46 protein-coding genes and 2 tRNA genes are annotated in these 57,321 nt (G+C 68.6%); 21 read left to right on the top strand and 27 right to left on the bottom strand.

The genetic code is table 11. From position 1 onward, the window contains the following. Positions 1-583: 583 nt before the first annotated feature. Positions 584-656, bottom strand: a tRNA-Ala gene (locus tag AC069T_RS11570). 182 nt (positions 657-838) lie between these two features. On the opposite strand from AC069T_RS11570, the gene AC069T_RS11565 reads away from it, so the two are divergent. After that, complete coding sequence (locus tag AC069T_RS11565; protein ID WP_478782537.1) at positions 839-1,387, top strand: helix-turn-helix domain-containing protein; 549 nt, start codon at positions 839-841, stop codon at positions 1,385-1,387. A gap of 270 nt (positions 1,388-1,657) precedes the next feature. Then, complete coding sequence (locus tag AC069T_RS11560; RefSeq protein WP_478782536.1) at positions 1,658-3,682, top strand: serine/threonine-protein kinase; 2,025 nt, start codon at positions 1,658-1,660, stop codon at positions 3,680-3,682. Between the two features lie 15 nt (positions 3,683-3,697). On the opposite strand, the gene AC069T_RS11555 is transcribed toward AC069T_RS11560, so the two are convergent. Beyond that, positions 3,698-5,230, bottom strand: coding sequence for a hypothetical protein (locus tag AC069T_RS11555; RefSeq protein WP_478782535.1), 1,533 nt, complete (start codon positions 5,228-5,230; stop codon positions 3,698-3,700). 161 nt (positions 5,231-5,391) lie between these two features. Beyond that, positions 5,392-5,520, bottom strand: coding sequence for a DLW-39 family protein (locus tag AC069T_RS11550; protein ID WP_003999697.1), 129 nt, complete (start codon positions 5,518-5,520; stop codon positions 5,392-5,394). Between the two features lie 327 nt (positions 5,521-5,847). Between AC069T_RS11550 and AC069T_RS11545 the strand changes: the two genes are divergently transcribed. Continuing rightward, positions 5,848-6,204, top strand: a complete 357-nt coding sequence (locus AC069T_RS11545; RefSeq protein WP_478782534.1) for a DUF6344 domain-containing protein — start codon at positions 5,848-5,850, stop codon at positions 6,202-6,204. Positions 6,205-6,649: 445 nt separating this feature from the next. Here AC069T_RS11545 and AC069T_RS11540 read toward each other — a convergent pair. The 9 genes from AC069T_RS11540 to dnaA form a co-directional block, all read right to left on the bottom strand. Then, positions 6,650-6,726, bottom strand: a tRNA-Ile gene (locus AC069T_RS11540). A 112-nt stretch (positions 6,727-6,838) separates the two neighbouring features. Continuing rightward, positions 6,839-7,558: a DUF3566 domain-containing protein gene (locus AC069T_RS11535; RefSeq protein ID WP_478782533.1), complete on the bottom strand. Its 720-nt coding sequence runs from the start codon at positions 7,556-7,558 to the stop codon at positions 6,839-6,841. Positions 7,559-7,576: 18 nt separating this feature from the next. After that, positions 7,577-10,171: a DNA gyrase subunit A gene (gene gyrA, locus AC069T_RS11530; RefSeq protein ID WP_478782532.1), complete on the bottom strand. Its 2,595-nt coding sequence runs from the start codon at positions 10,169-10,171 to the stop codon at positions 7,577-7,579. Positions 10,172-10,213: 42 nt separating this feature from the next. Beyond that, complete coding sequence (gene gyrB / locus AC069T_RS11525) at positions 10,214-12,316, bottom strand: DNA topoisomerase (ATP-hydrolyzing) subunit B (RefSeq protein WP_358855143.1); 2,103 nt, start codon at positions 12,314-12,316, stop codon at positions 10,214-10,216. Between the two features lie 276 nt (positions 12,317-12,592). Continuing rightward, entirely contained in the window at positions 12,593-13,168 is a 576-nt protein-coding gene (locus AC069T_RS11520; protein ID WP_478782531.1) for a DciA family protein, read from the bottom strand. Further along, positions 13,165-14,289: a DNA replication/repair protein RecF gene (gene recF, locus AC069T_RS11515; RefSeq protein WP_478782530.1), complete on the bottom strand. Its 1,125-nt coding sequence runs from the start codon at positions 14,287-14,289 to the stop codon at positions 13,165-13,167. The genes AC069T_RS11520 and recF overlap by 4 nt, the downstream gene beginning before the upstream one ends. A gap of 133 nt (positions 14,290-14,422) precedes the next feature. Further along, positions 14,423-15,301 (bottom strand): phosphogluconate dehydrogenase (NAD(+)-dependent, decarboxylating), encoded by an 879-nt coding sequence (gene gnd, locus AC069T_RS11510; RefSeq protein WP_358855146.1) that lies wholly within the window; start codon positions 15,299-15,301, stop codon positions 14,423-14,425. Between the two features lie 136 nt (positions 15,302-15,437). Then, positions 15,438-16,568, bottom strand: a complete 1,131-nt coding sequence (gene dnaN / locus AC069T_RS11505; protein WP_478782529.1) for a DNA polymerase III subunit beta — start codon at positions 16,566-16,568, stop codon at positions 15,438-15,440. A gap of 1,068 nt (positions 16,569-17,636) precedes the next feature. Then, positions 17,637-19,694, bottom strand: coding sequence for a chromosomal replication initiator protein DnaA (gene dnaA, locus AC069T_RS11500; protein WP_478782528.1), 2,058 nt, complete (start codon positions 19,692-19,694; stop codon positions 17,637-17,639). A 426-nt stretch (positions 19,695-20,120) separates the two neighbouring features. Between dnaA and rpmH the strand changes: the two genes are divergently transcribed. The 9 genes from rpmH (at position 20,121) to AC069T_RS11455 (ending at position 27,166) form a co-directional block, all read left to right on the top strand. Beyond that, on the top strand, positions 20,121-20,258 hold the full coding sequence (gene rpmH, locus AC069T_RS11495; protein WP_006381191.1) for a 50S ribosomal protein L34: 138 nt from the start codon (positions 20,121-20,123) through the stop codon (positions 20,256-20,258). Between the two features lie 20 nt (positions 20,259-20,278). Then, a complete protein-coding gene (gene rnpA / locus AC069T_RS11490) occupies positions 20,279-20,650 on the top strand; it encodes a ribonuclease P protein component (protein WP_478782527.1) in 372 nt (123 codons plus the stop codon). Continuing rightward, positions 20,647-21,012 carry a membrane protein insertion efficiency factor YidD gene (yidD, locus tag AC069T_RS11485; RefSeq protein ID WP_478782526.1) on the top strand — a complete coding sequence of 122 codons (366 nt, stop codon included), beginning with the start codon at positions 20,647-20,649 and terminating at the stop codon, positions 21,010-21,012. Before rnpA ends, yidD begins: the two co-directional genes overlap by 4 nt. Before the next feature lie 3 nt (positions 21,013-21,015). Beyond that, positions 21,016-22,296 (top strand): membrane protein insertase YidC, encoded by a 1,281-nt coding sequence (gene yidC, locus AC069T_RS11480; protein ID WP_478782525.1) that lies wholly within the window; start codon positions 21,016-21,018, stop codon positions 22,294-22,296. 15 nt (positions 22,297-22,311) lie between these two features. After that, positions 22,312-22,821, top strand: a complete 510-nt coding sequence (locus AC069T_RS11475; protein WP_358854534.1) for a Jag family protein — start codon at positions 22,312-22,314, stop codon at positions 22,819-22,821. Positions 22,822-22,976: 155 nt separating this feature from the next. Then, positions 22,977-23,693: a 16S rRNA (guanine(527)-N(7))-methyltransferase RsmG gene (gene rsmG / locus AC069T_RS11470; protein ID WP_478782524.1), complete on the top strand. Its 717-nt coding sequence runs from the start codon at positions 22,977-22,979 to the stop codon at positions 23,691-23,693. 352 nt (positions 23,694-24,045) lie between these two features. After that, on the top strand, positions 24,046-25,119 hold the full coding sequence (locus tag AC069T_RS11465; RefSeq protein ID WP_478782650.1) for a ParA family protein: 1,074 nt from the start codon (positions 24,046-24,048) through the stop codon (positions 25,117-25,119). Beyond that, on the top strand, positions 25,116-26,225 hold the full coding sequence (locus AC069T_RS11460; RefSeq protein WP_478782523.1) for a ParB/RepB/Spo0J family partition protein: 1,110 nt from the start codon (positions 25,116-25,118) through the stop codon (positions 26,223-26,225). Before AC069T_RS11465 ends, AC069T_RS11460 begins: the two co-directional genes overlap by 4 nt. 323 nt (positions 26,226-26,548) lie before the next feature. Continuing rightward, on the top strand, positions 26,549-27,166 hold the full coding sequence (locus AC069T_RS11455) for a GNAT family N-acetyltransferase (RefSeq protein ID WP_478782522.1): 618 nt from the start codon (positions 26,549-26,551) through the stop codon (positions 27,164-27,166). 106 nt (positions 27,167-27,272) lie between these two features. Here AC069T_RS11455 and trxA read toward each other — a convergent pair whose 3' ends face one another. The 7 genes from trxA to AC069T_RS11420 form a co-directional block, all read right to left on the bottom strand. Next, entirely contained in the window at positions 27,273-27,605 is a 333-nt protein-coding gene (gene trxA, locus AC069T_RS11450) for a thioredoxin (RefSeq protein ID WP_478782521.1), read from the bottom strand. A gap of 44 nt (positions 27,606-27,649) precedes the next feature. After that, complete coding sequence (gene trxB / locus AC069T_RS11445) at positions 27,650-28,621, bottom strand: thioredoxin-disulfide reductase (RefSeq protein WP_478782520.1); 972 nt, start codon at positions 28,619-28,621, stop codon at positions 27,650-27,652. Positions 28,622-28,866: 245 nt separating this feature from the next. Continuing rightward, the gene (locus AC069T_RS11440; RefSeq protein ID WP_478782519.1) at positions 28,867-29,808 is read right to left on the bottom strand and encodes an anti-sigma factor family protein; all 942 of its coding nucleotides are present in this window, start codon (positions 29,806-29,808) and stop codon (positions 28,867-28,869) included. Beyond that, positions 29,805-30,551: an RNA polymerase sigma factor SigM gene (gene sigM / locus AC069T_RS11435; RefSeq protein WP_478782518.1), complete on the bottom strand. Its 747-nt coding sequence runs from the start codon at positions 30,549-30,551 to the stop codon at positions 29,805-29,807. Before sigM ends, AC069T_RS11440 begins: the two co-directional genes overlap by 4 nt. A 28-nt stretch (positions 30,552-30,579) precedes the next feature. Further along, on the bottom strand, positions 30,580-32,298 hold the full coding sequence (locus AC069T_RS11430; RefSeq protein WP_478782517.1) for a protein kinase family protein: 1,719 nt from the start codon (positions 32,296-32,298) through the stop codon (positions 30,580-30,582). Positions 32,299-32,416: 118 nt separating this feature from the next. Then, positions 32,417-34,642 carry a murein biosynthesis integral membrane protein MurJ gene (gene murJ, locus AC069T_RS11425; RefSeq protein ID WP_478782516.1) on the bottom strand — a complete coding sequence of 742 codons (2,226 nt, stop codon included), beginning with the start codon at positions 34,640-34,642 and terminating at the stop codon, positions 32,417-32,419. A gap of 46 nt (positions 34,643-34,688) precedes the next feature. Beyond that, a complete protein-coding gene (locus AC069T_RS11420) occupies positions 34,689-37,109 on the bottom strand; it encodes a DUF6049 family protein (RefSeq protein ID WP_478782515.1) in 2,421 nt (806 codons plus the stop codon). 234 nt (positions 37,110-37,343) lie between these two features. Here AC069T_RS11420 and AC069T_RS11415 point away from each other — a divergent pair, with 234 nt between their 5' ends. After that, entirely contained in the window at positions 37,344-38,810 is a 1,467-nt protein-coding gene (locus tag AC069T_RS11415) for a CCA tRNA nucleotidyltransferase (RefSeq protein ID WP_478782514.1), read from the top strand. Between the two features lie 111 nt (positions 38,811-38,921). On the opposite strand, the gene AC069T_RS11410 is transcribed toward AC069T_RS11415, so the two are convergent. The 4 genes from AC069T_RS11410 to AC069T_RS11395 form a co-directional block, all read right to left on the bottom strand. Then, positions 38,922-39,392: an LppU/SCO3897 family protein gene (locus AC069T_RS11410; protein ID WP_478782513.1), complete on the bottom strand. Its 471-nt coding sequence runs from the start codon at positions 39,390-39,392 to the stop codon at positions 38,922-38,924. Positions 39,393-39,508: 116 nt separating this feature from the next. Then, on the bottom strand, positions 39,509-40,771 hold the full coding sequence (locus AC069T_RS11405) for an MFS transporter (protein WP_478782512.1): 1,263 nt from the start codon (positions 40,769-40,771) through the stop codon (positions 39,509-39,511). Between the two features lie 77 nt (positions 40,772-40,848). Then, a complete protein-coding gene (locus AC069T_RS11400) occupies positions 40,849-41,931 on the bottom strand; it encodes an inositol-3-phosphate synthase (protein ID WP_358854522.1) in 1,083 nt (360 codons plus the stop codon). A 44-nt stretch (positions 41,932-41,975) separates the two neighbouring features. Continuing rightward, on the bottom strand, positions 41,976-42,659 hold the full coding sequence (locus tag AC069T_RS11395) for a PadR family transcriptional regulator (protein WP_358854521.1): 684 nt from the start codon (positions 42,657-42,659) through the stop codon (positions 41,976-41,978). A 375-nt stretch (positions 42,660-43,034) separates the two neighbouring features. Here AC069T_RS11395 and AC069T_RS11390 point away from each other — a divergent pair, with 375 nt between their 5' ends. Next, positions 43,035-45,755, top strand: coding sequence for a transglycosylase domain-containing protein (locus AC069T_RS11390; RefSeq protein ID WP_478782511.1), 2,721 nt, complete (start codon positions 43,035-43,037; stop codon positions 45,753-45,755). Positions 45,756-45,863: 108 nt separating this feature from the next. Further along, the gene (locus tag AC069T_RS11385; RefSeq protein ID WP_478782510.1) at positions 45,864-47,372 is read left to right on the top strand and encodes a glycosyltransferase family 87 protein; all 1,509 of its coding nucleotides are present in this window, start codon (positions 45,864-45,866) and stop codon (positions 47,370-47,372) included. A 97-nt stretch (positions 47,373-47,469) separates the two neighbouring features. On the opposite strand, the gene AC069T_RS11380 is transcribed toward AC069T_RS11385, so the two are convergent. From AC069T_RS11380 to AC069T_RS11370, 3 genes are all read right to left on the bottom strand, one after another. Next, complete coding sequence (locus tag AC069T_RS11380) at positions 47,470-48,501, bottom strand: alanine racemase (RefSeq protein WP_478782509.1); 1,032 nt, start codon at positions 48,499-48,501, stop codon at positions 47,470-47,472. 128 nt (positions 48,502-48,629) lie between these two features. Further along, a complete protein-coding gene (gene femX / locus AC069T_RS11375; protein ID WP_358854517.1) occupies positions 48,630-49,751 on the bottom strand; it encodes a peptidoglycan bridge formation glycyltransferase FemX in 1,122 nt (373 codons plus the stop codon). A gap of 208 nt (positions 49,752-49,959) precedes the next feature. Then, positions 49,960-50,274 (bottom strand): hypothetical protein, encoded by a 315-nt coding sequence (locus tag AC069T_RS11370; RefSeq protein WP_478782508.1) that lies wholly within the window; start codon positions 50,272-50,274, stop codon positions 49,960-49,962. A 287-nt stretch (positions 50,275-50,561) separates the two neighbouring features. Here AC069T_RS11370 and rpsF point away from each other — a divergent pair, with 287 nt between their 5' ends. From rpsF to rplI, 4 genes are all read left to right on the top strand, one after another. Continuing rightward, positions 50,562-50,852, top strand: coding sequence for a 30S ribosomal protein S6 (rpsF, locus tag AC069T_RS11365; protein ID WP_004950685.1), 291 nt, complete (start codon positions 50,562-50,564; stop codon positions 50,850-50,852). Positions 50,853-50,930: 78 nt separating this feature from the next. Next, positions 50,931-51,530: a single-stranded DNA-binding protein gene (locus tag AC069T_RS11360; RefSeq protein ID WP_478782507.1), complete on the top strand. Its 600-nt coding sequence runs from the start codon at positions 50,931-50,933 to the stop codon at positions 51,528-51,530. 44 nt (positions 51,531-51,574) lie between these two features. Continuing rightward, complete coding sequence (gene rpsR / locus AC069T_RS11355) at positions 51,575-51,811, top strand: 30S ribosomal protein S18 (protein ID WP_003949403.1); 237 nt, start codon at positions 51,575-51,577, stop codon at positions 51,809-51,811. Positions 51,812-51,829: 18 nt separating this feature from the next. Continuing rightward, positions 51,830-52,276 carry a 50S ribosomal protein L9 gene (gene rplI, locus AC069T_RS11350; protein WP_121404978.1) on the top strand — a complete coding sequence of 149 codons (447 nt, stop codon included), beginning with the start codon at positions 51,830-51,832 and terminating at the stop codon, positions 52,274-52,276. A gap of 169 nt (positions 52,277-52,445) precedes the next feature. Here rplI and AC069T_RS11345 read toward each other — a convergent pair whose 3' ends face one another. Next, positions 52,446-53,783, bottom strand: a complete 1,338-nt coding sequence (locus AC069T_RS11345; protein WP_478782506.1) for an MATE family efflux transporter — start codon at positions 53,781-53,783, stop codon at positions 52,446-52,448. A gap of 459 nt (positions 53,784-54,242) precedes the next feature. Between AC069T_RS11345 and dnaB the strand changes: the two genes are divergently transcribed. Further along, positions 54,243-55,721 carry a replicative DNA helicase gene (gene dnaB, locus AC069T_RS11340; RefSeq protein ID WP_478782505.1) on the top strand — a complete coding sequence of 493 codons (1,479 nt, stop codon included), beginning with the start codon at positions 54,243-54,245 and terminating at the stop codon, positions 55,719-55,721. Positions 55,722-55,812: 91 nt separating this feature from the next. Continuing rightward, positions 55,813-57,198 carry a serine hydrolase domain-containing protein gene (locus AC069T_RS11335; RefSeq protein ID WP_478782504.1) on the top strand — a complete coding sequence of 462 codons (1,386 nt, stop codon included), beginning with the start codon at positions 55,813-55,815 and terminating at the stop codon, positions 57,196-57,198. Positions 57,199-57,321: the final 123 nt, after the last annotated feature.

Below are 57,321 nucleotides of genomic sequence, written 5' to 3'. Positions count from 1 at the left end.
TGGACGAACCAGAAAGCCCTCTTCGAACTCCGCCCACCGCACCGCCCCCACCCCCTCGGGGGAAAAAAAACCTCGAGCCTCCCCCCCCCCACGGCGTTGTTTCACGTGGAACATGACCCACGCGGGCCGGGGAACCGCCGTCGGAACACCGGGACGCACCCGCGATGTCCGTCGGCACACCGGCGCGCACCCGTACCGCCCCGAACACCGCCGTTCACGGCCCCGGTCGCGATGACGTTTGCAATGTCCCGCACACACGACGTCCACACAAACCTCTTAACGGAGTGCATCGCGCCGGTTACCGGGCCGGGCCCACCCCCACCCCCACATGGCTCCCTCTTCGGCCGCCGTCGCGCCCCCATCACCTCGCACACCGGCTCGACGGTCTCGCGGACCACGACTTTCCACCACTGTTTGCACAAATAAATGCAACGACAGCAAAGCGCGCATCTGTGACGCGCGTCACCGCAAACTGGGTCAACTGCTCCGGGCTCTTCGCCGCGTGCCGGTCGACGGACGGCGAACCAGGGCATACGAAAAGCCGGTCAGCCGCCCGAGAAGGGCGACTGACCGGTCCGAGATGTGGAGCCTAGGGGAGTCGAACCCCTGACATCTGCCATGCAAAGACAGCGCTCTACCAACTGAGCTAAGGCCCCGGAAGAGGAACGTCCGACCGGAGAAATCTCGCACCGGCGGGCGCCGCAGACCAGAGTACCGGTTCACCCCCGAGATCTCGCAAAAAGATTGGGGGTCCCCGTGCACGACCACTCTCCGTAAGATGCTCGGCGTGGTTCGCGGCAGCGAACCGCCGTACTTGGGGAAGCGATGGGGAGACGCAATGGACGCCGCACAGCAGGAAGCGACCGCAAGAGCCCGGGAGCTGCAGCGGAACTGGTACGGGGAGCCGCTGGGGGCGCTCTTCCGTAGGCTCATCGACGATCTGGGTCTCAACCAGGCGCGTCTCGCCGGGGTACTGGGGCTGTCCGCCCCCATGCTGTCGCAGCTGATGAGCGGCCAGCGGGCCAAGATCGGCAACCCCGCGGTGGTTCAGCGCGTGCAGTTGCTCCAGGATCTCGCCGGGCAGGTCGCGGACGGCAGTGTCAGCGCGGCCGAGGCGACCGACCGGATGGACGAGATCAAGAAGTCCCAGGGGGGCTCGGTGCTCAGCAACACCACGCAGACGACCAGCAGTTCGGGAGCCCCCACGGTCAAGCGGGTGGTGCGCGAGATCCAGTCGCTGCTGCGCTCGGTGGCGGCGGCCGGGGACATCATCGCAGCGGCGGACACCCTCGCCCCGACCCACCCGGAACTGGCAGAGTTCCTCCGGGTGTACGGCGCGGGCCGTACCTCGGACGCGGTGGCGCACTACCAGTCCCACCAGAACTGAGCCGGCCGCCGAACAAACCCGCGGCAGAAGGTCCGTCGGACTTTCTGCCACGGAGAGGCGGGCAGCCGGGCACCTCACGGGAACGCGCACCAAGGGCTCGCCAGACGGCCCGGGGACGGCACCGGGAACAGGGCCGCCGGCCGGCACGGACAGCGGAGGCAGGGCGCCCCGAAGTGCCCGGGGGCCCGGGCAATCCGACGAGCTCCAGCGAGCCGGGCACCTCGCACGAGGCCGCCCGACCGAACGCCGAAGGGGGAGCGAGGCACGACCATGGGTGAGGTCTTCGCCGGCCGGTACGAACTGGCCGACCCGATCGGGCGCGGGGGAGTCGGTGCCGTCTGGCGCGCCTGGGACCACCGGCGGCGCCGGTACGTGGCCGCCAAGGTCCTGCAGCAGAGCGACGCGCACTCGCTGCTGCGTTTCGTGCGTGAGCAGGCGCTGCGGATCGATCACCCCCATGTGCTCGCGCCGGCCAGCTGGGCCGCCGACGACGACAAGGTCCTGTTCACGATGGACCTGGTGGCCGGAGGTTCCCTGGTCCATCTCGTCGGCGACTACGGCCCGTTGCCGCCGCTCTTCGTCTGCACTCTGCTCGACCAGCTCCTCGCGGGGCTCGCCGCCGTGCACGCGGAAGGGGTGGTGCACCGTGACATCAAGCCCGCCAACGTGCTGCTGGAAGCCACCGGCACGGCCCGGCCGCGGCTGCGTCTCTCCGACTTCGGCATCGCCATGCGTCTCGGCGAGCCACGGCTGACCGAGACCAACTACGTGGTGGGGACGCCCGGTTACTTCGCGCCCGAACAGATGACGGGGGCCGATCCCGACTTCCCGGCCGATCTGTTCGCCGTGGGACTGGTCGCCCTCTATCTGCTGGAAGGTGCCAGGCCCGACGCCAAGGCGCTGATCGAGCACTTCGCGGCGCACGGCACACCCCGGGCGCCGCAGAGCATCCCCGAACCGCTGTGGCAGGTCGTGGCGACGCTGCTGCAACCCGATCCGGACGCGCGCTTCCGTACCGCGACGGGGGCACGCAAGGCCCTCGCCTCGGCCGTCGAGCTGCTGCCCGAACCCGGCCCCGACGACGAACTCGTCGAGGTCTTCGACCAGGTGGGGCCGCTGCCCACGGGATTCGGACCCGAGGGGCCCCTCCGGAGAGCGCCGGGGGTGACGGGCCTCGCCACCCACCCGGGTGCCGTGTCTCCCGACGCCACGGACACGACACCGCCACGGCCGGGCCACGGTGCGCATCCTTCGCCCCCTTCGCTCCCCGGCTCCGGCACCGCACCCCCGTACCCGGGCCCGGGCGCGACACCACACCCCACCGGCGGCACGCTCCCGCCGCACCCCGGCGGCGGAGCGACGCCCCCGCCGCCCGACAGCGGCACGTTCCCCCCGTATCCCGGCAGTGGCGCGACACCCCCGTACCCGGGCACCGGCGGCGCGCCTCACCATCCCGCCCCCGGCGCGGTGCCCCGCCTTCCCGCGACTGCCGCGCCTGCGCTCCCCGGCGCCGGGGACGTGCCTCCGCTGCCGGGTACGGGAAACGTTCCTCCGCTCCCGGGTGCGGGAAACGTTCCTCCGCTCCCAGGTGCGGGAAACGTTCCTCCGATCCCGGGTGCAGGGAACGCGCGTCCGCGGGCCGGCACGGGGGCGCCTGTTCCGCAGTCCGGCTCCCACGCCGGAACCCCGTCGTCCGGCGCCGGCTCGGCGCCGCCGGACGCAGGGACCGACACCGGGTACGCGCACTCCTACGAGGGCGCGATACCTCCCCGCCCGGCCACGGAGCCCGTACCCCCACAGCTGCCGCGCGCTCACCCGGACTCGACGCCGCACTCCGGCACCTGGCGGCCCTCGGACTGGACGCCGCCTCTCCCCCATGCCGACGCCACACCCCCGCAGCCGTCCACCATGTCGGACACCGGAAGTTTCCACCTGCCGCCGCCCATGGCGCAGGCGGCGGCCCCTCAGCCCCGGTCAGCCGCTCCCACGCCCCCGCGCACTCCGCCGGCACCGCTGGAGCTGCCGACGCCGGTCCCCGTCCACGCTCTCCCTTTCGCGCCCACGCACGTCGCCACCCGTCACCAGCCGACGGCGCCCATGACCGCGATGCCGCAGCACGCGTTCGCCTCGACCGGCGCGTCCACCGCCCGGCCACCGCAGCTCGCACGGCCGTCGCAGTCGGCCGCACGGCACCGCACCAGGCGTCCGGGACCGCCCGCGAAGGTGGCCGTCCCCATGCTGCTGCTCGCGCTCATCTGCTTCGCCGTGGGCTTCTGGGCACTGGCGCGGATCTGAGCGGACGGTCCCGGCTCAGCCTCCCGGCGTACGAGCGGTCCCCCCACGCGCCGCACTCCCGCGCCGTCGTGCCACCGCCGTCCACACGGCGAGCGCCAGTGTCAGCGCGCACCCGGAGCCGATCCCCGTCGCGGCGACCCACTTCATCACGGGGTCACCGCTGCCGGCACTCCCGCCGCCGCTGCCGTCGGCGCCACCGCCCGCCGAGCCGCCCGCCACGGCACCCGCCGCCTCCGCACGGTCCTCCGCCGTGACCTCGAAGGCGTCACGCGGCACCGCGGACCCCACGTAGGCCGGACCGTCCTGCGCCTCGCCGCTCACCCGCACGCGCAGCGTCAGGTCGAGCGGCGCGCCGCCGAACCTCTCGGCGACCCGCGCACCGAGATGCAGCACGAGGTAGTACGAACCGGCGAACCGCATCCCGCTCGTCCGGGCGTTGATCGCGTAGCGGTTCTCGTACGCCACCGGCGCCGGCGCCGGCAGGACGGCCTGACGCCGACTGCCTCCGTACCCGGTACCCACGTCCTCGACGAAGCCCCGCACGGGGTTGTACAGCGCCACGCTCAGCGCGGTGCCGACGTAGCGGCCGCCACTGTTCGTGCTGCCGAGCTCGGCGGTCGCGTACAGCTGTTGCCCCCAGTCGAGGGGCACCTTGTAGAAGAGCGTCCGCCCGGCTTCGAGGCCGGTCCGCCAGACGCCCTCTCCGAGCGGGACGGCCGTGCTGAAGCCCGTACCGCCCGGGCGGCGCCGGGGATCGCCCTGGAGGGCCTGTGGCGGTACGGAGTTCCAGGTGCGGGGAGCGTCCGTCGCACCGGCCTGTCGCAGCTTCGGCTCCGTCACATAGCCCAGCTCCAGGCCCCAGTCGTCCGAGGCGGAAACGGGCGGGCCGATGCGCTCGACGACCGCGTAGTACGTCCCCGCCTCCTGGCACACGTACTCGGTGCGGCCGATCTCGCGGAACGCCGAGGCGGCGACGGGGTGCGGGCTCTGCGTGGCGCCGACGTGGGCGGTCTTGGCGGAGCAGGTCGAGCCGTCGGCCTCCTGCACGGACACCTTGATGCCGTCGGCCGCGGAGACCTCGCTCCCCGGCGCGGGAACGGCCGTGGCGGAGATGTACGCGTTCGACACGGCGTCGAGTTCGAGGCGGTAGTAGAGCTTTCCGTCCTTGGCGATGGAACTCCGGTACGTCCCGCCGGGCTCCAGGCGGACAGCCCCGGTGGTGCCGTCGGCGCCCTCGACCGTCCTGGCGTCCTCGGCGAAGCCGTACGGATCCGGATCGCCGGCCGACGACAGCAGCGGGGCCGCCCGCGCGCGGGACCCGGACACGGCCCCCGTACGGGCACCCAGGCCGTGGTCCGCGCCGGCCGTGGACGGTGTCGCCGCCGCCTGCCCCGGCACCGCCGCCGTGACGCCCAACGCCCCGGTCGTGCACAGCACCGCCACCACCGCCACCGGTGTCCGGCCGCGCCGTGGCCCCGCGCGCCGCTCCGCCGTGCGCCGCCCCATCACGCGCCACCCCTCGTCGTAGCCCCCGACCGTGGCGCCCATCCTGCCCCGCGCACTGCCACGGCGCCTGCGCTCTGCGCAGGAGCGGCCGAAACGAAACTCCCCACGCCCCGCCACAGCCCCGGCCTCGGACCGGAGGACGTCGTGACAACACAAAACCCCGGCCGTGGGGACGGCCGGGGTCTGTCCGAGACTGGTACTCCTCAGGAACCCGTGGGCACGGAGTCAGTCGCCTCCGTCCACAGATCCTGCTCGGCGCGATCCGCCTGGATCTGGCGGTACACGAGGAGCCCGCCGATGGCGGCCAGTGCGACCAGGAGAAGCTTCTTCACCGCGCGACCTCGTCTTTCCTTGACGTAGGGGACCTCTGGCGCCCGACTATACACACCGGCCGATACCGATCGGTGACCTGCGTCGGCCCCCAACTCCCGCCCCGTACGCCCCAGTAGGACCACGGTGCGGCACCTCATTCACAGGGTGACAACTCATCACACACTGTGACTTTTCATTGCCCTTCCTGCGTTTCCGGGCTTCCTGCACCCATCCGGGTGGTGTTCATCTGAACATCGACGCGCCACGGGCGTCGGTCCACCACTTCGCGGCGCTCATACACATCATGAGGAAAGTACGCAAATCGCCCAACCCGAAAGTGAGGGGCCGTGGCCCAGAACAAGGTCATGAAGCTGTGGAACGTCATCGTCACCGCCTTCCTGGCGCTGTGCACGACACTCGGACTCATCACCACCGTCGCCGCCGCGGCGGTACCCCAGGCCGAGACGCCGCGCAACACAAGCGCCGACGTGAGCCTGCCGACGGCGTCCCCCTGGGCCTGGTCCTACAGCAGGTCACTGCCCCCCACCATGAAGCAGCGCATCCACGCCGAGGCCCACGGTTCCTCACCGAGCTGCCGCCACCGCGCGACCGACGACGATGCCGCGGCCGACACGGACGCCCTCTGCGCCACCGAGTCGTCCGCCGATGCCGATACGGAGCCCGTCACACCTCTTCAGCGCTGAGCACACGGCACCACCACCAGGCACGCCCCTGACGTAGCGGCGAACTTGCGTACAAAGCCACACAGGGCAAAGGGCCCGGCGACTCGGACGAGTCGCCGGGCCTTCGCCATGCCGACACAGCGACGGTCCGGACAGCAGCGGCCGGACGGACAGCAGCGCTTGGACGGCGACGGTCCGGACAGCAACGGTCCAGCCGGCAGGGCCGGACAGCAGCGGCCCGGCCGGGACACGATGGGCCGGGCGGTCGGCGCAGCACCGACAAGTCCCGACGGATGGTCCATCCCTCCGGACCCCGGCCCCGATCAGCGTCGTGGGACGGAGCCCTACCCCGACTACGAGCACGCTCTCTCGGCGGAGAGCCGTAAGTCACCGGCCTGTTCCATCCACCGACGCCACCCCGGACATGCCGAAGACCCTCAGGCGATTCACCTGAGGGCCTTCGTGCTGGTGGGGCTAACAGGATTTGAACCTGTGGCCTCATCCTTATCAGGGATGCGCTCTAACCAACTGAGCTATAGCCCCGCCGCGCTCTGCGGTGTATGTCCCGCGCGCTGACCTCTGAAGATTAGCGCACGACGCGGCCAGTCCCAAAATCGGTATCCCGGCCCCCGGGGACGGCCCCGAGGAGGTGCTGTTACTCGTCCTCGGCCAGGGTCAGCTCGATGCCTCCGACGAAGCCCGCGGAGAGGTTGTAGATGAACGCGCCGAGGGTCGCCAGCGCCGTGGCGAGGACGACGTCGATGACCGCGATGATCGTCGTGAACATCAGGACGTGCGGCAGCGAGAGGAACGACTGGAGGTCGAAGCCGTTGGACTCGTTCGAACCGGTGGCCTCGGAGATCGTGCCGCCGACGGTCGAGAAGACGCCCATCGCGTCCATGACCATCCACAGCACCGCGGCGGCGACGATCGTGCAGATGCCGAGCGCGATGGAGAGCAGGAAGCTGACCTTCATCACCGACCAGGGGTCGGCCTTGGCCACGCGAAGCCGCGCCTTACGGGTGCGCGGCGTCGTGCGCGCGCCGGTCCGCGGGCGGCGTACCGCGCCGGCCGGGGCAGGCTGGTAGGCCTGCGGCGGGTGGTAGGGCCCCGCCGCCTGCTGCGGCTGCCGTTCACCCGGCAGCGCGGAGCCCTGCGGGGTGGCAGCGGCTGGCGAGGGTGCCGCCGACGCCGGTGTGTCCGGAGCCGCCGGGCCCGCTCCGGCCGCGTACTGCTGAGCCTGCGGGCCTCGGGTGTCCGTCACAGTTCCCCCCTGGGATCCATGAGAGTCATGGGAGTCGGCGCCATCAGTGGCGGAGCCACGGCCGCCGTCCGTTTCCTTACCGGTCGTTCCGGCGCCGGTGGCTCCGCTCACGATGACTCACTCCTCGCGCTACTCGGCCGGGGACTGCTCGCCCTCGTCCGTTCCCGCGGCCGCTACGACCTCGGCGGACTCGTCGTCGGCGTCCACGCCGTCGACTTCCTCCGCCTCGCGACCGGCCTCGGCGTTCCGAGCGATACCGACCACGGCATCGCGCTTGCCCAGGTTGATCAGTTGGACGCCCATGGTGTCACGGCCCGTCTCCCTGACCTCGTTGACTCGCGTGCGAATCACACCGCCGGACAGAGTGATGGCGAGGATCTCGTCGGTTTCCTCGACCACCAGCGCGCCGACGAGGGAGCCGCGGTCCTCGACGATCTTGGCGGCCTTGATGCCCAGGCCGCCGCGACCCTGAACGCGGTACTCGTCGACAGCGGTCCGCTTCGCGTACCCGCCGTCCGTAGCAGTGAACACGAACGTACCGGGTCGAACAACATTCATCGAGAGCAGCTCGTCCCCCGCACGGAAACTCATGCCCTTGACACCCGAGGTGGCGCGGCCCATCGGGCGCAACGCGTCATCCGTGGCGGTGAACCGGATCGACTGCGCCTTCTTGCTGATCAGCAGCAGATCATCCTCGGCCGAGACCAGCTCCGCACCGATCAGTTCATCATCGGAACCGCTCTCCGTCTCGCGGAGATTGATCGCGATGACACCTCCCGAACGCGGCGAGTCGTAATCCTTCAGAGACGTCTTCTTGACCAGACCGCCCTTGGTCGCGAGGACCAGGTAGGGCGCCGCCTCGTAGTCGCGGATCGCCAGGATCTCGGCGATCGCCTCGTCCGGCTGGAAGGCCAGCAGGTTCGCGACGTGCTGGCCGCGTGCCTCACGGCCCGCGTCCGGCAGTTCGTAGGCCTTCGCGCGGTAGACACGGCCCTTGTTCGTGAAGAACAGCAGCCAGTGGTGCGTCGTCGACACGAAGAAGTGGTCGACGATGTCGTCCTGCTTCAGCTTCGTGCCGCGCACGCCCTTGCCGCCGCGCTTCTGCGAGCGGTAGTCCTCGGTCTTGGTCCGCTTGATGTAGCCACCGCGCGTGATGGTGACGACGATGTCCTCTTCGGCGATCAGGTCCTCCATGGACATGTCGCCGTCGAAGGGGACCAGCTTGGAGCGGCGGTCGTCACCGAACTTCTCGACGATCGCGTTGAGTTCCTCGCTGATGATGCCGCGCTGGCGCACCGGCGAGGCGAGGATCTCGTTGTACTCGCGGATCTTGGCCTGGAGCTCGTCGTGCTCCTGGATGATCTTCTGGCGCTCCAGGGCGGCCAGCCGGCGCAGCTGCATCTCGAGGATGGCGTTGGCCTGGATCTCGTCGATCTCCAGGAGCCCCATCAGGCCCTCGCGCGCGATGTCGACGGTGTCGCTGCGCCGGATCAGCGCGATGACCTCGTCGATGGCGTCCAGGGCCTTCAGGAGGCCGCGCAGGATGTGCGCGCGCTCCTCGGCCTTGCGCAGCCGGAACTTCGTACGGCGGACGATGACCTCGATCTGGTGCGCCACCCAGTGCCGGATGAACGCGTCCAGGGAGAGGGTGCGCGGCACGCCGTCGACGAGCGCCAGCATGTTGGCGCCGAAGTTCGTCTGCAGGTCGGTGTGCTTGTACAGGTTGTTCAGCACGACCTTGGCGACCGCGTCGCGCTTCAGGACGATGACGAGGCGCTGGCCCGTACGGGACGACGTCTCGTCGCGGACGTCCGCGATGCCGCCGACCTTGCCGTCCTTGACGAGGTCGGCGATCTTCTGCGCGAGGTTGTCGGGGTTCACCTGGTAGGGGAGTTCGGTGACCACCAGGCACTGGCGGTTCTGGATCTCCTCGACCTCGACGACCGCACGCATCGTGATGGAGCCGCGGCCGGTGCGGTAGGCCTCCTCGATGCCCTTGCGGCCCACCACGAGGGCGCCGCTCGGGAAGTCGGGGCCCTTGATGCGCTCGATCAGGGCGTCCAGGAGTTCCTCGTGGGAGGCCTCCGGGTTCTCCAGGTACCACTGGGCGCCGGCCGCGACCTCGCGCAGGTTGTGCGGCGGGATGTTGGTGGCCATGCCGACCGCGATACCGGCGGAGCCGTTGATCAGCAGGTTCGGGAAGCGGGCCGGCAGGACGGTCGGCTCCTGGGAGCGCCCGTCGTAGTTGTCCGTGAAGTCGACGGTGTCCTCGTCGATGTCGCGGACCATCTCCATGGACAGCGGCATCATCTTGCACTCGGTGTACCGCATGGCGGCCGCCGGGTCGTTGCCGGGAGATCCGAAGTTGCCGTTGGAGTCCACCAGCGGCATCCGCATCGACCACGGCTGCGCGAGGCGGACCAGCGCGTCGTAGATCGAGGAGTCGCCGTGCGGGTGGTAGTTGCCCATGACGTCGCCGACGACGCGGGCGCACTTGTAGAAGCCCTTCTCGGGGCGGTAGCCGCCGTCGTACATCGCGTACAGGACGCGGCGGTGGACGGGCTTGAGGCCGTCCCGTACGTCGGGCAGCGCACGCGACACGATGACGGACATCGCGTAGTCGAGGTAGGAGCGCTGCATCTCGGTCTCGAGCCCGACGGGCTCGACGCGCAGGGCGATCTCGCCCTCTTCGTCGGGGATGCTCGGAGTGTTGTCGTCGGCCATTGCTGGTGAAGATCCTTTCTGCGGCGGTCAGCTGAGACCGACTCAGATGTCGAGGAAGCGGACGTCCTTGGCGTTGCGCTGGATGAACGCGCGGCGTGCTTCGACGTCCTCGCCCATCAGGACCGAGAACAGGTCGTCGGCCTGGGCGGCGTCGTCCAGCGTGACCTGGCCGAGGACGCGGTGCTCCTGGTCCATCGTGGTGATGCGCAGTTCCTCGGCGTTCATCTCACCGAGACCCTTGAACCGCTGGACCGAGTCGTCACGGGTGCGCTTGCCGTTCTGGCGGCCCAGCTCGATCAGCGCGTCGCGCTCGCGGTCCGAGTAGGCGTACTCGAAGTCGTCGCGGCCCCACTTGATCTTGTACAGCGGCGGGCGGGACAGGAACACGTGCCCGGCCTCGACCAGCGGCCGCATGAAGCGGAACAGGAAGGTCAGCAGCAGGGTGTTGATGTGCTGGCCGTCGACGTCGGCGTCCGCCATCAGGATGATCTTGTGATAGCGGAGCTTCTCGATGTCGAAGTCCTCGTGGACCCCGGTGCCGAAGGCGGAGATCAGCGCCTGGATCTCCTGGTTCTGAAGGATCTTGTCGATCCGCGCCTTCTCGACGTTGAGGATCTTTCCGCGGATCGGGAGGATCGCCTGGTACTGCGGGTTGCGGCCGGACTTGGCCGAGCCGCCGGCGGAGTCACCCTCGACGATGAAGATCTCGCACTTGACGGGGTCGTTCGACTGGCAGTCGGAGAGCTTGCCCGGCAGGGACGCCGACTCCAGGAGACCCTTGCGGCGGGTGAGGTCACGCGCCTTGCGGGCCGCCACGCGCGCGGTGGCCGCCTGGATCGACTTGCGGATGATGTCCGCGGCCTCGTTGGGGTTGCGGTCCAGCCAGTCGCTGATGTGCTCGTGGACGACCTTCTGGACGAAGGTCTTCGCCTCGGTGTTGCCCAGCTTGGTCTTGGTCTGGCCCTCGAACTGGGGCTCGCCGAGCTTGATCGAGATGATCGCCGTCAGACCCTCGCGGATGTCGTCACCCGTGAGGTTGTCGTCCTTCTCGCGCAGCAGCTTCTTGTCGCGCGCGTACCGGTTGATCAGACCCGTCAGAGCGGCCCGGAAGCCCTCTTCGTGCGTACCGCCCTCGTGCGTGTGGATGGTGTTGGCGAAGGAGTACACGCCCTCGCTGTAACCGCTGTTCCACTGCATCGCGACCTCGAGGGAGAGCATGCGCTCCTTGTCCTCGGCCTCGATGTCGATCACGGTCGGGTGGATCACGTCGCCCTTGCGGGAGTTCAGGTACTTCACGAAGTCGACGATGCCGCCTTCGTAGTGGTACGTGACCGTCTTGACCTCGTCGTTCTCGTCCGCACCGGCCTCGTCCGCGCCCGTCACGGCCTTCGCGGAGTCGCGCTCGTCAGTGAGTTTGATGGTCAAACCCTTGTTGAGGAACGCCATCTCCTGGAAGCGCCGCGTCAGCGTCTCGAAGGAGTAGTCCGTGGTCTCGAAGATGTCGCCGTCGGCCCAGAAGGTGACCGACGTACCCGTCACGTCGGTGGCCTCGTGCTTGGCGAGCGGAGCCGTCGGGACACCCAGCTTGTACTCCTGCGTCCAGCGGTAACCGTCGGTCCTGACCTCGACGGCGACCCTCGTGGACAGCGCGTTCACGACGGAGACACCCACGCCGTGCAGACCACCGGAGACCGCGTAACCGCCGCCGCCGAACTTGCCGCCCGCGTGCAGGACCGTCAGCACGACCTCGACGGCCGGCTTGCCTTCGGACGGGACGATGCCCACCGGGATGCCGCGGCCGTTGTCGACGACGCGCACGCCGCCGTCGGCGAGGATCGTGACCTCGATGGTGTCCGCGTGGCCGGCGAGGGCCTCGTCGACGGAGTTGTCGACGACCTCGTACACGAGGTGGTGGAGGCCGCGCTCACCGGTCGAACCGATGTACATACCGGGCCGCTTGCGGACCGCGTCCAGACCTTCGAGGACGGTGATGGCGTTGGCGTCGTACGCCACGCCCGGGGCCTCAGCTGTGCCAGCGTGCGCTTCTACGCGGGGCGCCTTGCCCTCCTCATCCGTTTCAGTAGCGGCGATGTTCTCGTTGGGGTTGCCGGAATCGGCCACGAAGCGCCCTTTCTGGCACAGCACGAACCAGCTTCCGGCGGTGGCCGGAGCGGCTGCGGCGTGTTGCGTTGGTAAGCCTGCCTTGCACACCATTTCCCGACGGTCCCCGCAAGCGGGGCGGGATTCGCTTCCAGTCTACCGGTAGCGCCGACAGTGATGGGGGTTTGCCGGTACCTGAGTCCGCATGTGCCGCCCTCAACCGGTCTCTCGCGACTCCCCATATGCGGAGCGGGGCTCCAAGAGGCTCACGGAGGCACTCAGCGCTTCCGGGTGTCAACCCCTAGCTACTGCCGAGTCAGGTCACCCGTAGGTGTCACCGGGACCCGTGCTACCGGGGGCGCGCAAGGGGCCGTAACGACGGGCGGGGCCACCGGGGCCGAGCACCTTGATCACCCTGACCGCACCGTGCCCGAGGTCCTGGTTCAGCCGTGCCACCAGCTGCGGGGCGAGCAGCCGCAGCTGGGTCGCCCAGGCCGTGGAGTCGCACTGCACGGTCAGCTCGCGCTCGTCCTCGTCGTACTTCTGCGGCTCGCAGTGCTTGGCCAGGTCGTCGCCGACGATCTGCGGCCAGCGGCCCATGACCCCGCCCACCGCCGCCGGGGCCTCCCAGCCGCGCTCGGTGAGCAGCCGGTTGATGGCGGCGCCGAGCGCCATCGGATCGCGCCCGTCGGCGCGTGCGCCGGATCGCAGCCCGGCGCCGCGCCGCACCTGCCTCTTCTGCTGGGCCGCGTCCCCACGCGCGCGTGCCTGTTCCTTCGCGGCGCGCAGGGCCACGCGCGCGAGGTCGACGCCCGACGGTTCGGGGATCTTCCTGGCCGCGTCGCCGGATGCACCGGCGGGAACGCCGCCCGGCGTGGCCGGTGTGTTTTCCGTCATACGCGCTCCACCGTGCCCTCGGACACCGCGAACCGCGTCCCGGCGAGGACGCCCGGCACGTCGTCGTCCACCGCCGCCGTCACGAGCACCTGCTCGCCGGGCGCGACCAGCTCGGCGAGACGCTCGCGCCGCCGGGTGTCCAGCTCGGCGAACACGTCGTCCAGGACGAGTACCGGCTCGTTGCCCTCGGCCCTGAGGAGGTCGTACGAGGCAAGCCGCAGCGCCAGCGCGAACGACCAGGACTCCCCGTGGGAGGCGTATCCCTTGGCGGGCAGCTGCCCGAGCTTGAGCAGCAGCTCGTCCCGGTGGGGGCCCACCAGGGTCACACCCCGCTCGATCTCCTGCTTGCGGGCCTCGAGCAGGGCCGCCATCAGCTGCTCGTAGAGCTCCTCGCGCGCGTGGCCGGTGATCCCCGGGGAGGACGGCTTGTACTCCAGTACGACGGGGCCACCGCCCGGTGCCAGCTGCTCGTACGCCTTGTCGGCGAGGGGCTGCACCGCGGCGACCAGGTCGAGTCGCTGGGCGAGCAGCTCGGCACCCACGCGCGCGAGGTGCTGGTCCCAGACGTCGAGGGTGGAGAGGTCCATGGTGCGGCCGCCGTGGCGCCGGGCGAGCGCCGCCGACTTCAGGAGGGTGTTGCGCTGCCGCAGGACCCGGTCGTAGTCCGAGCGGACGCCCGCCATGCGCGGGGAGCGGGCGGTGATCATCTCGTCCAGGAAGCGCCGCCGCTCGCCGGGGTCGCCCTTGACCAGGGCGAGGTCCTCGGGCGCGAACAGCACCGTCCGGACGATCCCGAGCACGTCACGGGGCTTGACCTGCGAGGACCTGTTGATGCGGGCGCGGTTGGCCTTGCCGGGGTTCAGTTCGAGTTCGACGAGCTGCTGGCGGTCGCCCTGCCGCACGTTGGCCCGGACGATGGCACGGTCGGCGCCCATCCGCACCAGGGGCGCGTCCGAGGAGACGCGGTGGCTGCCGAGGGTGGCGAGGTAGCCGACCGCCTCGACGAGGTTCGTCTTGCCCTGGCCGTTGGGCCCGACGAAGGCGGTGACGCCCGGGTCGAGCGGGACCTCGACGTGGGCGTACGAGCGGAAGTCGGCCAGCGACAGATGCGTGACGTGCATGGTCGTTCGCCGACCTCCCCCAACGTGGTGCTTCGGGTGTTTCCCCGAGGGCCGGGTCCCCCCGGCCTTCGGTCGTCCCCGGCTGTGGACAGCCGGGCCGTTCCCCCGGGAGGCGGTGCCCCCAGGGTGTGGCTCAGTTCTTCTTCTCCACGGCGTGGCCGCCGAACTGGTTGCGCAGCGCCGCGATCATCTTCATCTGCGGGGAGTCGTCCTGCCGGGACGCGAAGCGGGCGAAGAGCGACGCGGTGATCGCCGGCAGCGGCACCGCGTTGTCGATGGCCGCCTCGACGGTCCAGCGGCCCTCGCCGGAGTCCTCCGCGTACCCCTTGAGCTTGTCCAGGTGCTCGTCGTCGTCCAGGGCGTTGACCGCGAGGTCGAGCAGCCAGGAACGGATGACCGTGCCCTCCTGCCAGGACCGGAAGACCTCGCGCACGTCGGTGACGGAGTCGACCTTCTCCAGCAGTTCCCAGCCCTCGGCGTAGGCCTGCATCATCGCGTACTCGATGCCGTTGTGGACCATCTTCGCGAAGTGGCCCGCGCCGACCTTGCCCGCGTGCACCGACCCGAAGTCGCCCTCGGGCTTGAGCGCGTCGAAGACCGGCTGCACCTTCGCGACGTTCTCCGCGGAGCCGCCGTACATCAGCGCGTAGCCGTTCTCCAGGCCCCACACACCGCCGGAGACTCCGCAGTCGACGAAGCCGATGCCCTTGATGCCCAGCTCGACGGCGTGCTTCTCGTCGTCGGTCCAGCGGGAGTTGCCGCCGTCCACGACGACGTCTCCCGGCTCCAGGAGGGCGGCCAGTTCGTCGATGGTGGACTGGGTCGCGGCACCGGCCGGGACCATCACCCACACCACGCGCGGGCCCTTGAGCCTGCCCACAAGCTCTTCCAGGCTGTGGACATCGGCGACGTCCGGGTTGCGGTCGTATCCGATGACGGTGTGGCCTGCGCGGCGAATCCGCTCGCGCATGTTGCCGCCCATCTTGCCGAGGCCGACGAGACCGAGCTCCATCAGTTGTTCCTTAGTTTGCGACGTGGCGTGAGGGCACTGCCGTGCCTCGTCCGAGCCTAAACCCGGACGCTCACGCACACCTGTGGGCATAGCCGCTCAGACGTACGCCCCCACCTGCGGTCTTCGTCGGGCCGCGTCAGCCGCTGAGGCGCACCGGCATGATCAGGTACTTGTAGGCCTCGTCCGCCTCGGCGTCGACGGCGGGCCTGCCGCTGAGGAGGGCGGGCTTGGTCGACGTCGTGAAGGAGAGCTGCGCGACGGGCGAGTCGATGGCGCTCAGTCCGTCGAGCAGGAACGTCGGGTTGAAGGCGATCGAGATGTCGTCGCCCTCCAGCTGGGCGTCGACCCTTTCCACAGCCTGTGCGTCGTCGCTGGAACCGGCCTCCAGAATGAGCACGCCCTGCTCGAAGCTGAGCCGCACCGGCGTGTTCCGCTCGGCGACCAGGGCCACACGCTTGACGGCCTCCACGAAGGGGGCGGTCTCGATGACGGCGATGGAGTTGAACTCCGTCGGGAACAGCGTGCGGTACTTCGGCAGGTCGCCTTCGAGCAGCCGGGTGGTCGTACGGCGGCCGGCGCCCTCGAAGCCGATGAGGCCCTCGCCCGCGCCGGAGCCCGACAGGGCCAGGATCACGTTGTCGCCGCTCGTGAGGGCCTTGGCGGTGTCCAGGAGCGTCTTGGCGGGCACCAGGGCGACCGCGGAGGCCTCCGGGTTCTCCGGCTTCCACAGGAACTCGCGGACCGCGAAGCGGTAGCGGTCGGTGGACGCGAGGGTGACCGTGTCGCCCTCGATCTCGATGCGCACACCGGTCAGCACCGGCAGGGTGTCGTCACGCCCGGCCGCGATGGCCACCTGGGCGGCCGCCGAGGCGAACACCTCGCCGGGGACGGTGCCGGTCGCCGACGGCATCTGGGGCAGCGCCGGGTACTCCTCCACAGGGAGGGTGTGGAGGGTGAACCGCGAGGAGCCGCAGACCACCGTCGCCCGTACACCGTCCGTGGAAATCTCCACCGGCCGGTTGGGGAGGGCGCGGCAGATGTCGGCGAGGAGACGGCCGGAGACGAGGACCGTGCCCTCCTCGTCGATCTCGGCGTCCACCGAGACACGCGCGGACACCTCGTAGTCGAAGCTGGACAGGCTCAGGGCGCCGCCCTCGGCCTTCAGCAGGAGGCCGGCGAGGACAGGCGCCGGTGGACGGGCCGGGAGGCTGCGTGCAGCCCAGGCCACTGCCTCCGCGAGTACGTCGCGTTCCACCCGGATCTTCACCGTTGCCGCCTCCGTCTGTTGCCGGCGCTCTCGCCCTGCTGGCCTTCGCTGTCTGACTCGGTGTCGTCGGTCCCTGTGACGGGAAGGACACCGGGGACCAGTCTGACGCACCGCACTGACAGTCGGTGCCCCCCTCGGTCAAGTCGCGTCGAGCGGCACCGGAGCCCCGAACCCCGAGTTGTGCACAGCCCCCTCTTCTGAACGGATTCCCAGCTCTCTCTAGTTGGGAGTAGTAGTAGGGGCTGTGGAAACCGTGGATAACCCTGTTTTCGCAGCTCAGACGGCAGATTTTGTCCACCGGCCCTGTGGGTGACGGCGGTGGACAACCGGGGCTCGCTGTGGACGGGGAAAAGTTCTGCACACCCGATGCACAGGCTAGGGGCACTTCTCCCCAACGCCGTCCCCAGTTTTACCCACGTTCCCCACAGGCCAACCAGACACCTTGGTGTGACGCCTTTCACTCGACCCGGTGAGAAGGCGCGGCGCGTTGCCGAACAGTGGACAGGGGTGTGGAGAAGGTGCGAGACGCTGGGGACAACCCGCCCGGTCCTGTGGGCCGCCGGTGGACAACTTCGTGCACACCCTGTGGATCATTTCTTCGTCCACAGTCTGTGGAGAACCTTCGTCCACCAATCCACAGCCATCTGACCTGGCCTGATGATCTTTCACCAGGGCGGCCTGTGGACACCGTCTGGACAACTTTCCGGTCCCCAGGGTGTGGACGCAAGAAAGTCCCCGGATCTGTGGAGGGAGGCCGTAACCAGGACCGTATTCGAACAGTGGATGTCGGTTGTGCGTCGGCCTGTCTGGTCGGAAAGGGCGACGAAAGCCCTCGGGAGGGCCCTCCGGGGGCGATCCGAGGGCGATCCGGGGCCGATCCGGAGGCCCCGGAGGACGTTTCTGAGCGCCTCGAGGAGACGCGACGGCACGTGGGGAGAGCGCCGGGAGACGGAGCCGGAGAGCGCCGGGAGACCGAGCCGGAGGGTGCCGGCCGGCGCACGAGGACGGCGAAAGGCGCCCCCCGGGAGCTCGTCCGGGGGGCGCCTTCGAAGCCGTACGGCTCTGGGATCAGCCGTTCTTGATGCGGTTGGTCAACTCGGTGACCTGGTTGTAGATCGAGCGCCGCTCGGCCATCAGCGCGCGGATCTTGCGGTCGGCGTGCATGACTGTCGTGTGGTCGCGGCCGCCGAACTGCGCGCCGATCTTCGGCAGCGACAGGTCCGTGAGCTCGCGGCACAGATACATGGCGATCTGGCGTGCGGTCACCAGCACGCGACTGCGGGAGGACCCGCACAGGTCTTCCACCGTCAGACCGAAGTAGTCGGCGGTGGCCGCCATGATGGCCGGCGCCGTGATCTCGGGGGCGGAGTCCTCGCCGCCCGGGATGAGGTCCTTGAGGACGATCTCCGTGAGCCCGAGGTCCACCGGCTGCCGGTTGAGCGACGCGAAGGCCGTCACCCGGATCAGCGCGCCCTCCAGCTCACGGATGTTCCGCGAGATCCGGGACGCGATGAACTCGAGGACCTCCGGCGGAGCGTTGAGCTGCTCCTGCACCGCCTTCTTACGGAGGATCGCGATACGCGTCTCCAGCTCGGGCGGCTGGACGTCCGTGATCAGCCCCCACTCGAAGCGGTTCCGCAGCCGGTCCTCCAGCGTCACCAGCTGCTTGGGCGGCCGGTCCGAGGACAGCACGATCTGCTTGTTCGCGTTGTGGAGCGTGTTGAACGTGTGGAAGAACTCCTCCTGCGTCGACTCCTTGTCCGCGAGGAACTGGATGTCGTCGACGAGCAGGATGTCCATCTCGCGGTACCGCTTGCGGAAACTGTCGCCCTTGCCGTCGCGGATGGAGTTGATGAACTCGTTGGTGAACTCCTCGGAGCTCACGTACCGCACGCGCGTGCCGGGGTAGAGGCTGCGGGCGTAGTGCCCGATCGCGTGCAGCAGGTGCGTCTTGCCCAGACCCGACTCCCCGTAGATGAAGAGGGGGTTGTACGCCTTCGCGGGCGCCTCGGCGACGGCGACCGCCGCCGCGTGCGCGAAGCGGTTCGAGGCACCGATGACGAACGTGTCGAAGAGGTACTTCGGGTTCAGGCGTGCGGTGGGCTCACCGGGACCCGATGCCGGCGCGGGCTGCGCGGCCAGCGGCCCCGGGGCTCCGCTCGCCGCGGGCAGGGCGGGTCCGCCGCGGTGCACATGCCCGGTGCCCGTGGGGGACGGCTCCGAGAGGTCGCGGCGGTCCATCTCGCGTCGGCCGTCACGCTGGTCGTAGTCGGGCCGCTGCTGCTCGTAGTCGGAGCGTGCCTGCTCGTAGTCCTGGCGCTGCTGGTCGTAGGACGGCCGCTCCATCGACTGCGGGCGGTAGTCCTGCGAGGGCGACGCGTACGGGTCGCGGTCCGGGAAGCCGAGGCGCTGCTGCTGCCAGCCGTAGTCGTCCTGCGACGGACGCGGCCAGGACCCCGGCTCGGGCCGCTGGTAGTCGGGATAGGCGGGACGGGCGGTCGGCAGATGATCGCCGGGGCCGCCGGGCAGCTGCTCGGGGCGGTGGGGACGGTGGTCGTCCGCGCGGTGCCGGCCGTAGCGCTCGTATCCGTCGCGGCCCTGGCTGTCGTAGGGGTTCCGCTCGTCGCGTCCCTGGCCGTCGTATCCGTCGCGGCCGTCGCGCGCGTCGCGTGAATGGCGCCCGCCTCCCTGGCCGCTGTGGCTGTCGCGCCCGTCACGTGCGTCACGGCTGTCACGCGGGTCACGGCTGTCGCGTCCCTGGCCGTCGTATCCGTCACGTCCGTCACGTCCGTCGCGGTTCGGGGCGTCGTAGGCGTCCCGGCCCTGGTCCGGTCCGGCCGGGAGTTCCGCCTCCTCGTAGCGGGGCGGGGCGGGCTCGCCCACGGAGTCGTCGACGGTGATCGCGATGCGGATCGGCCGACCGCACTCGCGGCTCAGCGTCTCGCTGACCACGGGGGCCAGGCGCCCTTCGAGTACGCCCTTCGCGAACTCGTTCGGAACCGCGAGCAGCGCCGTGTCCGCGACGAGTGCCAGCGGCTGGCAGCGCTTGATCCAGTGCTCGTCCTTCGCCTCGACGCCCTGCACGCGGCCCTCACCGAGGAGCTGTTCCAGTACTCGTGGCCACACTGCGGCAAGATCGGCAGGTACGTCAGCCACAGGGCACGCTCTCTCACGGGTCCCACGAACGTGTGGTTCTGGGAACAGGTCGGGATGTAACTCGGGTGGGGCGGCGGGAACGAATCAGATGGCGCGGGGAGAAGGGAACGAATCGGAGTCCAGCCACGGTAGTCAGGGCGACCCGTACGGTTCAAGTTGTTGTCCCCAGCCTGTGGACAGTGTCCCCCGGCGGCACTGGTTTGACCGAATGGCGTAGCCGCGCGTACCGTAACCAGGTCGAGTTGTCGATGGCTGCTGCCGCCTGCCTCCGATGGGCACAGGTCACGTTCAGTGATCGGGAAGCGGTGCACTCGGGCGTAATGCGAGCTACTCGTGGGCGCACGGTGACAGCCAGGACGGCACCCCGCCACCACCGATTCTTTCTGGAGCCCCCGAGTGAGCAAGCGCACCTTCCAGCCGAACAACCGTCGTCGCGCCAAGACCCACGGCTTCCGCCTGCGGATGCGCACCCGTGCCGGCCGCGCGATTCTCGCGAACCGTCGTGGCAAGGGTCGCGCGAGCCTGTCCGCCTGATCACTTAAACAGGTCATGACGTGCTGCCTACCGAGCATCGGCTGAGGCGGCGCGAGGACTTCGCGACCGCGGTACGTCGGGGACGCCGGGCCGGACGCCCGCTCCTCGTCGTCCATCTACGCAGCGGTGCAACGGACCCGCACGCGCCTGGGGAGAGCGCTCCCCCGACGCGTGCGGGTTTCGTTGTCAGCAAAGCCGTGGGCGGAGCCGTCGTACGCAACAAGGTGAAGCGCAGGCTTCGTCACCTGATGCGGGAGCGGGTGGCCCTGTTGCCCCCCGGTAGCCTGGTAGTAGTACGAGCGCTGCCCGGTGCGGGCGACGCCGACCATGCACAGCTGGCCCGAGACCTGGATGCCGCCCTGGGGCGGCTGCTGGGAGGGGGCGCGCGATGAAGTACCCGCTGCTGGCGCTGATCAAGCTGTACCAGTGGACCATCAGCCCGTTGCTCGGGCCGGTGTGCAAGTACTACCCGTCGTGCTCCCACTACGGCTTCCAGGCCATCGACCGGCACGGCGCGCTCAAGGGAACGGCACTCACCGCCTGGCGCATCCTCCGGTGCAATCCGTGGTCGCCCGGCGGTGTGGACCATGTGCCACAGCGCAGGCGTCCGCGGTGGCACGAGATGCTGCGCAACGCCTGGCGTGCACGCAAGGGCGGGACCTCCGCCGCCGAACCGGCCATCGAGGGGCATGGACTGTCCGACCATCCCCCGAGCCCGGCCGCCGAGACCCCGTCCCATGCTCAAGGAGCCTGATTAGTGGACACGATTGCCAGTCTTTTCAGCTTCATCACGACACCCGTCTCCTGGGTCATCGTCCAGTTCCACTCCGTGTACGGAAAGCTCTTCGGGGCCGACACGGGCTGGGCCTGGGGCCTGTCCATCGTGTCCCTGGTGATCCTGATCCGAATCTGCCTGATCCCGCTCTTCGTGAAGCAGATCAAGGCGACCCGGGCGATGCAGACGCTGCAGCCCGAGATGAAGAAGATCCAGGAGCGCTACAAGAACGACAAGCAGCGCCAGTCCGAAGAGATGATGAAGCTGTACAAGGAGTCGGGTACCAACCCGCTCTCCTCGTGCCTTCCCATCCTGGCGCAGTCGCCGTTCTTCTTCGCGCTCTACCACGTGCTCAACGGCATCGCGACCGGCAAGACGATCGGCGTCATCGACGACCAGCTGCTCGAGAGCGCGCGTAAGGCGCACATCTTCGGTGCCCCGCTGGCCGCGAAGTTCACCGACGGCGCGGAGAAGGTCACGTCTCTCGGTGCCACCCTGACCGACGTCCGCGTGGTGACCGCGGTCATGATCGTGATGATGTCGGCGTCGCAGTTCTACACGCAGCGCCAGCTGATGACGAAGAACGTCGACACCACCGTGAAGACGCCGTTCATGCAGCAGCAGAAGATGCTGATGTACGTCTTCCCGGTCATGTTCGCCGTCTTCGGCATCAACTTCCCCGTCGGTGTCCTCGTCTACTGGCTGACCACCAACGTGTGGACCATGGGCCAGCAGATGTTCGTCATCCACAACAACCCGACTCCGGGCAGCAAGGCGCAGGCCGCCTACCTGGAGCGCCTGCAGAAGCACGTGCTGAGCCACGGCAAGGTCCGCAGGCGTGGCGAGAAGGCCATCGTCAAGGCGATCGTCGCCAAGGGGCGTGACCGCAACGAGTTCGAGCGCAAGTTCATCAACAGCCTGACGAAGGCGGGCCTCGCGGCCCAGTCCGACGGCACGGTGGTCAAGAGCGAGACCGCGACCGTCACGGAGCTCGAGGACGGCACCACGACGACCGTCACGGGCGTCCCGAAGCGACAGCAGCCGAAGCGGCAGTCGAAGTCGCAGCGCCAGGCGGCCGTGGCCAGGCCGGCGGGAGAGGCCGAGCCGAAGACCTCGCTGATCAAGTCGGACGATCCGCAGGACGCCAAGCCCGGCACCGCCAAGCCGGCGGGCGGCGGCACCAAGCCCGGCGCCGGTACCCGCAGCAAAGCCCAGTCCGGGCGCAAGGGCCCGCAGCGGCCCAAGTCCCCGTCCAAGAAGTAAGAAGGAGTCCATCCCGTGACGGAAGGCACCATCTCCGCCGCCGCCGAGGGCGACACCCTGAGCCACCTGGAGCAGGAGGGCGAGATCGCGGCGGACTACCTCGAGGGCCTGCTCGACATCGCCGATCTCGACGGTGACATCGACATGGACGTCGAGGCCGACCGCGCCGCTGTCTCGATCATCAGCGATGCCGGCGGCCGCGACCTGCAGAAGCTGGTCGGCCGGGACGGCGAGGTGCTGGAAGCCCTCCAGGAGCTCACGCGCCTGGCCGTACACCGGGAGACCGGCGAACGCAGCCGCCTGATGCTGGACATCGCGGGCTACCGCGCACAGAAGCGTGAGGAACTCTCCGAGCTCGGCGCCAAGGCCGCGGCGGAGGCCAGGAGCTCCGGCGAAGCCGTCAAGCTGCCGCCGATGACGCCCTTCGAGCGCAAGGTGGTCCACGACGCGGTCAAGACCGCGGGCCTGCGCAGCGAGTCCGAGGGCGAGGAGCCGGAGCGCTTCGTCGTCGTGCTTCCCGCCTGATCGGTACGTACGTTCCTCCGGCCCCGTCTGTTGCGCAGACGGGGCCGAGCTTTGCCTGGTAGTCCCCCGGCAGCTGCGGTCCCGACAGCTGTAGTCCCTGATAGTCCTGGAACTCAGCGCTCAGTGCGCTTATGCGGTACGGAAGGACGGTCCCCGTGACGGAGGCAGCGGAACTCCCCCCTACGCCCGAGGAGGCCCGCGCGGTATTCGGCGATCGCTTCGCGGACGCGGTCCGGTACGCGGAGCTGCTGGCCGAGGCGGGAGTGCAGCGTGGCCTGATCGGTCCTCGCGAAGTGCCCCGTCTGTGGGAGCGGCATCTGCTGAACTGCGCGGTGCTCTCGGAGGTCGTTCCCGAGGGCGTGACCGTGTGCGACGTCGGCTCCGGCGCCGGCCTGCCGGGCATCCCGCTGGCCCTGGTCCGTGAAGACCTCAAGATCACGCTACTGGAACCGCTTCTGCGTCGCACCACCTTCCTCACCGAGGTGGTCGAGCTGCTGGGCCTCGACCACGTGACCGTCGTGCGTGGTCGGGCCGAGGAAGTAATGGGGAAGTTGCCGCCGGTGCACGTCGTCACCGCTCGGGCGGTCGCACCGCTGGACCGGCTGGCGACGTGGGGCATCCCCCTGCTGCGGCCCTACGGGGAGATGCTCGCGCTCAAGGGGGACACCGCCGAAGAGGAGCTGAAGAGCGCCGCCACGGCGCTGAGCAAGCTCGGCGCCGTGGCGACGTCGGTCCTGCACGTGGGTGAGGGGGTTGTGGATCCTCTCTCCACCGTGGTGCGGGTCGAGGTCGGAGAGAGCCCGGGCGGGGTGCGCTTCGCGGCCAAGCGGGCCAAGGCGGCCAGGACTACTCGGACCCGACGCCGTCGCTGACCTCAGGAACGCCACGACGCCCTGAACTCTCGGCTCCACTGCGGTGGAGCCGAGAGCTTTTTTGTCACTCCGGCTCTCGCGCATTGATCCGCCCTGACGGTGAGCCGTACTCCACACAAGCTGCCAAACCTACGCATACCGGAGTGTCGCGCCGATATGGCGACGGCCGCTAGGCATCGTGTTTCACGTGAAACGTCGCTCACTGCTGCACGGCATCATCAGTCGCGGCCGCGCCGCGGCCGAACCCCGCGACCGGAGGCCTCTCGGTTCACTCGAAGAGGGTGCGGAGTTGTCCACAGAGGTGGATATCTCCACAGAAGAACGGGCCTCGCTGGTTCACGACCCCGAAGGCATGGGAGGCTCTGTTCATTGCGAGCCTGAAGTCGAGGAGAGTGAATCCTTGCGGTCCAACGCCAACATCGCGGGACCGATGACCGATCCGGTCCCCGGTCCCCGTACCGAGTCGATGGGGGAGGATGTTTCACGTGAAACACCGCCCCCGATGGACGACACCCCCATCGGTCGTGCTGCCCAACTGGCAGTAGAGGCTTTGGGGCGTGCCGGCGAAGGCCTGCCACGGCCGGAGCAGACACGCATCATGGTGGTCGCCAACCAGAAGGGCGGGGTGGGCAAGACCACCTCCACGGTGAACCTGGCCGCGTCTCTCGCCCTGCACGGTGGCCGGGTCCTGGTGATCGACCTCGACCCTCAGGGCAATGCCTCCACCGCGCTGGGCATCGACCATCACGCCGAAGTTCCTTCCATCTACGACGTGCTGATCGACAGCAGGCCGCTCTCCGAGGTCGTCCAGCCGGTCCCGGATGTCGAGGGTCTCTTCTGTGCGCCCGCCACGATCGATCTCGCCGGTGCGGAGATCGAGCTGGTGTCTCTGGTGGCACGGGAGAGTCGCCTGGAGAGGGCGATCCAGGCGTACGAACAGCCGCTGGACTACATCCTCATCGACTGCCCGCCCTCGCTCGGCCTTCTCACGGTCAACGCCCTCGTCGCGGGCGCGGAAGTCCTGATCCCGATCCAGTGCGAGTACTACGCACTGGAGGGGCTGGGTCAGCTTCTCCGTAACGTCGATCTTGTTCGGGGTCACCTCAACCCGAACCTGCACGTGTCGACCATCCTCCTCACCATGTACGACGGCCGGACGCGACTGGCGTCCCAGGTCGCGGACGAGGTGCGCAGCCACTTCGGCACGGAGGTCCTGCGGACGAGCATCCCGCGCTCCGTCCGTATCTCGGAGGCCCCGAGCTACGGGCAGACGGTGCTGACTTACGATCCAGGATCGAGCGGTGCCCTCTCCTATCTGGAGGCGGCACGAGAAATCGCTTTGCGCGGCGTCGGAGTGGCCTACGACGCGCAGCATGCCCACGTGGGCGCACAGAATGATCAGAGCATGGTGGAGGGGATCCAGTGAGCGAGCGACGGAGGGGGTTGGGCCGTGGTCTCGGAGCACTGATCCCGGCTGCCCCGACAGGGGAAAAGGTGGCAGGGCCGGTTTCGGGTGGCGCCGCAGGTGGCGCATCCACCTCGCCGACAGCCGTACCTGTACTCACCGCCGAGCGCGGAGTGGCGGCGGCGAGGGTGGCCACGCTTCCCCCTGTTCCACGTGAAACAGAGGAGCAGTCCTCCTACGCGGCAGTGGAGACGCCTGCCGAGCCGGTCGGAGTCCACTTCGCCGAGCTGCCGATCGACTCCATCACCCCGAACCCGCGGCAGCCCCGTGAGGTGTTCGACGAGGACGCGCTCGCCGAGCTGGTCACCTCCATCAAAGAGGTCGGCCTGCTTCAGCCGGTCGTCGTACGTCAGGTCGGCCCCGGACGCTACGAACTCATCATGGGCGAGCGGCGCTGGCGAGCCTGCCGGGAGGCCGGGCTCGATGCGATTCCGACCATCGTGCGCGCCACGGACGACGAGAAGCTCCTCCTGGACGCTCTCCTGGAGAACCTGCACCGGGCTCAGCTGAACCCGCTGGAAGAGGCGGCCGCCTACGACCAGCTCCTCAAGGACTTCAACTGCACCCACGACCAGCTGGCAGACCGCATCGGTCGTTCGCGGCCCCAGGTATCCAACACTCTGCGTCTGCTGAGGCTTTCGCCCTCGGTCCAGAAGCGGGTGGCGGCCGGGGTGCTGTCCGCCGGGCATGCGCGGGCTCTGCTCTCCGTTGACGACTCGGAGGAGCAGGACCGGCTTGCTCACCGGATCGTGGCCGAGGGGCTGTCGGTGCGAGCCGTCGAAGAGATCGTCACTCTCATGGGGTCCAGGCCACAGAGTGCACCGCGGTCCAAGGGCCCACGGGCCGGGGCGGTGCTCTCTCCGGCCCTGAGTGATCTCGCGACGCGCCTCTCCGACCGCTTCGAGACACGGGTGAAGGTCGACCTGGGACAGAAGAAGGGCAAGATCACCGTCGAGTTCGCCTCCGTGGAGGATCTGGAACGGATCCTCGGCAGTCTTGCCCCAGGGATGGGTCCAGTCCTGCAGAAGAGTCTTCAGAACGACGAATCCGACGAGACGGACGCGTGAGACAGACGGCGTAACGATCTCGTCTGCCACGAGAGCGAGAGCGGGCTGTGTCCGGTGTGTACCGGAAAACGGCCCGCTCTTTGCTTTCTGGCGGTATCGATGGAATCGCATCGTGGATACGATGCGATGGGTATGGCTTTTACACCTGGCGATACCTTCATCGGGAGGCGGACGGGGGCCATGCGGACCGTGAGCCGTTCCGGTCTGGTCACCACCGGCCTGGGCCCAGGGGTAGGCGGCTTCGTCGGCAGCCTCCTCAGGGAGCGAAGCGCTCTGACAGCCGCCCGCGGCGCAGCGGGCGAAGGAAGCGAGGAACTGCCTTCATGGGGCGACGGCTCGTACCGCTCACGCTGGACAACCTTCAGGACCTTCCCCAGCGCTGTGCCTCGTGTGTCTTCTGGGAACTCGACCCCGTCAGCGGTGAAGCCGCGATAAAGGCGGGCACGCCCACGCTGGAGAAGGAAGCCTGGATCTCGGCTGTCCTGCTGGACTGGGGATCATGTGGCCGCGTCGTCTACGTCGACGACGAGCCGGTCGGATTCGTGATGTACGCGCCACCGGCCTACGTCCCCCGCTCCACGGCCTTCCCCACAAGCCCGGTCTCGCCGGACGCGGTCCAGCTGATGACCGCCTTCATCCTCCCCGGGTATCAGGAGCAAGGACTTGGCCGCGTGATGGTTCAGACGGTGGCCAAGGATCTGTTGCGCCGGGGCTTCAAAGCAATCGAGGCGTTCGGGGACGCTCAGTGGAAAGAGCCGGCGTGCCTGCTGCCCGCCGACCACCTGCTGGCCGTTGGCTTCAAAACGGTGCGGCCCCACCCCAGGTATCCGCGACTCCGCCTGGAGCTGCGTACGACGCTCTCCTGGAAGGAAGACGTGGAGCTGGCACTGGACCGCCTGTTGGGGGCGGTCCAGAAAGAGCCCGCGCTGCGCCCCCTGTAATCACGGGTTGGGCGCTGAGGCTTCTCATGCGAATGGGCCAACCCCAGGGGGTTGGCCCATTCGTGTTTCACGTGAAACATCGCCGTCGGCGTGACGGCCTCAACGACTACTCGGTGATGAAGTCCTCGAGGTCACGCACGATGGCCGCCTTCGGCTTCGCACCGACGATGGTCTTGGCGACCTCTCCGCCCTGGTACACGTTCAGGGTCGGGATGGACATGACGCCGTACTTGGCGGCCGTGCCCGGGTTCTCGTCGATGTTGAGCTTCACGATCTCGATCTTGTCCCCGTACTCGGCGGCGATGGCCTCGAGCGACGGCGCGATCTGGCGGCACGGACCGCACCAGGCGGCCCAGAAGTCCACCAGGACGGGCTTGTCGCTCTTCAGGACGTCCTGCTCGAAGGAGTCGTCGGTCACGTTCTTGAGGGTGCCGGCCACGGCGGGCTCCTTAACTCGGTGATGCGGTGAGGCGTACGGGGGGGTCAGACAGTGGTCTTCTCGGGCTCGGCGGTTGCTTCGCCGTCAGCCAGTGCGGCGAGGAAACGCTCCGCGTCGAGAGCGGCGGAACAGCCGGTGCCGGCCGCGGTGATCGCCTGCCGGTACGTGTGGTCCACGACGTCGCCGGCACCGAAGACGCCAGTGAGGTTCGTCCGGGTCGAGGGAGCGGCGACCTTGAGGTAACCCTCGTCGTCCAGCTCGAGCTGACCCTTGAAGAGCTCGGTGCGCGGGTCGTGGCCGATCGCGATGAACAGGCCGGTCACCGCCAGGTCGGAGATCTCGCCGGTCTTCAGGTTCCGCAGCTTGAGGCCGGAGAGCTTGGGGTCGCCCTCAATCTCTGCGACCTCGCTGTCCCAGATGAACTTGATCTTCGGGTCGGCGAAAGCCCGGTCCTGCATGGCCTTCGAGGCGCGCAGGGTGTCCCGGCGATGGACGATAGTCACCGACTTGGCGAAGCGGGAGAGGAACGTGGCCTCTTCCATCGCGGTGTCGCCGCCACCGATCACAGCGATGTCCTGGTCCTTGAAGAAGAAGCCGTCACAGGTCGCGCACCAGGAGACGCCACGTCCGGAGAGGGCATCCTCATTCGGCAGGCCGAGCTTGCGGTGCTGCGAACCGGTGGTGACGATCACGGCCTTCGCGCGGTGCACCGTGCCCGCGGTGTCCGTGACGGTCTTGATCTCGCCGGTCAGGTCGGCGGAGACGACGTCGTCCGGGACGAGCTCGGCACCGAAGCGCTCGGCCTGGGCACGCATGTTGTCCATGAGCTCGGGGCCCATGACCCCGTCCTGGAAGCCGGGGAAGTTCTCCACCTCGGTGGTGTTCATCAGCGCGCCGCCTGCGGTGACGGCGCCCTCGAACACCAGCGGCTTCAGCGACGCGCGCGCGGTGTAGAGCGCCGCCGTGTAGCCGGCGGGCCCGGAGCCGATGATGATCACGTTACGGACGTCGCTCACGGCTTGATTCCTCGTCTCTGGAGACTGCTGCGTACTGCCGGTGGGAGCCTCGCTCTGAACTCTCACCCGACCCAACGGATCCTAAGGGGCTTGCATTCCCAGTGTGTCCGGGCACACGGAGTCGGCACAGGGTACGCGGGTGCGGCGAATGACGCAGTTCGAGTCCGCCCGACGGCCAGAACGGCACAGACAGCGCCTGTTCTGGTGTGGCCCGGACGGCGCGGCAGTCCGCCCGTACGTGATGATCAGCGCCGTGCGTAGGAGCGCTTCACCAGAACCTTGCCCGCGGAGGCTGACTCCTGGTCCACGCACGTCGCGTCGACGACATAGACCGTGACCTGTGCGGGGTCCGATGTGTGAGGCAGGACGACCAGGTAAGCGCTCGTGCCCTTGTACACACCCTCGGAGGCGGCGAGGACGGTGTCGCTGCGGTTGATGGCCCGTTCAATGCACACTGGTACCTGCACGCCGGTCTCTCGGAGAGTCTTCGGCTCACTGCTCCCGGACCCTGAGGTACCCGACTCGACGCCCCAGGGCTTCTTGCTGCCGGTGCCGGAGCCGGATTGCGCCAGCAGATCCGCCACTTGGTTCCCCAGCTTGCCGTCGACGAAGATGTGCGCCTCGTCGGTGTGCCTCCGCGTCGCTGTGGCGGGAGTGTCCCCAGGATTCTCGTCGGTCAGCGATCGCACGAGGAGCGTTCCGAGGCTGAGTGCGGCGGCAGCGAAGGCCGCACCGAGAGCAAGAGTGCCCCGGCGACCGCGCCGCAGGCGAGGGGCGCGGCCCGGGCCGGTGGCGGCGCGGGCATGACCGGGGGGCCGGTTCCCTACGGGCGTGGTGGATGTTTCACGTGAAACACGCTCGCCCTCGGCATCGACTTCGGCTGACGCGTCGGACTTGGCGGGAGCATCCGCGGGATCCAGGCTGGCAGTCGTGGCGCTCAACAGGGCCTCCGCCGCCAGCGCGGCATCGATCCGTTCCGCCACGTCGGCGGGCATCCGGGCGGGACCGGGCAACGTACCCAGCAGTCCTCGGACTTCCTCCAGGGAGGCGTAGACGTCGGCGCAGAGCGGGCAACCGTCCAGGTGCTGCCGGACCTCCGCACTGCGGGAAGGGGGGAGCAGGCCTTCGGTGAGGTCGGAGAGCTCTGATACGTCCGGGTGGCCGGCCGTGCCGGTCATGGATGTCACGCTCGCCCACCTCCGCCCTTCACCGCGGCCGAGTCGCTCGGCCCTGACTTCTGTGATCCCGCGTCCTGTGGTCCCGTGTCCTGTGACGCTGCTGCGGGTGGGACGGATGTCGCCTGGGTCCGGTTCCTTCCGCCGCCCGGCTTCTCTCCGTCCTGGTCGCTTCCGCTTCCCGCACGGAGATGGGCGAGCAACGGCAGCAGTCTGGCTCTGCCCCGGGCGCAGCGGCTCTTCACCGTGCCCGTGGGTACGTCGAGGACGCGAGCGGCTTCGGCCACGGGGTACCCCTGCATGTCCACCAGAACGAGGGCCGCTCGCTGGTCGGGCGGGAGCGTACCCAGAGCCTCGACGAGTTCGCGGTGGAGATCGTTGCGCTCGGCGGGCGCGGATGCCGACTCGTGCGGCCCGAGGAGCTGTTCGAAGCGCTCAGCGTCGTCGACCGGTGACGTCTTCCTGGACGCGGTCTTCCTGGCTCGGTCCAGGCAGGCGTTCACCGTGATGCGGTGCAGCCAGGTGGTGACGGCGGACTGGCCACGGAAGGTGTGGGCGGCCCGGTAGGCGGACACCAGTGCGTCCTGAACCGCGTCAGCGGCCTCCTCGCGGTCTCCCAGCGTTCGCAGGGCCACCGCCCACAGGCGGTCGCGGTGTCGCCGCACGAGCTCGCCGAAGGCCTCGGAATCGCCCTCGACGTGGCGGGCCAGAAGATCCTGATCGCTCACGTCGCCGTATGCGCCGTCATCGGCCATCGGACCCCTCCCCTCCGTCGACGAGTCGTCAGCCGGTGAACTTCACATCCGTCACGGCCTGCTTGAAGCCGGCACCACTGAACTCGTCCTTGCCCGCGTACGGCGCCGCGGTGATCCACACCAGGACGTACCGCGTCTTCACGGCCCTGTCCGCGGAGATCTTCAGCTGCCGGCCGGAGGTCGTCGCCGAGGCGATCTTCTTCATGGAACCGAGCGAGGCGGACGAGGAGAACGAGTCCGCCGCATACAGCGAGACCGTGGTGTGGTCGCCGATGTAGTTCAGCCCTATCGATGCCGACGCGAGGCCACGGTCGGATCCGAGGTCGTAGATGATGCCCACACCCTGCTTGAACGGTGCGAGCACCGGCCCGTCGTTGTAGGAATAGGTCCGCCAGTACGTAGAGCTGTCACCGTCGTAGGTCAGGCCGACATCGCTGGCATGCTGCGGCTTCCCGTCCGGGAAGTACTCCTGGGCGCCCCGGATCGGGATCGGCCTGACCGGCCTGTGCTTGTCGCTGTTCTTGTCGTTGCCGTCGGTGGTTTGCGTCTTGTTGGTCTCGTCGTTCTCGCTGCGGTCCATCAGGGCGTCCGCCAACTGCCAGCTGCCGAGACCCAGCGCGGCGATGAGCAGTGCGGAAACCGCCCACTTCAGCGCCTTGCCGGTGCGACTCTGCAAGGGGGGCGGCGGGGGTGCGACGGACTGAGTGACACCCGGATGGAGCGTCTGGCGCCCGTATGTGCCCTGCTGATAGGTGGTGCGCTGATAGTCGGGCGGGGCGGTGAACGCGGGCTCCGGCGGGCGGATGCGGGGCATCTCGCCGATCGCCTTCACCAGCTCCTCCGGCGTCGTGCACGCCGGCTCCTGGCGCGAGGCGGTCGCGCCGTCGTTGGCGAGCGCGCGCATGGCCAGTTCCGACAGGCCGCGGTGGACGCCCGCCCGGACCTGGTCGGGAGCGATCAGTCCGACGCCCTTGGGCAGCCCGGACAGACCGTACGCGTCGTCCTCGTAGGGCCAGCGCTGAGTGAGTGCCGCGTACAGCAGTGCGCCGATCGCCTCGGTGTCCGTGCGCTGCGGCGTGTCGGAGCTGATACCCCGCAGGGCGGCGTTGACGGCGAGGCCGCGGATGCGCCACTGGCCCGACGAGGAGCGCAGGACGGCACCCGGTGTCAGCCGGAGATGCGCGAGCCCTTCGCGGTGGGCGGCGGCCATGGCTTGGGAGACCTGGGTGACCATCTGGTAGGCCTCGTGCACCTCCAGCGGGCCCGCAGCGAGGAGGGCGGTCAGCTCCGTGGCGTCGGGGAGCCACTCGTGCACGACGTAGACGAGGTCGTTCTCCTCGACCGCGTCCAGGACCTGGACGAAGCGGGGGTCGCCGAGCAGCGCGGAGGACCGGGCAGCGGCCAGCACCGAGCGGGCCCGGCTGTGGTCGGCGGGAAGCAGATGCACGCCGACGGCACGGCGGAGCTTCTCGTCCACCGCGCGCCAACTGCTGAAACCGTCCAGACGAGTGACGCACTCCTCGAGACGGTAGCGTCTGGCGAGCTTGTGACCGCTGTGCAGTTCGGGCGGTGAGACCCTTCCGGGACTCTCGATCCCCCCGCTCACTTGTGCCTCGTCGCTCTCCGTGTCCCGCTCCAGGTTCTGGGCCACCCCGTCGGCCGTGGACTGGTCCGCCTTCGCGGTCAGCGGCTCGTCATCACCGCTGTTGTCTGCCACGTCGACGGCAGCCGTGCTCCGTTCCGCCACCGTCGCTCCTGCCTCCCCATCCGTTGCGCGCTGTCCGACGCAGAAACCAATTGTGCCCACAGTCCGGTGCTATGCACGACACACAGCAGCGAACGATGGTTGTGCGCTTACCCGAGCGTCAACGCCCCAGCCGGCCGCGGACCATGCCGACCATGGAGTTGAGCTCCTCGATGCGCATCTTCCGCGCGGCGACGTAGAAGACGCCGAGCAGGAGGGCGCCGCCGCCGACGAGTGCGAGGAAGGAGCCGCCGACACCCTGTCCGAGGGACCGGCTCATGCCGTAGCAGGCCGCACCGCTGATCAGCGCGGCCGGGACCGCTGCGATGCCCAGCCGTGCGTACGTGCGCAGGACGCGGGCTCCGTCCAGGTCGCCGCCGAGGCGCTTGCGCAGCCTGCTCCAGGCGATACCGACGCCGATCGCGTAGGCGAGGCCGTACGAGGCGGCCATACCGACCACCGCCCACCGGGAGGGCAGTACGAAGAAGCAGAGGGCGGAGGCGCCGGCGTTGACGGCGGCGACGATGACCGTGTTGTAGAAGGGCGTCCGGGTGTCCTCGTAGGCGTAGAAGGCGCGGAGGACCACGTACTGGACGGAGTAGGGGATCAGGCCGAGGCCGAACGCCATCAGCATGTAACCCATGTTGGTGGCTTCGCTGGTTCCGGAGGAACCGAAGATCAGCGTGCACATCGGGATGCCGAGCGCCACGAACCCGAACGAGACGGGCACGATCGCGACGGCCGTGGTGCGAAGACCCTGGGAGATGTCGTCGCGGACGGCGCCGGTGTCGCCCTCGTTGGCGGAGCGCGAGAGCCGCGGTAGCAGGGCGGCCATCAGCGACACGGTGATGATGGCCTGGGGCAGGCCCCAGATGAGCTGGGCGTTGGCGTAGGCGGCGAAACCGGTGCCGTCGACGGGAGAGGCCTTGCCCGCCGCGGTGGAGAGCTGGGAGACCACGATCGCGCCCGCCTGGTTGGCGAGGACGAAGAGCACGGTCCACTTCGCGAGCATCGCGGCCTTGCCGAGGCCGTGGCCCTTCCAGTCGAACCGCGGACGCAGCCGGAAGCCGGTCTCCCGCAGGTACGGGATCATCGCGAGGGCCTGCACGACGAGACCGAGCAGAACGCCGACGCCCAGGAGCTTCTCGCCCTCCGGCGGGATGGTCGTGACCTTCATGCCGGAGTTCGCCGCGGAGCCGTACACCCAGATGAACAGGCCGAGGGTGACGATGATGACGATGTTGTTGAGGACCGGGGTCCACATCATCGCGCCGAACTTGCCGCGCGCGTTGAGGATCTGTCCCATCACCACGTGGACGCCCATGAAGAAGATCGTGGGCAGGAAGTAGCGGGTGAAGGTGACGGCGACGTCGTTGGCGGCCGGGTTGCCGGCGATCCCTGCGGAGAGCATGCGGACCAGCAGCGGAGCGCAGACGACCGCGAGCACGGTGAGCGCGCCGAGGGCGACCATGACGAGCGTCAGCAGCCGGTTGGCGTAGGCCTCGCCGCCGTCCTCGTCGTCCTTCATGGCGCGTACGAGCTGCGGTACGAAGACGGAGTTGAGGCCGCCGCCGACGGTCAGGATGTAGATCATGGTCGGCAGCTGGTAGGCGATCTGGAAGGTGTCACCCAGCAGGCCGACGCCCAGCGCCGAGACGATCAGCGCGGAGCGGATGAAGCCGGTGAGCCGGGACACCATCGTGCCGGCGGCCATCACCGCGCTCGACTTCAGAAGTCCCGAGGCCCGGCCGGCCTTCTTGGGTGCAGCAGTGGCGGCGTGGGAGGGCGAGGGGGCCGGGGCTGGGTTGTTCGACCCCGGGCGCACGGACGGCGCGGGGGACGGGCTCGGCACGGCCGCGGACTCCATGGGAGGGCGGACGCTGTCCTGCTGCTGGTCCCGGAAGAGGTGGGCGAAGGCGTCGGGCTCGTGACGCTCCTCGCCGGCCTGGGTGACCAGGTCGTCCACGCCCACGAACTGGGTCGTCCGGGGGTCCTCACCGTAGGGGAGGTGCCGGGTCGGGCCGGCGGGCTCGGGCGGGGGCGTCTGGGCCCACACACGGGGGTCGGGTGCGTACTGCTGCGGCTGCGGCTGGGCGTAGAGCGGCGGCTGCGGCGGGTACGTGCCCGGCGGAGGCGGCGGGTGTGCCGCACGGTCGTAGAGCGCCTCGGTCACCGGATCCTGGGCGGAGAGGTCCTGCCCGCGGTACGGATCCTGGTCGTAGGCGTCCTGGAAGTACATGTCCGCGGGGGGGCCCGGTGGCGTCTGGCCGGGCTCGCGCGGTGGACCCTCGGGGTAGCCCGAGTCGCCCGCGCCCTGACCGCGGTCACCGTCGTACGGCGCGTTCATGGATACCCCACCTCATCGTCCCCGGGCCCACCGGCCACGACATCGCTCAACGGTCCACTCTCTCACCCGTGCCGGACGGGTCGGTGCTTTCCGGTGCGGTGTCCGGTGTCGGGTCACTCGGGTGCTCCGGGTCGCCTGCCCCCGGCTCCGTGCCGGACTTCCCCGCGGGGCGGTCCTGGGAGCCCGTGGCGTCGGTGTCCTCAGTGTCTACGGTGCCGTCGCCGTCCCCGTTCAGGATCTCGTCCTCGGGACCATCCTCCGGCTCCTCCTCGGCCTGCCGGGCCACCGCGCGCTTGCGCTGCGTGTACATCCGGAAGCCGGCGAGCACGAGGAGCAGGACGCCGCCGGCGATGACCAGCATGACCGTGGGCGTGATCTCGTTGACGTCCACGTCGAAGGCGACGGGGGCGCCGTAGGCCTGGCCGTCCGTCGTGTAGAGCTGGGCGACGACCCTGACGGGGCCGTTCGCGTTGGCGTTGGTGATGAACTTCACCGACTGGCTGTGTCCGCCCGAGACACCGATGGGCTGCTCGTCGTAGGGGCCGTCACCGATCTTGAGACGGGTCGGCTGCTCCGACGTGAGGCGCAGGACGAGGTTGTCGACCCCCTGCACCAGGTTGTTCTGCACCGTCACCGGGATCGTGGCACTGCGGCCCGAGAGTTTCGTCTCGGACTTGTCGATCAGCCTGACCTGATCCGTGAGCACCCTGAGATACGCGTTCACCCCGGAGCGGAAGGTCGCCGCCTCCGTGGCACGGCCGCGCCACGAGGTGGACATGCTCCGGTCCATGGCCCGCCCGAAGGGGGTGACGACGCGGTCGGGGCTGATGAGGATCACTTCGAAGCCGTCCAGCTTGCGCTGGATCTTCTCGATGTCCCCGAAGGCCGACACCGGCAGTTGCTGCCGGCGCAGCGCGGAGGAGTACGCGGAGGCGGCCGGGACCCGGGTCGTGGCGTCCGGGTCCGGCTTGGCGTCGGCGGCCGCGGTCAGCTCCTGGGACCGGGACCAGTTCCCGTCCCGGAGCGCCGTCAGCGCCTGCGCCATGGTCTGGGCCTGGCTTCCCGAGGGCATCCGCTGCGGGGCGACCACGATGCTGCGCTGCTTGTCGGGCTGCTGCAGGCTGGTCACCAGGCTCTGGGCGAGGAACTCCTGGACGGCACGCGTCGAGGTGTCCGCCTTGGTCATGTCGCCCTGGAACGCCGTGGACAGACGGGAGTCCGCGACCACCGCCGTGGTGCCGCCGCCGATGGGCCGGGCCGCATTGGGCGTGTACGGGAGGCCGCCGGTCTCCCTGAGGCTGTCACTGCGGGCGATCACCTTGTCGGCACCGGCGGAGGTGGCCACCTTGACGATCGACGGGTCGATCGCGCCGTCGACGGGCCAGGCGAAGTCGGTGCTCGGAGTCACGTGCAGGATCGTCTTCACGGTGTCCGAGGCGACGTCGGTGGCGTCCTTGAGGTGACTCAGGGAGCCGGTGACGTTCCTGCCGTTGTGGGCGAGCGAGGCGAGGTCGGGGTCGGCGAAGGGGAGGGCGACGACCTCCTTGTCCGCAACCGTCTTCTCCAGCTTCAGCAGCCAGGCGTCGGCGACCCTGCGGTTGCTGCCCGCCGTCGTGGTGCCGCCCTTGCCCTGGATCCGGTAGCCGTCCCTCATCGCGTCGACGGAGGCCAGCAGGTCCGGGTCGACGACCCAGGTGACGTCGAGCGTGCTGCCCAGCGACAGGAGCTGGTCCAGGCGGCCGCCGGGAGAGATCTCCTTGGCCAGGTCGTCGTTCTGGAAGACCGGGGTCTGCTGCTCGTTCGAACCGGTTTCCGCCGTGAGGTGCACGCTCGAGATCAGCGGCCAGAGGTACGTCGTTCTGGTCCTGGTGTCCGCAGGCTCGGGCTGCCAGGGGAGGAACGTGCGCTGGATGCCGAGCACCTGCTCGTACGGCAGGGCCGCCGACCGGCCGGAGAGGGAGACGCCGAGCGGGTAGACGCCGTCGTCCCCCAGGTCCAGTTCCTTGACCGGCACCGAGATGCTGAAGTGCTGCGAGACGCCCGGCGTGAGCTTCGCGAACTCCTCGGCGTACTTGTCACCCACCGGCGCGCCGTCGAGTCCCGGCTGGTAGCGGGTGCGCTTGGTCACGGTGTCGAGCGCGGTGCGGCTGTCGAGCGAGGGACCGAGGCGCAGGTCCACGCGGGCGTCGGTGACCGGCTGCCTGCCCTTGTTGGTGACCGTGCCCGAGACGGTGAGGGTGTCACCGTCCGTAGGGGCGCTGGGGCTGAGGGAGTCCACGGAGACGTCGACGGTGCCGGACGACGAGGCGTCGGCCGGGGGGGTCTGCTCGGCGGCCTGGGCAAGCGGGGACGACAGCTGGACCAGGCCGGCCAGCAGGGGCAGACCCGCGAGCAGGACACCGGTGCGCCGCATCCAGCGGCGGGCAGGTGAGGGACTCATCCCCTGGAAGTCTGCCGCCTCGGCCACGCGCTCGCCCGTCCCTCGTCGTCGTCAGTGGTCGTCGGAATGTGCGTCCACGCATGGTAACGATGTGCGCGGAGGGGAAGTGCCGCGGTCTGCTCCACAAGATCGGCAGCCCCTGCTGGCCTGTCCTCTATGTGCGTGTATCAGGGGTCGCGTCCCGGCCCGTTCCCGAGGACAGGGGTGTGCACGTTCAATGAAGGCGCCCGAGGTGGTGCGGGCCACGTACCCTTTTCTGTTGTGCCGAACGCCAACGAAGAGAACCCCAGCGCCCTGAGTCAGGTGCAGCGCCGCGCAGTGAGCGAACTGCTGCGGGTGTCCCCTGTCGCCGACGACCTCGCCCGCCGTTTCCAGGAGGCCGGGTTCTCGCTGGCCCTGGTAGGCGGCTCGGTCCGGGACGCGCTCCTCGGCCGGCTCGGCAACGACCTGGACTTCACGACCGACGCCCGTCCCGAGGACGTTTTGAAGATCGTGCGGCCGTGGGCGGACGCCGTGTGGGAGGTCGGGATCGCCTTCGGCACCGTGGGAGCGCAGAAGGACGCTCGTGTCGGTGACGTACAGCAGTCCTTCCAGATCGAGATCACGACGTACCGCTCCGAGGCGTACGACCGGACCTCGCGCAAGCCCGAGGTGTCCTACGGCGACTCCATCGAGGAGGACCTGGTCCGTCGCGACTTCACCGTGAACGCGATGGCCGTCGCGCTTCCGGCGAAGGAGTTCATCGACCCGCACGGTGGTCTGGAGGACCTCGCGGGGCATGTTCTGCGTACGCCCGGCACTCCGGAGGAGTCCTTCTCCGACGATCCGCTCCGGATGATGCGCGCCGCCCGCTTCGCGGCACAGCTCGACTTCGAGGTCGCGCCCGACGTCGTCGCCGCGATGAAGGACATGGCCGGACGCATCGAGATCGTGTCCGCGGAGCGGGTGCGGGACGAGCTGAACAAGCTGATCCTTGCCGCCCAGCCGCGCAAGGGCCTGACGCTGCTCGTCGAGACGGGGCTGGCGGATCACGTGCTGCCGGAGCTTCCCGCGCTGCGTCTGGAGCGGGACGAGCACCACCGGCACAAGGACGTCTACGAGCACACTCTGATCGTGCTGGAACAGGCGATGGCGCTGGAGGAGGACGGCCCGGACCTCGTTCTTCGGCTCGCCGCACTGCTGCACGACATCGGCAAGCCCAGGACGCGCCGCTTCGAGAAGGACGGGCGGGTCTCCTTCCACCACCACGAGGTGGTGGGTGCCAAGATGACCAAGAAGCGGATGACGGCTCTCAAGTACTCCAACGAACTGGTGAAGGACGTCTCGCGTCTGGTCGAACTCCACCTGCGCTTCCACGGGTACGGCACGGGTGAGTGGACGGATTCCGCGGTCCGGCGTTACGTCCGCGACGCGGGGCCCCTCCTCAGTCGCCTCCATGCGCTGACGCGGTCCGACTGCACCACGCGCAACAAGCGCAAGGCGACCGCGCTCTCGCGTGCGTACGACGGTCTGCAGGAGCGCATCCTCCAGCTCCAGGAGCAGGAGGAGCTGGACTCCATCCGGCCGGACCTCGACGGCAACCAGATCATGGAGATCCTCGGGATCGGCCCGGGCCCGGCGATCGGACAGGCCTACAAGTTCCTGCTCGAAATGCGCCTGGAGAACGGCCCGATGGAGCATGAGGCGGCGGTGGCGGCTCTCAAGGACTGGTGGGCCGCGCAGGCCTGAGTTCCGAGAACGGAAGAACGGTGTCGTGTTTCACGTGAAACATGACACGGATACGCCGAGGGGCGGTGTTTCACGTGAAACACCGCCCCTCGGCGTATACCGGCCGAGCTGTTACTTGGTCTCCTTGAGGCAGAGCACCACGTTGTGGCCGCCGCCGGACTGGACGTAGTACACCGTCGCGGCGGAGACGCTCTCGCACTTGCTGTCGTCGCTGGTGTTGTCGAACTTCTCGACGACCTTGTACTGGGAGTCGCTCGAGGAGCAGTCGACCTCGTTGAGGTCGGCGTTGGAGGTAGTGCCGTCGTTGTGCATGCAACTGCCCACCGACGTGGTCTCCGCGTCGCTCTGACCGAAGTACCACTTCGCCCCGTACAGGCCTATGGCGACCAGGATCAGGGCGACGACGCGCATGGCCTTCTTGCCGAACCGCTTGGCCGGAGCCGGCGGCGGGACCGGGGCTCCGGCCTGCTGCGGGAACGGCGCGTAGGGCTGCTGCGGGGGAACCCCGGGCTGCTGGTCCGCAGGAGCGGTGGGCTGGGCGGCGTAAGGATTCTGGCCCTGCGGCGGCGGCGAAACGGTCACTTGGGGGTCCCCCTCGAACGATGAGAGCACGTGGCGTGAAATAAGACGCACGTAAACTATCGGGATTCACAAGCCACTCTGTAGCCCGGAGGAGCTCTGTGGCGTTGATGTGACACTTACTGACGTGCAAAGCGGGTCATAGACACCGCAACTGTCGCGTAGATAACGGCGATCGTGACCACCAGGGACGCCGATCGTCCGTCAGAGGGCAGCAGGAGGGCGGCCACTGCGGCCGCGCCGACGAATGCGATGTTGAACAGCACGTCGTAAACAGAGAAAATCCGGCCACGGAAGCCGTCGTCGACGGAGGACTGGATGATCGTGTCCGTGGCGATCTTCGCACCCTGCGTGGTCAGGCCCAGGACGAAGGCTGCGGCCAGCATCGGGGGCACGGCGAACGGAAGGGCCAGCGCGGGCTCCAGCAGCGCGGCGCAGGCGGCGCAGACGGCGATCCAGCGGACCGGCCCCACGGTCCCGGCGACCGCCGGAGACAACACGGCGGCAGCGAAGAAGCCGGCGCCGGACAGGCCCACCGCGAGGCCCAGAAGAGCGAGGCCGTCCTCGGAGTCCGACGACCAGGCGTACCGGCAGAGCATCAGCACCATGACCGTCAGGGCGCCGTAGCAGAAACGCATCAACGTCATGGACGCGAGAGCCCAGGCGGCGTCCCTGCGGGCCGGCTCGGACAGATGACGCATGCCCGCCGCGAGCCCGCAGGCGGTGTCGGCGAGCGTCGCCCACAGGCGCGGACGCACGAAGTGGCGGTCGGGTCCGAGCAGGTCCGGCGGTATGCGCAGGGCGGCGAGTGCCGCGCACAGGTACACGGCTGCTCCCAAAAGCACCACGACGGCATTGGAGTCCACGGTCAGCAGCCGTACGGCGAGGGCGAGGGCTCCGCCGGCGGTCGCGCTGAGTGTCCCCGCCGTCGGGGACACCGAGTTCGCGATGACCAGCCGTTCGGAGTCGACGACCCGCGGCAGTGAGGCCGAGAGGCCCGCCAGGACGAAGCGGTTGACCGCGGTGACGCACAGGGCGGAGGCGTAGAAGAGCCAGTCGGGGACGTGGCTGAGCATCAGGACGGCCGTCACGCACGCCAGCAGCGCTCGCAGCAGGTTGCCGTGGACGAAGACCTGCCGCCGGCGCCAGCGGTCCAGCAGGACGCCCGCGAAGGGACCCACGAGGGAGTACGGCAGGAGCAGTACCGCCATGGCCGAGGCGATGCCGGCGGCCGAGGTCTGCTTCTCCGGCGAGAACACGACGTACGTGGCGAGCGCGACCTGGTACACGCCGTCGGCGCCCTGGGACAGCAGCCGGACGGCGAGCAGGCGTCTGAACCCCTGGAAGCGCAGAAGTACGCGCAGGTCACGCACGACGGACATGGGGCCCAGCCTCACATACGAGGAGGGCCCCCGGGCGACGACCCGGGGACCCTCAACTGGCTCGCGACAGCGGCGCTTTAGCGCTCGACCTCGCCCTTGATGAACTTCTCGACGTTGGCGTAGGCCTCGTCGTCGAAGTACTGGACGGGCGGGGACTTCATGAAGTAGCTCGACGCGGAGAGGATCGGGCCGCCGATGCCGCGGTCCTTGGCGATCTTCGCGGCGCGCAGGGCGTCGATGATGACACCCGCGGAGTTCGGGGAGTCCCAGACCTCGAGCTTGTACTCCAGGTTCAGCGGAACGTCGCCGAAGGCACGGCCCTCGAGGCGGACGTACGCCCACTTGCGGTCGTCCAGCCAGGCCACGTAGTCCGAGGGGCCGATGTGCACGTTCTTCGCGCCCATGTCGCGGTCGGGGATCTGCGAGGTGACGGCCTGCGTCTTCGAGATCTTCTTCGACTCGAGGCGGTCGCGCTCCAGCATGTTCTTGAAGTCCATGTTGCCGCCCACGTTGAGCTGCATGGTGCGCTCGAGACGGACACCGCGGTCCTCGAACAGCTTCGCCATCACACGGTGCGTGATGGTGGCGCCGACCTGCGACTTGATGTCGTCACCGACGATCGGGACGCCGGCCTCGGTGAACTTGTCGGCCCACTCCTTGGTGCCGGCGATGAAGACCGGAAGGGCGTTGACGAAGGCGACCTTGGCGTCGATGGCGCACTGGGCGTAGAACTTCGCCGCGTCCTCGGAACCGACGGGCAGGTAGCAGACGAGAACGTCGACCTGCTGGTCCTTGAGGACCTTGACCACGTCGACCGGGGTCTCGGCGGACTCCTCGATGGTCTCCCGGTAGTACTTACCGAGGCCGTCGAGGGTGTGGCCGCGCTGGACCGTGACGCCCTTGTTCGGGACGTCGCAGATCTTGATGGTGTTGTTCTCGCTGGCGCCGATGGCGTCCGAGAGGTCGAGGCCGACCTTCTTGGCGTCGACGTCGAACGCGGCGACGAACTCGACGTCACGCACGTGGTACTCGCCGAACTGCACGTGCATCAGGCCCGGCACCTTGGACGCCGGGTCGGCGTCCTTGTAGTACTCGACGCCCTGGACCAGCGACGCGGCGCAGTTGCCCACGCCGACGATGGCTACGCGAACCGAACCCATTCCGGTTGCTCCCTGTGTGTACTCGGTGAGACCCCGAATGGGTCTCACGTGGTGGTGTCGTCGGACGGATCCGGCCGGGAGCTGTCCCGGTGCCGGGGCAGGCCGCCCGTCTCTCCAGATGTGCTGTCCTGCTGAGCGGGTCCTTCGGGGCCGGAACGCTTCTGGTCCCGTCCGGCCCGCTCACTCTCGATGAGCTCGTTCAGCCAGCGCACTTCGCGCTCCACGGACTCCATTCCGTGCCGCTGGAGCTCGAGGGTGTAGTCGTCGAGGCGCTCCCGGGTGCGCGCCAGCGAGGCGCTCATCTTCTCCAGGCGTTCCTCTAGCCGACTGCGGCGGCCCTCCAGTACGCGCATGCGTACGTCGCGCGACGTCTGTCCGAAGAACGCGAAGCGGGCGGCGAAGTGCTCGTCCTCATACGCGTCGGGGCCCGTCTGCGCGAGCAGCTCCTCGAAGTGTTCCTTACCTTCCGCCGTCAACCGGTAGACGATCTTGGCGCGACGCCCCGTGAGTGAAGCGGCGAGGGCGTCCTCAGGTGTGGACCCCGGCTCCTCGATCAACCAGCCGTTGGCGACCAGCGTCTTGAGGCAGGGGTAGAGCGTTCCGTAGCTGAACGCACGGAACACACCAAGTGACGTATTGAGACGTTTGCGCAGCTCGTAGCCGTGCATCGGAGACTCGCGGAGCAGGCCGAGTACGGCGAACTCGAGGATGCCGGAACGCCGGCTCATGATCGCCTCCTCCCTGTCGCTGTCACGTCGGCACGGCCTCTATGACGGGCTGATGTATCGACTCGATACATCAGCACGATAGAACGCCTCTACGGATGCGACAAGAGGGGAGATGGTGAACGGCGTCACATCACTGATTCGTAGCAAGTGAGTTGCCTGATTTGGGGTGAACTTGGGCCCTCGGTGGGTTTTGACGGTGCGTAGTCTGTGCGCCATGCAGACCGCCGGGAACCGAGTGATGCCCGGGGACGTCCCTGTCCTCGGTGCAGTACGGGTGAATGCGGTGACTGCCGCATCCGTACTTCGGGGGGGACCGGAAACCAGCCGCCGTTTCCAGGCGCGCAAAGGTGCGCCTGCCCGAGGAGTAATCGTTCGATGAGCGAGCACCGTCGCAAACCGCCGCAGCCGCAGGGCGGCGGGCGTGCCGCGGCCCGACGCGGTCAGCCCGGCCCGTCCTCCGGTCGCCGTGCCGCACCGCGGGGCGTCACCGGCTCTCCTTCCGATGCCTACGGCTCGGGGGGTGAGGAGCGCCCGTACGGGAGCCGTGCCGAGGCCCGGCGGGCGGTCCAGAGGAGCAGTGGGGGCGGCCGACGCCGAGCCGCCGAGGGTTCAGGCGCCGGCGGGCCCGGAGGCGCGGGCGGCGCAGGGCGCGGCGGCGGCGCCGGTGGACCCGGCGGTCCTGGGCGCGGCCGAGGCCGTCCAGGACCCGCCAAGAAACGCTTCGTCGACTATCCCCGTGCGGGCAGGTACGGCGCTTCGCGCTGGGTGCCGTCCTGGAGGCTCGTGACGGGGCTGTTCATCGGGTTCTTCGGCAGCCTGGTGGCGATCGCGGGCGTGGCGTACGCGCTCGTGGACGTGCCGGACGTGGCCAAGACCGCCGAGGCGCAGAACAACGTCTACTACTGGTCGAACGGCGAACAGATGGTCGCGACCGGCGGTGAGACGAACCGCCAGATCATCAGCTACGAGAAGATCCCCAAGGCGATGCGCTTCGCCGTCATGTCGGCCGAGAACAAGACGTTCGAGAACGACAGCGGTGTCGACCCGATGGGCATCGCCCGGGCCTTCGTCAACATGGCCAAGGGCGGTCAGACGCAGGGCGGCTCCACCATCACCCAGCAGTACGTGAAGAACGCGATGCTGGACGACCAGTCGCAGACGATCTCCCGGAAGTTCAAAGAGCTGTTCGTCTCCATAAAGGTGGGTGCTCAGGAGCCCAAGGAGAAGATCATGGCCGGCTACCTGAACTCCGCGTACTACGGGCGCAACGCCTACGGGATCCAGGCGGCCGCACATGCGTACTTCGACAAGGACGCCCAGAAGCTCAATGAAAGCCAGTGCGCCTTCCTCGCCGCGGTGCTGAAGGGTGCCACGTACTACGACCCGGCCGGTGCCGAGTCGATCGACCCCGTCGGTGCCACTCCCGAGGCCAACCGCAAGCGTGCCGAAGCGCGGTGGAAGTGGATCCTCGAGGAAGAGGTCAACGACGGGCGCCTGCCCGCCACGGTACTCAAGAAGTACAAGACGTTCCCCAAGATCCAGAACCCGCGGTCGAACGCCCAGCTGAGCGGTCAGGTCGGCTACCTCGTCGACCTGGCGAAGGCATACCTGATCAACAACTCGGACAAGACCGGGGTCACGGCGAACAAGCTTCAGCAGGGCGGCTACGAGATCCACACGACCTTCGACCAGGACAAGGTCAAGGCTCTCGAGAAGGCCGTGAAGGACGTCCGCAAGAAGAACATCAAGCCCGAGCTGCGTCCGGACAAGGACAAGTACGTCCAGTTCGGCGGAGCCTCCGTCGACCCCGACACGGGCGCGATCAAAGCCATCTACGGCGGCGAGGACGCGACCAAGCACTTCACCAACAACGCCGACCAGACCGGTGCCCAGGTGGGCTCGACGTTCAAGCCGTTCGTGCTGGCAGCGGCCATGTCCTGGGGTGTGCGCAACCCTGACGGCGACCCGGAGCAGGCACAGGACGAGCGCACCATCGTCTCGCCGAAGAGCCTGTACAGCGGCAGGAACAAGCTCAAGATCGAGGAGTACAACGGGAACGTCTGGCAGGACAAGAACGGCAACGAATGGCTGCAGAAGAACGACGGCAATGAGTCGTACAACCCGCCGTCCTTCAACATCGACCTCCGCGAGGCGATGAGGGTCTCCGCGAACTCGGCGTACGTGCAGCTCGGCATGGACGTCGGCCTGGAGAAGGTCAGGGATGCCGCCATGGAGGCGGGCATCCTCAAGACCAGCCTGGCCAGCGCCAACTTCCCGTCGTTCTCGATCGGCACCTCCGACCCGAGCGCCATCCGGATGGCCGGCGCGTACGGCACCTTCGCCGACAGCGGCAAGCAGCACGACCCGTACTCGGTCGAGGAAGTCACCGACAAGCACGGCACGGTCTTCCAGCACGAGAACAAGTCCAAGCAGGCCTTCACCTCGGCGGTGGCCGACAACGTCACCGATGTGCTGAAGACCGTGGTCGACGAGGGCACCGGTACGGCCGCCCAGCTCCCCGGCCGTCCGGTGGCCGGCAAGACCGGTACCACCGACGGCAACAAGTCCGCCTGGTTCGTCGGCTACACCCCGCAGCTCTCCACCGCGATCACGATGTACCGGATGGACGACAACGAGAGCAGCAAGAAGCGCGAGTTCCTGGAGATGTACGGAACGGGTGGCCAGGAGAAGATCCACGGCGCCTCGTTCCCGGCCGAGATCTGGCACGACTACATGGCACAGGCACTCAAGAAGGAGCCGGTGAAGAACTTCCCGACGCCCGAGGACATCGGCAAGGTCATCAATGACGTACCGACGCCGACCGTGACTCCCTCGGTGACCGAGAGCCACAAGGAAAGTCCGACGCCGAGCGAGACGCCCAGCGAGACCCCCTCGTCGTCCTCGCCCTCGCCCTCGCCGAGCGAGAGCTGTGGCAAGTGGGACTGGAGCTGCAACAACAACGGCGGGACCAACACGGGCGGCACCGACACCGGCGGTACGGACGGCGGCGTGACCTCTTCGCCCACGGAGTCCACCGGGACCGGAAACACGCGAGGCAACGGCAATGGAGGCCTCTTCGGCGGTCCGGGCGGGTAGCAGCGCCCTGCCGACCGAAGTGTGTTTCACGTGAAACATTGGCCGCCGCGCCGACCAGGTGCGGCGGCCCTCGGCGTATTCCCAGGTGCGTACGGCAGGATGTGCGGCATGCCCAGTGCAGAAACGACGCGAGCGAGCGTGCACGAGCCGGAACCGGTACACCCGACCAGGGAGGACGAGGTCGCCGCGAACGGCAGTGAGCTGATCGGCGGCCCCCTCGGGCGACGAGCGCTGCCGGGGACGTCCTGGTGGACCCCTGTGCGGATCGTCGCGCTCCTCGCGATCGGCATGTTCGCCCTCGGCATGGTGCAGAAGCTGCCCTGCTACGACGGCGCCTGGTTCTTCGGTGCCAGCTCCCAGTACACGCACGCGTGCTACTCGGACATCCCGCACCTCTACCAGGGACGCGGCTTCGCCGACGGGCTCGTGCCGTACTTCGACAAGCTCAGCGGCGACATGGACTACCTTGAGTACCCGGTGCTCACCGGCGTGTTCATGGAGGTCGCCTCCTGGCTCACCCCCGGTAGCGGCAGCATCCAGCACCAGGAGCAGTTCTACTGGATGGTCAACTCCGGGATGCTGATGGTGTGCGCGGCGATCATCGCCGTGTGCGTCGCACGCACCCACGGACGCCGCCCCTGGGACGGTCTGCTGGTCGCCCTCGCCCCCGCCTTCGCCCTGACCGCCACCATCAACTGGGACCTGCTGGCCGTCGCTCTGACCGCCGCCGCCATGCTGATGTGGTCCCGGGGCCGCTCCCTCGCGTTCGGCGTCCTGCTGGGGCTCGCCACGGCCGCCAAGCTCTATCCGTTCCTGCTGCTGGGCCCGCTGCTGATGCTGTGCTGGCGCGCCGGAAGGTGGCGTGAGTTCCGGATCGCGGTGGGCGGTGCGGTCGTGGCCTGGCTCGCCGTGAACCTGCCCGTGATGGTCTTCGCCTTCGAGGGCTGGTCGAAGTTCTACACGTTCAGCCAGGAGCGCGGCGTCGACTTCGGATCCTTCTGGCTGATCCTCTCCCAGCGCTGGCAGAGCTCGCTCCTGACCACGGACAACATCAACACGTTCGCCGCCGTTCTGATGCTGCTGGCTTGCGTGGGCATCGCCGCGCTCACGGTGGCGGCCCCCCGCCGTCCGCGCTTCGCGCAGCTCGCCTTCCTGATCGTCGCGGCCTTCATCCTCACCAACAAGGTCTACTCGCCCCAGTACGTGCTGTGGCTGGTCCCCCTTGCCGCACTGGCCCGCCCGCGCTGGCGCGACTTCCTCATCTGGCAGGCGTGCGAGGTCGCGTACTTCGTCGGGATCTGGATGTACCTCGCGTACACGACCAGCGGAGAAGCCCACAAGGGCCTGCCCACCGAGGGGTACCAGGCCGCCATCGCCGTGCACCTGCTGGGGACGCTGTACATCTGTGCCGTGGTGGTGCGGGACATCCTGATGCCGGAGCGGGACCCGGTGCGCCGGGCCGGCGACGACGATCCGTCGGGAGGTGTGCTGGACGGCGCGGAGGACGTGTTCGTCGTGGGTGCCGCGGCGCATCCGCCCCGGCACGCGGCGCACTTCGAGGGGGCTCAGGTCGAATGGGGGGCGCGAAACGCGACCACGGAGGACAGTTCGCTCTGAGCGAACGAGTCGCAGCAGCCACGCGAAAGGCCGTACACGGTGTCCGTGTACGGCCTTTCGTCCTTGGTCCAGGCGGTCCCGCCCGGCCCTCGTGCGGTCAGCGGTCGACGATCCGGTCGAACTGCGTGGTGGTGTGCCGCAGATGGGCCACCAGTTCCTCGCCCACCTTCGGCTCCGGGGCGTCCGAGGGCACGAAGAGGATCGAGACCTGCATGTGGGGCGGCTCCGCGAACCAACGCTGCTTGCTGCCCCAGACGAACGGGGACAGGTTGCGGTTGACCGTCGCGAGGCCCGCGCGGGCGACGCCCTTGGCGCGCGGCATGACGCCGTGCAGCGCCTTGGGGGCCTCCAGCCCCACCCCGTGCGACGTACCGCCCGCCACGACGACCAGGTAGCCGTCCGAGGCCGCCTTCTGCTGCCGGTAGCCGAAGCGTTCGCCCTTGGACACGCGCGTGACGTCCAGGACGGCGCCGCGGTACTCGGTCGCCTCGTGGTCCCCCAGCCACAGCCGCGTACCGATGCGGGCGCGGAAGTGGGTCTGCGGGAACTGCTGCTGAAGGCGGGCGAGTTCGTCGGCCTTGAGGTGGCTGACGAACATCGTGTGCAGCGGCAGACGGGCAGCGCGCAGGCGGTCCATCCAGCCGATGACCTCCTCGACGGCGTCCGAACCGTCCGTGCGGTCCAGCGGCAGGTGGATGGCGAAGCCTTCCAGCCGCACGTTCTCTATGGCGGAGTGCAGGTGGGGCAGATCCTGTTCGCTCACACCGTGCCGCTTCATCGAGGACATGACCTCGATGACGACGCGGGCGCCCACGAGGCCGTACACGCCGTCTATCGACGATACGGAGCGGATGACCCGGTCGGGCAGCGGTACGGGCTCCTCGCCCCTCCTGAACGGCGTCAGGACCAGCAGATCGCCACCGAACCAGTCCTTGATCCGGGCGGCCTCGTACGTGGTGCCGACGGCGAGGACGTCCGAGCCGAGGCGCGTGGCCTCGTCGGCGAGCCGCTCGTGGCCGAAGCCGTAGCCGTTGCCCTTGCAGACGGGGACGAGCCCCGGGAACTGCTCCTGCACGTGCTTGTGGTGTGCCCGCCAGCGCGCGGTGTCGACGTTGAGCGTGAGCGCCATGGCCGGTCCCGGAACCTTTCTCGTGGCTGCGGTGTATCAGAGGTATGAAAGGAAAGTGTGGCGGATCCGCCGGACCTTCGCCGCGATACCGCGCTGCGAAGGCGGCGCGGAGGGCGGACCGGACCGGGTCAGCGGCGCGACATGTACATGTCGAGAGCCTTGTGGAGCAGCTTGTTGAGCGGGAAGTCCCACTCGCCGAGGTACTCGGCCGCCTGCCCGCCCGTGCCCACCTTGAACTGGATCAGACCGAAGAGGTGGTCCGTCTCGTCCAGCGAGTCGGAGATGCCGCGCAGGTCGTAGACCGTCGCGCCGAGGGCGTACGAGTCGCGAAGCATCCGCCACTGCATCGCGTTCGAGGGCCGGACCTCGCGGCCGATGTTGTCCGAGGCGCCGTAGGAGTACCAGACGTGGCCGCCGACGACGAGCATCGTCGCCGCGGACAGGTTCACCCCGTTGTGCCGGGCGAAGTACAGCCGCATGCGGTTGGGGTCCTCGTTGTTGAGCGCCGTCCACATGCGCTGGAAGTACGAGAGCGGGCGGGGCCGGAAGTGGTCGCGCAGGGCGGTGATCTCGTACAGCCGCTGCCACTCCTCCAGGTCCTGGTAGCCACCCTGGACGACCTCGACGCCCGACTTCTCGGCCTTCTTGATGTTGCGGCGCCACAGCTGGTTGAAGTTCCCGTGGACCTCTTCCAGCGACCGGTTCGCCAGCGGCACCTGGAAGACGTAGCGGGGCTGCACGTCACCGAAGCCGGCGCCGCCGTCCTCGCCCTGCTGCCAGCCCATGCGGCGCAGCTTGTCGGCGACCTCGAAGGCGCGGGGCTCGATGAAGTCCGCCTCGATGTCCCGCAGGCGCTTCACGTCGGGGTTCTGGATGCCGCCCTTGATGGACGCGGCCTCCCAGCGCCGGATGATCACCGGCGGGCCCATCTTCACGGAGAAGGCGCCCTGCTGCTTGAGGTGCGCGAGCATCGGCTGCAGCCAGTCGTCGAGGTTCGGAGCGAACCAGTTGATGACCGGGCCCTCGGGAAGATAGGCGAGATAGCGCTTGATCTTCGGCAGCTGGCGGTACAGCACCAGGCCCGCGCCGACCATCTCGCCGGTCCTGTCGTCGAACCATCCGAGGTTCTCGGAGCGCCACTCCGCCTTGACATCCGCCCAGGCGGGGACCTGCATGTGGCTCGCCGCGGGCAGGCTCTGGATGTATGCCAGATGCTGCTCTCGGCTGATGGTCCTCAGGGTCAGGCTCATTCGGGGCGCTCCTCGGCTGGTGTGGCCCACGGGTGAAGGGGCTCCGGCTCTCGCGCCGAAGCCTACTGTGCCCCGCGAGCGCCCTGTTTGGCCGTGTGCACCCTACGTCCCCGGCCGGGGACGGTCGGGGACGTGAGGCGTGTGGTCCGGCAGGTGCCGGGTCAGGCGGACAGCCGGCTGTCCGGCGGCGTCGGCGGGCTCGGAGCCGTCAGTTGATGACGCCGCCGAAGAGACCGCCGTGGGCCATGCCGAGGAAGAAGCCGAAGGCTGAGGCGCCGAGACCCAGGATCAGGCCGAAGCGTTCGCGGGTCGTCTCTGAGATGAACTGGCCGTAGGCCCCGGTGATGACGCCCACCAGGCCGGCCCAGGAACTGATCAGGTGGAGGCTGTGGAACATCGCGGTCACGAAGGCGATGACACCGAGGACGGCGGTCACCCACATCAGCGTGTCCTGGAGAGGGTGGGGCTTGCCGTCGGTCGCGAGCAGGGAACCACCGATGTTGGGGCGCATTGTCTGTGCCATAGGGCACCTCCTGCGGAAGGTGGCGCATCGTAGCGCCATTCACACCCGATGTGTACAGATTGACGCTCTCCCCCGCCGGATTTCAACCGGAAGCCACCGTGCGGGTACTCTGTACTCTCTGCACCGGTGTCTGCCCAGGCCGTGGCCGAGTCACGACAGGGACTCCCGCTCGGATCTCCGATCGAGAAACCCCATTGTCAGTGGCGGCGGATACCGTTGCGTACGCATAACAACCCTCCTGCCACGGAACGACCGTGGCCGCTGAGTCCAAAGGAGGTGGGTTCCACATGCGTCACTACGAAGTGATGGTCATCCTCGACCCCGATCTCGAGGAGCGTGCTGTCTCCCCGCTGATCGAGAACTTCCTCTCCGTCGTCCGTGAGGGCAACGGAAAGGTCGAGAAGGTCGACACCTGGGGCCGTCGTCGTCTCGCGTACGAGATCAAGAAGAAGCCCGAGGGCATCTACTCGGTCATCGACCTGCAGGCCGAGCCTGCGGTCGTCAAGGAGCTCGACCGCCAGATGAACCTGAACGAGTCGGTCCTCCGGACCAAGGTCCTCCGCCCCGAGACCCACTGAGCTCTCCCGCTCAGCTGATCTCGGGATCCGAGTAGCAGCACCAAGCAGCCAGCAGCAAACCCGCCGAGAGGTTCCCCCATGGCAGGCGAGACCGTCATCACGGTCGTCGGCAATCTTGTCGACGACCCCGAGCTGCGCTTCACCCCTTCCGGTGCGGCGGTCGCGAAGTTCCGTGTCGCGTCCACCCCCCGCACCTTCGACCGTCAGACCAACGAGTGGAAGGACGGCGAGAGCCTGTTCCTGACCTGCTCGGTCTGGCGTCAGGCGGCGGAGAACGTCGCAGAGTCGCTTCAGCGAGGCATGCGCGTGATCGTGCAGGGCCGGCTGAAGCAGCGGTCCTACGAGGACCGTGAGGGCGTCAAGCGCACGGTCTACGAGCTGGACGTCGAGGAAGTCGGCGCCAGCCTGAAGAACGCCACGGCCAAGGTCACCAAGACCACCGGTCGAGGCGGCCAGGGCGGTTACGGCGGCGGTGGCGGCGGCGGCCAGCAGGGCGGCGGCAGCTGGGGCGGAAGCTCCGGCGGCGCTCAGCCGCAGGGCGGCGGCGCTCCCGCCGACGACCCCTGGGCGACCAGCGCTCCTGCCGGCGGCGGCAACCAGAGCGGCGGCGGTGGCGGCGGCTGGGGCGGAAGCTCCGGCGGCTCCGGCGGCGGCTACTCGGACGAGCCTCCCTTCTAAGGGCCGGTTCGTACCCCACTTCTTGATCACACAGGAGATACATCATGGCGAAGCCGCCTGTGCGCAAGCCGAAGAAGAAGGTCTGCGCTTTCTGCAAGGACAAGGTCACGTACGTGGACTACAAGGACACGAACATGCTGCGGAAGTTCATTTCCGACCGCGGCAAGATCCGTGCCCGCCGCGTGACCGGCAACTGCACGCAGCACCAGCGTGACGTCGCCACGGCTGTGAAGAACAGCCGTGAGATGGCGCTGCTGCCCTACACCTCCACCGCGCGATAAGGGAAGGGTGACCGAAAAATGAAGATCATCCTCACCCACGAGGTCTCCGGCCTCGGTGCCGCGGGCGACGTCGTCGACGTCAAGGACGGTTACGCTCGCAACTACCTGATCCCGCGGAACTTTGCGATCCGCTGGACCAAGGGTGGCGAGAAGGACGTCGAGCAGATTCGTCGTGCTCGCAAGATCCACGAGATCGCGACCATCGAGCAGGCCAACGAGATCAAGGGCCGCCTCGAGGGCGTCAAGGTCCGTCTGGCCGTCCGTTCCGGCGACGCCGGTCGTCTCTTCGGTTCCGTCACCCCGGCCGACATCGCTTCGGCGATCAAGGCTTCCGGTGGCCCCGAGGTCGACAAGCGCCGCATCGAGCTGGGCTCGCCGATCAAGACCCTGGGCGCCCACGAGACGTCCGTGCGTCTGCACCCCGAGGTTGCCGCCAAGGTCAACATCGAGGTCGTCGCTGCCTGAGTGCAGCGCTCAGCACTGCTGAGAGAAGGGCCGCATCCCTCCGGGGGTGCGGCCCTTCTTCGTCGTGGTGGGACCGATCCGGAATGGGGCGGCTGGGGCGTTTCGGCTCGGCGTGTTTCACGTGAAACACGCCGTTTCACGTGAAACAGCTGGGCAGCGCTGACAGCCGTCAGCGGGTGGCACCGGTGATGATCCAGCGGCCCGAGCGAGATCGCAGCCACAGGGTCAGCATGCGCACTGTCATCATCAGGCTCATGGCGGCCCAAAGGATGGTCAGCCCTCCCCCTAGGCGCGGTACGAGCAGCGCGACCGGAGCGAAGACCGCGAGCGTGAGGATCATGGCCCGTGCGAGGTACGGGCCGTCCCCGGCGCCCATGAGTACTCCGTCGAGGACGAAGACGATGCCGGAGACCGGCTGCACGATCGCCACCACGAGAAGAGCGGGCAGAGCAGTGTCCCGCACCACGGAGTCGTCGGTGAAGAGCGGCAGGAACAGCGGCCGGGTGAACGCGAGCAGCAGACCGAGAACGATCCCGACAGCGACGCCCCACTGCACCATCCGTCGGCAGGCTTCGCGAGCTCCTCCGGCATCGTTCGCGCCCAGATAACGGCCGATGATGGCCTGCCCGGCGATGGCGATCGCGTCGAGTGCGAAAGCGAGAAGATTCCACAGGGAGAGGATGATCTGGTGCGCCGCCATCTCGGCATCTCCGAGCCGCGCGGCGACGGCAGTGGTGATCATGAGGATCGCGCGCAGTGACAGGGTGCGCACCAGGAGCGGGGCGCCGGTCTGGGCACAGGCCCGGATCCCGTCCAGGTCCGGTCGCAGTGAGGCACCGTGCTTCCGGGCACCTCGGACGACGACGTACAGATAGACGGCGGCCATGCCGAACTGGGCGGTGACGGTGCCCCAGGCCGAGCCGGCGATGCCGAGACCGGCGCCGTAGACGAGGATCGCGTTGAGGGCGGCGTTGGCCACGAAGCCGGCGATGGCGACGTACAGCGGAGTTCTCGTGTTCTGCAGGCCTCGCAGGACGCCGGTGGCGGCGAGCACGACAAGCATGGCCGGGATGCCGAGCGCTGAGATCCGCAGGTAGGTGATCGCGTAGGGGGCGGCTGTGTCCGAGGCGCCGAAGAGGTTCACCAGGGCGGGTGCCGTCGGCAGGGTGACGGCGATGACGCTCGCGCCGATCAGCAGAGCGAGCCAGATGCCGTCCATGCCCTGGCGGATCGCGGCGCGCAGATCGCCTGCACCGACACGCCGGGCGACGGCGGACGTCGTGGCGTAGGCGAGGAAGACGAAGACGCCCACGGCAGTCATGAGGAGAGCCGAAGCCACCCCGAGGCCGGCCAGTTGGGCGGTACCGAGATGTCCGACTATCGCGCTGTCGGCCATCACGAAAAGGGGCTCGGCCACCAGCGCGCCGAAGGCCGGAACGGCCAGCGCGACGATCTCGCGGTCGTGCCGGCGCCGGACGGCCCGGGGTGTCGCGGGAGCCTGTGTCATGGGCACCAATCTAATCTTCCACAGGTAAGAGATGCAAACCTTCTGAGACCCTTACTTGTGGACGCGTGACGGACGTCGTCGTGCAGTGTTCGAGGAGATCTTGGCCCGGCTGGGAAAGTTTTTCTTCTGCACAGCCAGTGGACGGCAAAGTTGCTGGTCAGAGCGGTTGTGCTGCAGGGACTGAGTGCTTGTTCACAGGGCTGTCCACCGGCTCGTGCACAGCTTTGGCCGGGTTCTCCACAGCATCCGGGCGGTCGTCCACATGGCCTGTGGATAACCAGATTGGCTGACGGTGCCCGCAGGCCTAACGTGGGGCGCGCCCGCTCTCTCCTCCGTCCTCGGAAACCTGGCAAAACCGACGCGTCAGAACCGGAGTTGGGTGACTTCATTTGTCAGTGCCGTGCCGTAGAAAAGAGGGGCACGGCTAGGTCCGCTCGGCGGACGGGAGGAGGTGGCTCGGTGAGTATTTCCGAGCCCTTGGACGACCCGTGGGCCGACAGCGGTCCCAGTGATCGTCTGCCCGCCTCCCGTCAGCGCAGTGACGTCGGCCGGAGCCGCGACGAGCAGCATGACCGAGGCCGCGAGGGCGGCGAATGGGACGGCGGAGGTTCCGCCTTCGAACGCGTACCGCCGCAGGACCTGGACGCCGAGCAGTCGGTTCTGGGCGGCATGCTCCTGTCCAAGGACGCCATCGCAGACGTCGTCGAGGTCATCAAGGGCCACGACTTCTACCGGCCCGCGCACGAGACCATCTACACGGCGATCCTCGATCTGTACGCGAAGGGCGAGCCGGCCGACCCGATCACGGTCGCGGCCGAACTCACCAAGCGCGGCGAGATCACCAAGGTCGGCGGCGCATCGTATCTGCACACTCTCGTCCAGACGGTTCCCACCGCGGCCAACGCCGAGTACTACGCGGAGATCGTTCACGAGCGTGCCGTCCTGCGCCGCCTGGTCGAGGCGGGTACGCGGATCACGCAGATGGGTTACGCGGCCGACGGCGATGTGGACGAGATCGTCAACAGCGCGCAGGCCGAGATCTACGCGGTCACCGAGCAGCGCACCAGCGAGGACTATCTGCCCCTCGGCGACATCATGGAGGGTGCGCTCGACGAGATCGAGGCGATCGGCTCGCGCAGCGGCGAGATGACCGGTGTGCCCACCGGTTTCACCGACTTCGACTCGCTCACGAACGGCCTGCACCCTGGCCAGATGATCGTCATCGCCGCCCGCCCCGCCATGGGTAAGTCCACCCTCGCCCTGGACTTCGCGCGGGCCGCTTCGATCAAGAACAACCTGCCCAGCGTCATTTTCTCGCTCGAGATGGGCCGCAACGAGATCGCGATGCGTCTGCTGTCCGCGGAGGCCCGCGTGGCCCTGCACCACATGCGTTCCGGCACGATGACCGACGAGGACTGGACCCGGTTGGCCCGCCGGATGCCGGACGTCTCGGCTGCTCCCCTCTTCATCGACGACTCTCCCAACCTGTCGATGATGGAGATCCGTGCCAAATGCCGCCGTCTCAAGCAGCGCAACGACATCAGACTGGTCGTCATCGACTACCTCCAGCTGATGCAGTCCGGTGGTTCCAAGCGCGCCGAGAACCGCCAGCAGGAGGTCTCGGACATGTCCCGAAACCTCAAGCTGCTCGCCAAGGAGCTGGAGGTCCCGGTCATCGCGCTGTCGCAGCTGAACCGTGGTCCCGAGCAGCGCACGGACAAGAAGCCGATGGTCTCGGACCTTCGTGAGTCGGGTTCCATCGAGCAGGACGCCGACATGGTCATCCTGTTGCACCGCGAGGACGCGTACGAGAAGGAGTCGCCCCGCGCCGGTGAGGCCGACCTGATCGTGGCCAAGCACCGTAACGGTCCGACGGCGACCATCACGGTGGCCTTCCAGGGCCACTACTCCCGTTTCGTGGACATGGCGCAGACCTGATCGTGCAGCGGCCGGAGCGACGAGCAGGACGTGCGCCGGCCACGGATGAAATGCGCTCGACGTGTGCCGGCGGCCGGGGTGGACTGGGGGCATGACAACACCCGAGGAAGAGCTGCTTCCCGCCACGCGCCGCGCCCTGCTGCACCGCATCGCCACCGCTCAGGCCGAGGGGAGGGCGCCGTCGCTGGTCGCGACGGTCGTCAGGGACGGGCAGCCGGTGTGGACGGGGTCCCGTACGTCGGTGGAGGGGCACGGCCCGGACGAGAACGTGCAGTACCGGATCGGTTCGATCACCAAGACCTTCACCGCCGTACTTGTCCTGCGGCTGCGTGACGAGGGCGTGCTGGATCTCGGCGACCCGCTGGAGAAGCATCTGCCGGGTACCGGCGCGGGGGAGGCCACGATCGCCGAACTGCTCGCGCACACGGGCGGATTGGCGGCGGAGTCACCCGCTCCCTGGTGGGAACGGACGCCCGGTTCGCTGCGCCCGGAGCTCGCCGATGTGCTGGGCGGGCAGCCCTTCCGGCACCCGGTGGGGCGGCGCCACCATTATTCGAACCCCGGTTACACGCTGCTCGGCGCCCTGGTGGAGGAATTGCGGGGGGCGCCTTGGGAAGAGGTGCTGCGACGCGAGGTGCTCGAGCCGCTGCGCCTGCACCGTACGAGCGGTCGTCCGCAGGCTCCGCATGCGGGCGGATGGGCAGTGCATCCGTGGGCGGACGTGATGCTTCCGGAGCCCTCCGAGGACCTCGGGAGGATGGCTCCGGCCGGTCAGCTGTGGTCCACCGCCAGGGACTTGGCTCACTTCGCCGTCTTTCTGGCCCGGGGCGACGACCGGGTGCTGAGCGCGGGGTCCGTGCGCGAGATGCGCATCCCCGCCGCGCCTGCCGAAGCCGCGGAGGTGGCAGCTGGTTCCGCGTACGGACTGGGTCTGCAGATCCAGCAGCGGGACGGGCGGCTCCTCGTCGGGCATTCCGGTTCTCTGCCGGGCTTTCTCGCGAACGTGACGATCAGCGTGGAGGACGATCTGGCGGCCGTGGTGCTGGCCAACTGCACCTCGGGCCCACTGGTGACGAACGTGGCCGCCGATCTCGTCCGTCTGGTGGCAGAGGCCGAACCGCGGATTCCGTCCCCGTGGAGGCCGCTGCCGGAGCTTGACGCGAGTGTGCTGGAGCTGGCGGGTCCCTGGTACTGGGGGACGCAGGCCGTCGCGCTGCGTCTGTCGGCCGATGAGGGCCTGTCGCTGGGCCCGTTGTCCGGCCACGGCCGGCGCTCCCGCTTCCGGGTGAACGGCGACGGGACGTGGACGGGGCTCGACGGCTACTATGCGGGGGAGCTGCTGAGGGCCGTACGGCGGCCTGACGGATCCGTGAGCCACCTGGACCTCGGATCGTTCGTGTTCACGCGTCAGCCGTACGACGAGGGCGCCCCGGTGCCGGGCGGCGTCGATCCTGAGGGCTGGCGCGGGATTCGCTAGAGCCTTCGCGTGGGGGGGGGGGGGGGTGGGGGGGGGGGGGGGGAAAAAACAAAAAAAAAAAAAAACGAAGCCCCAGAAGGGGGGGTGGAAAACAAAAGGGGGGGAGGGAGGCAAAACACCCCC

The sequence above is a fragment of the Streptomyces sp. NPDC043867 genome (assembly GCF_056435845.1).
This window is presented reverse-complemented; position numbering and strand designations above follow the sequence as displayed.

Bases quoted from the DNA above. Each gene is read 5' to 3' on its own strand.
- yidD (WP_478782526.1), top strand. From the start codon at position 20,647: ATGAAGTACCCGCTGCTGGCGCTGATCAAGCTGTACCAGTGGACCATC.
- AC069T_RS11380 (WP_478782509.1), bottom strand. From the start codon at position 48,501: ATGGCGCTCACGCTCAACGTCGACACCGCGCGCTGGCGGGCACACCAC.
- rpsF (WP_004950685.1), top strand. From the start codon at position 50,562: ATGCGTCACTACGAAGTGATGGTCATCCTCGACCCCGATCTCGAGGAG.
- AC069T_RS11400 (WP_358854522.1), bottom strand. From the start codon at position 41,931: ATGGGTTCGGTTCGCGTAGCCATCGTCGGCGTGGGCAACTGCGCCGCG.
- AC069T_RS11360 (WP_478782507.1), top strand. From the start codon at position 50,931: ATGGCAGGCGAGACCGTCATCACGGTCGTCGGCAATCTTGTCGACGAC.
- AC069T_RS11560 (WP_478782536.1), top strand. From the start codon at position 1,658: ATGGGTGAGGTCTTCGCCGGCCGGTACGAACTGGCCGACCCGATCGGG.
- gnd (WP_358855146.1), bottom strand. From the start codon at position 15,301: ATGGAGCTCGGTCTCGTCGGCCTCGGCAAGATGGGCGGCAACATGCGC.
- AC069T_RS11395 (WP_358854521.1), bottom strand. From the start codon at position 42,659: ATGAGCCGGCGTTCCGGCATCCTCGAGTTCGCCGTACTCGGCCTGCTC.
- femX (WP_358854517.1), bottom strand. From the start codon at position 49,751: ATGAGCCTGACCCTGAGGACCATCAGCCGAGAGCAGCATCTGGCATAC.
- sigM (WP_478782518.1), bottom strand. From the start codon at position 30,551: ATGGCCGATGACGGCGCATACGGCGACGTGAGCGATCAGGATCTTCTG.
- AC069T_RS11405 (WP_478782512.1), bottom strand. From the start codon at position 40,771: ATGTCCGTCGTGCGTGACCTGCGCGTACTTCTGCGCTTCCAGGGGTTC.
- AC069T_RS11465 (WP_478782650.1), top strand. From the start codon at position 24,046: ATGGGAGGCTCTGTTCATTGCGAGCCTGAAGTCGAGGAGAGTGAATCC.
- rpsR (WP_003949403.1), top strand. From the start codon at position 51,575: ATGGCGAAGCCGCCTGTGCGCAAGCCGAAGAAGAAGGTCTGCGCTTTC.
- AC069T_RS11520 (WP_478782531.1), bottom strand. From the start codon at position 13,168: ATGACGGAAAACACACCGGCCACGCCGGGCGGCGTTCCCGCCGGTGCA.
- AC069T_RS11390 (WP_478782511.1), top strand. From the start codon at position 43,035: ATGAGCGAGCACCGTCGCAAACCGCCGCAGCCGCAGGGCGGCGGGCGT.
- AC069T_RS11455 (WP_478782522.1), top strand. From the start codon at position 26,549: ATGGGGCGACGGCTCGTACCGCTCACGCTGGACAACCTTCAGGACCTT.
- murJ (WP_478782516.1), bottom strand. From the start codon at position 34,642: ATGAACGCGCCGTACGACGGTGACCGCGGTCAGGGCGCGGGCGACTCG.
- rplI (WP_121404978.1), top strand. From the start codon at position 51,830: ATGAAGATCATCCTCACCCACGAGGTCTCCGGCCTCGGTGCCGCGGGC.
- AC069T_RS11565 (WP_478782537.1), top strand. From the start codon at position 839: ATGGACGCCGCACAGCAGGAAGCGACCGCAAGAGCCCGGGAGCTGCAG.
- gyrA (WP_478782532.1), bottom strand. From the start codon at position 10,171: ATGGCCGACGACAACACTCCGAGCATCCCCGACGAAGAGGGCGAGATC.
- AC069T_RS11385 (WP_478782510.1), top strand. From the start codon at position 45,864: ATGCCCAGTGCAGAAACGACGCGAGCGAGCGTGCACGAGCCGGAACCG.
- recF (WP_478782530.1), bottom strand. From the start codon at position 14,289: ATGCACGTCACGCATCTGTCGCTGGCCGACTTCCGCTCGTACGCCCAC.
- AC069T_RS11335 (WP_478782504.1), top strand. From the start codon at position 55,813: ATGACAACACCCGAGGAAGAGCTGCTTCCCGCCACGCGCCGCGCCCTG.
- AC069T_RS11345 (WP_478782506.1), bottom strand. From the start codon at position 53,783: ATGACACAGGCTCCCGCGACACCCCGGGCCGTCCGGCGCCGGCACGAC.
- AC069T_RS11370 (WP_478782508.1), bottom strand. From the start codon at position 50,274: ATGGCACAGACAATGCGCCCCAACATCGGTGGTTCCCTGCTCGCGACC.
- AC069T_RS11555 (WP_478782535.1), bottom strand. From the start codon at position 5,230: ATGGGCGCCACGGTCGGGGGCTACGACGAGGGGTGGCGCGTGATGGGG.